A 56182-nucleotide genomic window follows, 5' to 3' on the forward strand; every position below is an offset into this window, starting at 1 on the left:
GCCCGTCTCGGCTTGCAGCTCATCGATTCGCCGAGAGGCGTCGGCCTTGGTGAGCGTGTCGTCGAAATCGACCTTCGCCTCTTCGCACAGGGTCTTCAGGTAAGACCGCTGCGCGCCTGTCATCGGCTCGTCTCCGGTCACCCAGTCGTCCGGGTCCTTCTCCATGTTGCTTTCAGCAGCATGCGCTTGCGTGGCCTTGTCAGTCATGTGTGTGAACTCCAGAAGCTAGAGGAAGGAACTGTATGAAACAACAGCCTTCCACATGTCGGACGATGCCCCTAGGCGCTGTCGAAATGCAGCGGGTGCGCGGCCGCTCGTGATCGCAGTTGCCGAAACGGCGTTCGCGGCGCGCACCGCCCTCGTGCGGCCCGCACCAGATCGAGGGTAAGTCCCCATCTGCTGGCTCCATGCCGCTGCGTGCCCTGGCACTTCCGGCTGCGCGCCGATGGGTGCAAAGTCCCATTCGCCTCATCATCAGGAGAAACGAATGAACATGCCCCGGCGCTTCACCCTCTCAGGCGCGGCCTTGACTGCCGCATTGGCCCTCGGCGGCGTTGCCGCGCAAGCACAGACCAAGGAGCTGACCTTCGCCCACCAGGACATGCTGGTGCCCCTGCGGCTGGTGATGGAGTCGGGCGAGGTCGAGAAGGCCACCGGCTACAAGATCAACTGGCGCATGTTCTCCGGCGGCGGCGACGTGATCCGCGCCATGGCATCGGGCGACGTGCAGATGGGCGAGACGGGTTCCAGCCCGCTGACCGCTGCTGCCAGCCAGGGCCAGGACATCAAGCTGTTCTGGATCTCCGCCGACATCGCAGACGCCGAGGCGCTGGTCGCGCGCAACGCCTCGGGCATCACGAGCCTCAAGGACCTGAAGGGCAAGAAGGTCGCCACGCCCTTCGTCTCCACCGCGCACTACCAGCTGATGGCCGGCATGAAGATGGAAGGCGTGGACCCGAAGACCGTCAACGTGATGAACATGCGCCCGCCCGAGATCGCGGCAGCCTGGGAGCGCGGCGACATCGACGCCACTTTCATCTGGGATCCGGTGCTGTCGAAGATCCGCGGGAGCGGCAAGACCATCGCCACCTCCGGCAGCATCGGCAAGCGCGGCGCGCCGACCTTCGAAGGCATCGTGGTCAACGCGAAGTGGGCCGCGGCCAATGAGCCTTTCATGGTCGCCTTCGTGAAGGCGCTCAACCGCGCGAACGAAGAGTACAAGGCCTCCGGCAAGAGCTGGACACCCGATTCGCCCCAGGTCAAGGCGATGTCCAAGTGGACCAAGGCCAATCCTGCCGACGTGGGCGCGGCGATGGCGCTCTACAGCTTCCCGACCATGGCCGAGCAGGTGTCGCCCACCTGGCTGGGCGGCGGCGCGGCCAAGGCGATGGCCAACACGGCCGTGTTCCTGAAGGAACAGGGCCGGGTGCAGGAGGTCAAGGCCGACTACAGCGGCTTCGTGACCACCGCCTACGTCGAGAAGGCGATGGCGGCTGCGAAGTAAGCCATCAAGGAAGCATCCGATGCCCACGCTCGACATCCGCGACCTCACGGTCAACTACGCCGTCACCGGCGGCACGCTGCAGGCGCTGGCCCCGGTCAACCTGCAGATGCACGACGGCGACTTCGTGGTCGCGCTCGGCGCCTCCGGCTGCGGCAAGACCACGCTGCTCAATTGCATCGCCGGCTTCCTGCCGCCGTCGACCGGGGAGATCCTGCTGGACGGCAAGCCCGTCGCAGGCCCAGGCGCCGACCGCGGCGTGGTGTTCCAGAAGCATGCCCTGATGCCGTGGCTCAACGTGCGCGACAACGTCGCGCTGGGCCTGCGCCTGGCCGGCGTCGGCAAGGCCGAGCGCGACCGCATCGCCGAGGACAAGCTGGCCCTGGTCGGCCTGCAGCAGTACGCCGGCCGGGCCGTCTACGAGCTCTCCGGGGGCATGCAGCAGCGCGTCGGCATCGCGCGCGCGCTCGCCAGCGATCCGGCCGTGCTGCTGATGGACGAGCCCATGGGCGCGCTCGATGCCTTCACGCGCGAACAGGTGCAGGAGATCCTGCTGAAAGCCTGGTCGAAGTCCAACAAGATGGTGTTCTTCATCACCCACTCGGTGGAGGAGGCGCTGTTCCTTGCCACCCGGCTGATCGTGATGAGCCCGAGCCCGGGGCGCATCTCGCACGTGTACGACCAGGTTCCGTTCTCGCGCCAATACCTCTCGCATGGCGACTCGCGCAAGGTGAAGTCGGAGCCCGAGTTCATCCGCATGCGCGAAGAGGTGCTGGCCATCATTCATCATCGGGAGGCCGTCCATGCCTGACGCCATCATCGCTTCGCCCGTGGCCATGACGCCGCCGGCCAACAGTCCCGCGCAGCCGGCCGTTGTCGCTGCACCTGCCAAGGGCGGTGCCAAGCTCAAGACCAGCGCCTTCAAGGTGCCCGGCGCGGGCTCCAGCGTCACCATCAGCGTGGTCACCGTGGCCGTGCTGGTGGCGCTGTGGTTCGTGGTGACCAACATGGGCTGGGTCAAGCCGCTGTTCCTGCCTTCGCCGCAGGCGGTGGCGCAGCAGTTCTACGAGTACGTGACCGGCCAGGCCAACGACAAGCCGCTGTGGCAGCACTTCCTGGCGAGCATGTTCCGCGTGTTCTCGGCCTTCCTGCTGGCCTGCGTCACGGCCATTCCGATCGGCATCGCCATGGGCATGAGCCGGGTGGCGCGCGGCATCTTCGACCCGCCGCTGGAGTTCTACCGGCCACTGCCGCCGCTGGCCTACCTGCCGCTGATCATCATCTGGTTCGGCATCGACGAGCTGCCCAAGGTGCTGCTGATCTTCCTGTCGTGCTTTGCGCCGCTGGCCCTGGCCGCGCGCTCGGGCATGCGCAGCGCGTCGCAGGAGCAGATCAACGCGGCCTACTCGATGGGCGCCAGCTACATGCAGGTGATCCGCCACGTGATCCTGCCCTCGGCGCTGCCCGACATCCTGGTGGGCATGCGCATCGCGATCGGCTTCGGCTGGACCACGCTGGTGGCGGCGGAGATGGTGGCAGCCAACATGGGCCTGGGGCAGATGGTGCTCAATGCCTCCAACTTCCTGCGCACCGACATCGTGATCATGGGGATCATCGTGATCGGCGTGGTGGCCTACCTGTTCGACCTGCTGATGCGCTGGACGGAGCGGCGGCTGGTGCCTTGGAAGGGGCGGATGTAGGCGCGGCGGGGCAGGGGTGCCCCGCATGCGTGTTCAGCCGGCGGCGGCGCGGCTCGGGATGCCCAGGCCCCGCATGACCGCGGGGCGCGCCACGAAAGCCTCGAGTGCGCGCTTCACATGCGGGAAGGCGTGGAACTCCACCAGTTCGCCCGCCTCGTAGAAGCCGACCAGGTTGCGCACCCAGGGGAATGTGGCGATGTCGGCAATGGTGTAGTCGTCCCCCATGATCCAGTCGCGCCCCGCGAGCCGCATCTCCAGCACGTGGAGCAGCCGCCGGGCCTCCGCCACGTAGCGGTCGCGCGGGCGCTTGTCGTCGTAGTGCCTGCCGGCGAACTTGTGGAAGAAGCCGACCTGGCCGAACATCGGGCCGATGCCGCCCATCTGGAACATCAGCCACTGGAGGGTTTCGTAGCGCGCGGCAGGATCGGCCGGCAGCAGCTGGCCCGTCTTGTCCGCCAGGTAGATCAGGATCGCGCCCGACTCGAAGAGCGGCAGCGGCTTGCCGCCGGGGCCGTCGGGGTCGAGGATGGCCGGGATCTTGTTGTTGGGGCTGAGCGAGAGGAACTCCGGCGACATCTGGTCGTGCGTCTCGAAGTTGACCAGGTGGGGCTCGTAGGGAAGGCCGGTCTCTTCGAGGAAGATCGACACCTTGACGCCGTTGGGTGTCGGCAGCGAATAGAGCTGCAGGCGGTCGGGGTGGGCCGCGGGCCACTTCTTGGTGATGGGGTAGGCGGACAGATCGGCCATGGGTTCTCCTTGTTGTCTGGAAGAGGGCGCAAGGGCGGATTTTGCCCTTGCTTCGGACGGCGATCCGGCACCGCGATTGAGGATCTCTTGATAAATCGCAAGGCCGAGTCCGTGAGGCGGTGCACAGTTCGCCATGCCGAGTGGCACCTTTCAACTTCAGGACGTCACAACGCATGTGGCGGGACCGGCCTCGAAGCCCGTTTCGCCAAGGTCATGACTACGCAAGCGGGTACCCGAAAATGGAAATCAAGGTCCTGGGTTCAGGATGCAGCAAGTGCCGCAGCACCATCGGGCTGATCGAAAGAGCTGCCAACACGGCTGGTGTCCCGGTCGAGATTGTCAAAGTCGAAAGCCCCGAAGAGATCAGGCGGCTTGGCGTCCTCTCAACCCCTGCCGTCATCATCGACGGGAAGATCGTCCACAGCGGCGGCATTCCCTCCCGCGATAGCGTGCAAGGCTGGTTGAAGCCTCGCTCCGTGCCCATGGGGTTTCTGAGTCAGGCCGCCCGGCATCTGTTCTTCACCGGCAAGGGCGGAGTTGGAAAGACGTCTTTGTCGACTGCGGCTGCACTGGCGCTGGCGGATTCGGGCAAATCGGTTCTGCTCGTCAGTACCGACGCGGCTTCGAATCTGGATGAGATGCTGGGCATCGAACTGCGCAACACACCGACGCCCGTGCCTGGCGCGCGCGGCCTGTTCGTCCTGAACATCGACCCCGACAACGCGGCCGAGTCCTATCGGCAGCGGGTCCTGGCGCAGATGGCCGCCGGCGCCGCCAGCGAAACCGAACTCTCGACGGTGCGCGAACAGCTGTCGGGGGCCTGCACCACCGAAATCGCGTCGTTCGACGAGTTTGCCTCACTCTTGTCCGACGGCGCTGCAGACTTCGATCACATCGTCTTCGACACGGCCCCGACGGGGCACACGCTGCGATTGCTCAGCCTGCCCAAGGCATGGAGCGGATTTCTGGACGGCAACGATCGTGGCGCCTCCTGCCTGGGCCCGCATTCGGGATTGAAGATGCAGGAGACGCGCTTCAAGGCCGCGCTCGAGGCCTTGAGTGATCCGGCAAGGACCACGGTCGTTCTGGTGACCCGGCCCGACAAGGGGGCGATCGCCGAAGCGGCACGCACTTCGGAGGAGTTGCATGCGCTGGGCCTGAACAACCAGCGTCTCGCCGTCAACGGCATATTTCGCGCCAGCGACTCCACGGATACGGTGGCATCCGCGATCGAGGCCCTGGGCCGGCAGGCCCTGGCGGAGATGCCCGCGTCCCTGCACGCCTTGCCGCAGGACAGCGTGCCGTTGCGAGCGTTCGACATGGTCGGTCTGCCCGCCTTGCGTGCGCTGCTCGGCGATGGAGCGGCCCCGAGCCCGACTGGCGAGAGTGCGGCAGCCGAAGCCACGGCCCCGCTGCGAGGCCTGGACGCGCTGGCGGACGAACTCGCCGCGGCGGACCGCGGCCTGATCATGGTGATGGGCAAGGGTGGCGTCGGCAAGACAACGGTGGCCGCCGCGTTGGCGCTCGGGCTGATCCAGCGCGGCAAGACCGTTCATCTGAGTACCACGGATCCGGCTGCTCACCTGTCGGCAACGCTGGAAGGCGAGGTGGAGGGATTGCGTGTGGACCGCATCGACCCGAAGGCCGAGACCCAGCGCTATGTCGACAAGATCATGGCGGCCAGGTCGCCCAGTCTCAACGCGCAGGAGCAAGCGCTGTTGCTCGAAGACCTGCGATCGCCGTGCACCGAGGAAGTGGCCGTGTTCCACGCCTTCTCGCGCATCGTCAGCGAAGCACGCAGCGCCTTCGTGGTGCTGGACACGGCGCCCACCGGACATTCCCTGCTGCTGATGGACGCCACGGGCGCCTACCACCGGCAGGTGGTTCGGGAGTTCGAAGGGCACGGGAGCGCTCGCGTCGTCACGCCTCTGATGAGGCTGCAGGACGCCGCGTACACCAAGATCATTTTGGTGACGCTGCCGGAAGTGACCCCCGTCTCGCAAGCCGCTGCCTTGCAGGATGACCTGCGCCGCGCCGGCATCGAGCCCTATGCATGGGTCCTCAATAAGAGCGTTCTGGCGGCGGGCACGCACGACCCCTTGCTGGCGGCGCGATTGGCGGGTGAACGCAAGCAGTTGGAGCGCATGTCGAGCGGGTTGGCCAAGCGCATCTTCACGCTCCCCTGGCTGACCCGCCCGCCGATCGGATTCGCCGAGTTGTCCAAGCTGGTCACCGAAAAATGGCGCACGCCTGCAGCGCGCGTCTGAAACGACCCAGGCACACCACCGAGGTCCCTATGTACGGATTCACAAAGACGCTCGTCGGTACGTCATTCGGCATGACCGACATCGGGTGAGCCTTGATCGCCTGCGCGACTTGGGGATCATCGGATTCGTCGACCGTGCGTATGTCATCCGGCAGCATCGTCACAGAGCGCCGGATCTTGGTGTTGTCGGCCAGAAGGTCAACACCAGGTCCTCTCGAATTACTGCTTGGGCATTTCGTGGTGCATGTGGCCATGGTGATCGGCCGTTGCGTCCGCACCGTGGTCGGAGAGTTGGGCGTCGAGCCAGGCGTGCAACGCCGACACAAGTTGAACATCATCAGTCCGATACGTCAGCTCCGCTCCGCCCCTCACGTCCTTGTAGTCGATGGTGAGCTGGCCCGGCTTGCTGGCCTTTAGCTGCGCGAGTCCGGGCATCTCCTCGCCGTGGATGTGGGCCGGACCTGAAAAATCGCCCTTGAGGAATTGGGCCTGGATCTCACGCAGGTGCCCGCGTACCAGCCTGACTTGCCGACTGTCTGCAGCACTCTTGGTCACGACCCGCTGCACTCCGCCGTCGGCGGTCTTGGTGAAGACGTGGGTAGTCGCCTTCAGACTGAAGGGCATGACGTCCGGCCCGCGGCGCGCGACCTCCGCCTGACGCTCGGGGTCCGCTGCGTGCGAGATCATGGGGAGCAGGACGAGGGCAGCGATTGCCGCGCCCAACAGGGACTTGGTCATGGCGGATATCTCGATTTGGGCATTTGCCTGGAAGTGCGCCGATATTGAAGGCGCGCCTCGGCAGCGCCTATGATTTAAGTCATATCGCGACTGCCGTGGCAGCTATTTGGCGAGACGCAGAGTCGCGCCTTGCCGCTCGAGCACGCCTTCGCGCTCGAGCCCGGCAAGCGTCCTGTAGAGCACCTCGTGCGTGAGTCCCAGGTCACGCGCCAGGTCCTTCAACGTTCCGGGCAGCACCACCTCGCAGCGGTCACCCTGTCCTTCGGATACCAGCAGATGGCGCACGCGCTCCGCAGCGCCTTTTGAGCGAACGTGGCCGGGAAGTCGCGAAAAATTGTGGATTCCATGGTGACCCGTGAGGCCTCGGAGCTCGCGGGTGGAAATTGTCGCAGGCCAGGCGCAGCACAGGCTCGGCCTCGCAAAGGCCCTCCTGGCTACTGTCCACCGCTGCAATGCGTACATCGTCGTCGGCGCAAGCGTGCCATTGCGAATCGTCGAGAGCCTGCCGCTGCCGGCCGCCGGCGGGGCGTTTGAAAAACAGGCCCTCAACGTCGCGGGACAACTGCTGCACGGCGAAGAGCACGCCCTAGCGCCCGGCGCCGCCCACGGACAGCGGCCGGGCTTGCGCCTCCCCGGCGGGCGCGGAGCGCCCGATCAGCCAGGCGCACACGGCCGACACCACCCCCGCAAACAGCACGTACATGCAGATTTGCCAGGGCTGCCCCCCACCCGACTTCAGCAGCGCCGTCGCGACGATGGGCGTGATGCCCGACGCAAAAATCCCCGAGAACTGGTAGACGAACGAGATCCCCGTGTACCGTACCTTCGCATCGAAGAGATCGCAGAAGAGCGCGGCCTCGGGCCCGTACACGGACGCATAGAGGATGCCGAACGGCACGATGATCGCGAGCCAGATCAGCAGCACGTTGCCACCGCTGTGCGTCATCAGCCAGAAGCCCGGGAACGCGGCGATCGCAGTGATCAGCGAGCCCCACATGTAGACCTTGGGCCTTCCGAGCCGGTCGGACATGCGCCCGAAGAAGGGAATGGTGAAGATCATCACGACCGCCGCGGCCATCACGCCGAGCAGCGCCTCGGTGCGGCTGATCTTCAGCGTACTGGTGAGGTAGTTGATCGAGAACACGCCGAAGACGTTGAAGAACACGCCGTCGATGTAGCGCGCACCCATCCCCTTGAGCACGTTGCCCGGATAGCGCCTGATCATGTCCATGAAGGGGATTCGCAGCTCCGCGTTGCGCGCCTTCACGGCGGCGAACTCGGGGGTCTCCTGCACATGCAGGCGGATGTACATGCCCACCGCCACCATCACGCCCGAGATCAGGAAGGCGACGCGCCAGCCCCAGGCCAGGAACTGTTCGTCGGTCAGCAGGAAGGACAGCAGTGCCACCACGCCCGAGGCCAGGCACAGCCCGATGGCCAGCCCGATCTGCGGCAGTGAGGCGTAGAAGCCGCGCTTTTCCTTCGGCGCGTACTCGTAGGCCATCAGGACCGCGCCGCCCCATTCGCCGCCCAGGCCGATGCCCTGCGCCACGCGCAGCAGCAACAGCAGGATGGGCGCGGCGACGCCGATCTGCGCATAGGTAGGCACCAGCCCGATCAGGAAGGTCGCCACGCCCATGATCATCAGCGTGAGGATCAGCATGCTCTTGCGGCCGATCTTGTCGCCGAAGTGCCCGAAGATCACGCCGCCCAGCGGCCGGGTCACGAAGCCCACGGCGAAGGTGGTGTAGGCCAGCAGCGTCGACACCACCGGATCGCTGCCCGGAAAGTAGAGCTTGTTGAACACGATGCCGGCCACCACCCCGTAGAGGAAGAAGTCGTACCACTCGATGCTGGCGCCCACCAGCGCCGATGCCACTACGCGTCGAATCGCCTTCTCGTCGGTTGCACTCATGTGTTGTCTCCAGTGAAGTGTCGTTGTAGAGCCCTTCTTCGAGGGCCAGGGGAACTCAGCGGGCGAGGGCGGTGGCGTCCTCGCGGATCAGGTCGACGGCCTTCTCGGCCATCATCACGGCCGGCGCGTTGGTGTTGCCCGAGACCAGCGTGGGCATCACCGAACAGTCGATCACGCGCAGGCCGCCCACGCCGTGCACGCGCAGGCGCGCATCGACCACGGCCATGCGGTCACGTCCCATGCGGCAGGTGCCGCTCGGGTGGAAGATGGTCGCGCCGTTGTCGCGGCAGAACTCGAGCAGGTCCTCATCGCTCGTGGCGTCCGGCCCCGGCTTGACCTCGCGCTTGACGTAGGGCCGCATCGCGGGCGAGGCAGCGATGGCGCGCGCCGCCTTCACCCCAGCCACCGCGGTGGCGCGGTCGCGCTCGGTGGCGAGGTAGTTGGGCTGCATTTCCGGTGGCTCGGCGGGATCGCGCGAGCGGATGCGGATGTGGCCGCGCGACTCCGGCCGCAGCTGGCAGACCGACAGCGTGAAGCCGGACCACGGGTGTACCTTGCCGCCCGCCATGTCGGCCGACAGCGTGGCGACGTGGAACTGGATGTCGGGCGTGTCGGCCACCGGTTGCCCGTTGGCGTCGGCCAGCGCGCGCATGAAGCAGCCTCCCTGGTTGATGCCCACCGCCAGCGGGCCGGTGCGATGCATCAGCCATTCCAGGCCCATCCTCGCCTGCCCCAGCCAGGAGTTGAGCTGGTCGTTGGTGGTGATGGGCTTGGTGCACTCGTAGCCGAGGCGGATCTGCAGGTGGTCCTGCAGGTTCTCGCCCACGCCCGGCAGCTCGTGCACCAGCGAAACGCCGCGCTGCTCGAGCAGCGCGCGAGGGCCGACGCCCGAGAGCTGCAGCAGCTGCGGCGACTGGATCGCGCCGGCGCACAGCAGCACCTCGGCGCGGCAGCGCGCGGTCTTGGCCGCGCCGCCCTGCGTGTAGCGCACGCCGACCGCGCGGCGGCCCTCGAACACCAGGCCGGTGGCCAGGGCCTCGGTCTCGATGCGCAGGTTGCTGCGGCCCTTTGCCGGTCCAAGATAGGCCTTGGCGGTGCTGCAGCGCCAGCCCTGGTGGGTGGTGAGCTGGTAGTAGCCGGCTCCTGCCTGGTCGGCGCCATTGAAGTCTTCGGTGCGCTTCACGGCGAGCGGCCCGATCTGCTGGGCGCCTTCGATGAACGCCTCGATCAACTCGTGCCTGGCGCCGATGTCCGAAACCTTGAGCGGGCCCTCTGCGCCATGGAAGGCATTCGCCCCGCGCTGGTTGCCTTCCGACTTGATGAAGTAGGGCAGCACGTCGTCGTAGCTCCAGCCCTCGTTGCCCAGCGCGGCCCAGTGGTCGTAGTCCTCGCGCTGGCCGCGGATGTAGATCAGGCCGTTGATCGCGCTGGAGCCGCCCAGCGTCTTGCCGCGCGGCCAGTAGATGCGCCGGCCGTTCATGTTGGGGTCGGGGTCGGTCTCGAAGCGCCAGTTGTAGGTGGGACTCCACATCGTCTTGCCGTAGCCGATGGGCAGGTGGATCCAGAGCGAGTTGTCGGCCGGCCCCGCTTCCAGCAGCAGCACCCGCGTCGCCGGGTCTTCGCTGAGCCGACCGGCCAGCACGCAGCCGGCCGAGCCGGCGCCCACGACGATGTAATCGAACTCTTCTTCAACAGGCATGCAGGCTTCCGGGCAGTGGAACAATCGCTTCGGCTAGCCGATGCTATGCGATGATTTTTCGGAACGCAATGTTCCACTTTAGAGGTTTACCCGTATGACGCGTCCCGCGCGCAGCGTTGCTGCTGCACCAGCTGTTGTCTCGAAGAAGCGCCGCGCGTCGCGCGTGGCCGCGCCCGCGCCCGCGCCCAAGGCCGAGGAGCCGGCGACGGCCTCGTCCGCCGAGCGCAGCCTGCGTCTGCTGGCCGTGCTGGCCAACGAGGGCCGCGCGTTGTCGCTGGCCGACCTGGCGGCCCAGCTGTCGCTGCCCAAGGGCACGGCGCATCGCATCTGCACGCAACTGCTGGCGACCGGCTTCCTGGCGCGGGATGTGGACGAGCGCATGTTCAGCGTCGGGCCCGCACTGCGGCAACTGGCCTTCGACACGCTGAACCACGGCGTGGTGCGCGGGCTGCGGCACGAGGTGCTGTCCGAGCTGGTGCGGCAGGTGGGCGAGACCTGCAACTTCACCACGCTGGATGGCGTGCAGGTGCTGTACCTCGATCGCGTCGAAGCGCAATGGCCGCTACGCCTGACGCTGGACGTCGGCTCGCATGTGCCGCTGCATTGCACCGCGAGCGGCAAGCTGTTCCTGGCGCAGATGGAGAAGAAGGAGCGCGACGCGGTGATCGGCCAGATCACGCTCACGCGGATGACGGCCAACACCATCACCGATGCCGACGCGCTGCGCGCCGAGTGCGACGCGATCGCCAGGCGGGGCTATTCGACCGACCGGGAGGAGTTCATCGCCGGCCTGGTCGCGGTCGCGTTGCCGGTGTTCGATGCAGCGGGAAAGCAGCGCGCCGCGATTGCCGTGCACGCCCCGACCGCGCGCATGACGATGGAAGACGCGATCAAGAGGATCGGCGCGCTGAGGGAGGCGGCGCAAAGGATGGCGGGCCTGCTCTGAGGCTGGGCCGCGGCCGGCGGGAGCCTCACAGCCGCTCGCAGAAATCCATCAGGTGGTTGCGGAACCACTGGTGGCTCGCGTCGTGCTCCACCGCCTCGTGCCAGATGAGGTAGACGGGAAAGCTCGGCATGCGCAGCGGCACCGTGTGCGACTTGAGGCGAAAGTGATCGGCGTACAGATGCGCCATGCGCCGCGGCAGCGTGCAGATCATGTCGGAGGTCTGCACCATCACCGGCATCGACAGGAAGTGCGGGACCGTCACCGCGATCTTGCGTGCAAGGCCGCGCTTGGACAGTGCCAGGTCGATCATGGGCATGGCGTTGGTGCGTGGCGCGAGCACGACGTGGCGCAGTCCCAGGAAGGTCTCCAGGCCGAGCTTCTCGCCGATCTCCGGGTGGTCGCGGCGCGACAGGCTCAGCAGCGTCTCGGTCAGCACGCACTTGTTGCGGTAGGCCGGCTCCTGCGGCACGAAGTAGTCCAGCGCCAGGTCCACGGCACCGTCACGCAGTTCGCCCTTGAGCTGGGAACTGGGCTCCGGCCGGATCCTGATGCGTATGCGGGGCGCCACCTTGGCCAGCCAGTCCACGAAGCGCGGCAGGATGATGGTTTCGCCATAGTCTTCGACCGCCACCACGAACTCGCGGTCGGACTGCGCGAAGTCGAAGTCGCCGTCCCCACGCAAGCCGCGCTCCAGCGCATCCAGGGCCTGGCGGATCGGCTCGGCCAGCGTCTTGGCGCGCGAGGTCGGCACCATGCCCTGGCCGCTGCGCTCGAACAGCGGATCGCCCAACCGGTCGCGCAGCCGGCCGAGCGCGTTGCTCACCGTCGGCTGCGAAAGGTGCAGCGTGCGTGCCGCCTTGGAGATGCTGCGCTCCTGGTAGACGGCGTCGAAGATCAGCAGCAGATTGAGGTCCAACGCACGAAGGTTCATGGCCCCGATGGTATTGGGAATATGAATATTCGCCATTCGTCAATGAAAGTAGCCGAATGACCTGACCCTCCGGACAATGCGTTGCATACCGAAGGAGACAAGCGCATGACAGAGGCCGCAGCCACGGTGCTGATCGACCGCCCGCTCGAGGGCGTGGCACGCCTGAGACTGAACCGTCCCGAAGCGCGCAACGCGTTGAACCAGGCACTGCGCCGCGCGCTGGCCGAGGCCTTCGCGGAACTGGACCAGGACGACAGCGTGCGTTGCGTGCTGCTGTGCGGCGGCAGCCATTGCTTCGCTGCCGGTGCCGACATCAAGGAGATCGCCGCGCTCGGCGCCAGCGAGGTCTGGCGACTGGCAGTGCCGCGCTACTGGAAGCCCATTGCCGAGTTCTCCAAGCCGCTGGTCGCGGCCGTGGCCGGCCCTGCTTTGGGCGGTGGCTGCGAGCTCGCGCTGCACGCCGACGTGATCGTGGCCGCGCGCAGCGCCCGCTTCGGCCAGCCCGAGGTGACGGTCGGCATCATGCCGGGTGGCGGTGCGACCCAGCGCCTGATGAAGGCCGTGGGCAAGTACCGTGCGATGAAGCTCATGCTCACCGGCGAGGCCGTGGGCGCCGACGAGGCGCTGGCCATGGGCATGGTCAGCGAAGTCGTCGACGACGAGGCGCTCGAGCCGCGTGCGCTCGAACTGGCCGCGCTGATCGCCGCGCGTCCGCCGATGGCGCTGCGATTGCTCAAGGAGGTGGCGCTGGCCGGCGCCGACGCGCCGCTTTCGGCCGGGCTGCTGCTGGAGCGCCGGGCCTTCGAGCTGCTGTTCGACAGCAAGGACCAGAAGGAAGGCATGCAGGCGTTCGCGGAGCGCCGCGCGCCGCAATTCGCCGGCCGCTGAGCCGCTCCTCACGTTTTTCACTGAGATAAAGGAAAAGACTTCATGCGTGCAGACGTTGCGATCGTCGGCTACGGGCGTACGCCCTACAGCCGGGCCAAGCCGGGCGAGCCGGTGCTTACGGTGGACGAATACATCGCCTGGGCGGCCGACCTCGCGCTGCAGAAGGCCGGCATGTCCAAGAACGACTTCGATGGCCAGGGACTCGGGGTCTCGCATGCCGAAGCGGCTCACACGGTCAACTGGTCGGCCGCGACCGCCGAGAACCTGGGCATCAGCCCGCAGGTGCTGCTGCGCGGCGACCAGGGCGGTGCGTCGGCGGCGTCGCTGCTGATCCGCGCGGCGGCGATGATCCGCGCCGGTATCGTCGACCGGGTGCTGGTGGTCGGCGCCGACACGCCGCTCCACATTCCCTCGCTGGCCCCGGGCTTGCCGCTGTCGCCGGAGCGCACGCGCGGCGTCTACTGGGACTTCCAGGGGCCCTTCGGCGTGATGGGGGCGAGCGCGCAATTCGCACTGGTGCAGACGCGCTACCAGCACCAGTACGCGCTCAAGTCCGAACAGCTCGGCAAGATCGCGGTGACCAACCGCTTCCATGCGTCGCTGCATCCCGGTGCCATCTATCGCCAGCCCTTCACGCTGGAGGACTACATGGGCTCGCGCGTGCTGTCCGATCCGATCCGCCTGCTCGACTGCGTGCCGATTGTCAACGGCGGCCTGGCCTACATCGTGACCTCGGCCGAGACCGCCCGCACGCTCACCGACCGGCCGGTGTACCTGCTGGGCGCGGGGGAGGCGAACAACTACTACCACGGCTCGCGCGCGCTGCCCGACATCACGACGACCGGCTACGCGGTGGCCGCACCGCTCGCCATGCAGCGCGCCGGCGTGCGGCATGAGGACATCGACTTCCTCCAGCCCTACGACGACTATCCCTTCATCGCGATGATGACCATCGAGGACCACGGCTTCTGCCGCAAGGGCGAAGGCGGCCGCTTCGTCGAGGAGCACGACCTGCGCTTCGACGGAGACTTCCCGATGTCGACCGACGGCGGGCAGCTCTCGGGCGGCCAGCCGGGCGGCGCCATCGGCGGGTTCATGCCGCTGGTCGAGGCGGTCACGCAGTTGCGCGGCGAGGCCGGCGACCGGCAGGTGCGCGATGCCCGCATCGGCATCGCCTGCGGCTTCGGCGGCATCCCCTACGGCCGGCCCGGCCGCAGCTGCATTTCCCTCATCCTTGGAACGGAGCCCTGAACATGGCAGACCTCTACCCGGACAAGCCGCAGCCCACCATCACCGACCTCACGCGCCCGTTCTGGTCCGGCGCCAGGGAGGGGCGGCTCATGCTGCAGAAGTGCCGGCGCTGCGCGACCTTCAACTTCCATCCCAAGCCCTGGTGCATCGAATGCGGCAGCCGCGAGCTGGACTGGACCGAGGCCCGGCCATTCGGCACCGTGTATTCGCACACCGTGTCGCGCTCGGTCGCAATGAACTACCCCGGCTGGGAAGCCGAGCTGCCGGTGGTGATGTGCCTGATCGACCTGGACGACGGCGCGCGCATGTACGGCCAGCTCACCGACTGCGCGCCGGGCCAGGTGCGCATCGGCATGCGCGTCGAGGCGCACTTCCAGGCCATCAGCGAGGAGGCGGGCATCCCGCGTTTCCGGCCCCTGCGCGAAGGCGCTGCCGGGGAGCGCTGAACATGGCACATGACGTCCCCGACGCGCAGACCTTGCGCAAGGCCGCCATGCGCGACGTGCCCTTCGACTGGCAGGATGCGCTGCGCTTCGACGACCTGCTGACGCCCGAGGAGATCATGATCCGCGACGCCGCGCGCGACTATGCGCAGGGGCAGCTGATGCCGCGCATCCGCGACGCGCATCGGCACGAGACCTTCGACGTCGCCGTGATGCGCGAGATGGCCGAGCTGGGCTTTCTCGGCGCGACCATCGAGGGCTTCGGCTGCGCCGGCATCAGCTACGTCGGCTATGGGCTGATCGCGCGCGAGTTCGAGCGGGTCGACACCTGCTTCCGATCGGCGCTCGGCGTGCAGACCACGCTCAGCATGACGCCGATCTACCTGTTCGGCAGCCAGGAGCAGCGCGAGCGCTACCTGCCGGCCATGGCACGGGCCGACAAGCTGGGCTGCTTCGGCCTCACGGAGCCGGACCACGGCTCCGACCCCGGCAGCATGAACAGCCGCGCGCGCAAGGTCGACGGCGGCTATCTGCTGTCGGGCACGAAGACCTGGATCACGCATGCGCCGATCGCAGACCTGATGGTCGTCTGGGCCAAGGACGACACCGGCCGCGTCGGCGGCTTCATTCTGGAGCGCGGCATGAAGGGCCTCGCCACGAGCAAGATCGAGGGCAAGTTCTCGGTGCGCGCATCGCCCACCGGCCAGATCATGATGGACGAGGTCTTCGTGCCCGAGTCGCAGCGCCTGCCCGGCGCCAGCGGCATCGGCGCCCCGTTCGCCTGCCTGAACAACGCGCGCTTCGGCATCTGCTGGGGTGCGCTGGGCGCGGCCGAGTTCTGCTGGCATGCGGCCCGGCAGTACGCGCTGGACCGCAAGCAGTTCGGCCGGCCGCTGGCGGCCAACCAACTCGTGCAGAAGAAGCTGGCCGACATGCAGACCGAGATCGTGCTCGGCCTGCACGCCTGCCTGCACCTGAGCCGGTTGCGCGACCAGGGCCGTGCCAGCCCCGAGATGGTGTCGCTGCTCAAGCGCAACTGCGCAGGCAAGGCGCTGGACATCGCGCGCGCCGCGCGCGACGTGCACGGCGGCAACGGCATTTCCGACGAATATCACGTGATCCGCCACGTGCTCAACCTCGAGACCGTCAACACGCTCGAGGGCACGCACGACATCCACGCGCTGGTGCTGGGCCGGGCCCAGACGGGCATCTCGGCCTTCTCCAATTGAACGCACTGAACACCCACTGACCGATCTTCAGCCATGACCCTTTCGAACCTGGACCGCGCCGAGATCGTGAAACGCCTGATCCATCCGCGCTCGATCGCCGTGATCGGCGCCTCGGCGGACTTCGGCAAGATCAACGGCCGCCCGCTCAAGCATCTGCTCGAGAAGGGCTACGCCGGCCGCATCCTGCCGGTGAACCCCAAGTACCGCGAGATCGGAGGGCTGCCCTGCCACCCGGATATCGACAGCCTGCCCGAAGCGGCAGACCTGGCGATCGTCGCGGTGCCCGCCGCGGAGGTGCTCGGCGCGGTCGAGGCGCTGGGTCGGCGCGGCATCCGTGCGGCGGTGATCTTCAGTTCCGGCTTTGGCGAAATGGGCGCCGAAGGCCGCGCCATGGAGGAAACGCTGGCGCAGCGCGCAGGCGAATGCGGCGTGGTGCTGTGCGGGCCCAACTGCCTGGGCTTCATCAACGCCTTCGACAAGGTCTACGCCACCTTCAGCCAGTACGCCGACGGCGAGACCGGGCCGGGGCCGATCGCCTTCGTCACCCAGTCGGGAGCCTTCGGCACTGCCATCGCCGCGCTGGTGCGGCAACGCGGCCTCGGGCTGGGCTACTTCGTCAACACCGGCAACGAGGCCGACCTCGGCTTCAGCGAGCTGATGGCAAGCGTGATCGAGGACCCGCGCATCCGGGTCGCCGCTGGCTACCTGGAGGGCCTGGAGGACGGTGACTCCCTGGTCCGCCTGGCGCGGCGCTGCCATGAACTGGGCAAGCCGCTGGTGCTGACCAAGGTCGGGAGGATGGCTTCGGGCGCGCGCGCCGCCGCTTCCCACACCGGCGCGCTGGCGGTGGAGGACGCGGTGTTCGACGCGGTGATCCGCCAGTACGGCGTGCTGCGCGCGCGCAACGAGGAGCAGATGCTGGACATGCTCGAAGCGCTGAGCCAGCCGCGTATCGCCGCCGGCAACGGCCTCGGCATCGCCACGCAGTCGGGCGGCGCCGGCGTGATGATGGCGGACCGCGCGGAAGAGGTGGGGCTTGCCGTCCCCGAGCTCGCTCCGGCCACGCGGTCGCGGCTGGCCGAGGTGATGCCGGCCTTCGGCGCGATGGGCAATCCGGTCGATGTGACGGGCCAGTTCGTGGCCCGCCCGGAGCTGCTGCGCGAGTCGGTGGTGGCGTTGCTGGACGACCCCGGCGTGCACGTCGGCATCGTCTGGCTGCAGCTGATGACCGCCCACGTCGACACGCTGGTGCGCATCTTCGGCGAGATCCTGGCCCGCACCGAGAAGCCTTTCTTCGTCTGCTGGGTCGCGGCGCCGCCGCAGGCGCTGCAGCAGCTGCGCGCGCTGGGCATCGTGGTCTACACCGCCGGCGAGCGCGCGGTGGAGGCGGCCGCTGCGCTGGCGCGCTGGAACGCCTTCCGGCAGCGCGCCGCTGGCCGCCAAACCCTCGCGCCGGCGGCGATGCCGGCGCTGCCCGCTGAACTGCGCGACGGCGTGCAGCCGACGGTGCTGGCGACCGAGTGGCTGCTAGCGGCCGGCGTGCCCATGGCCCCGGTCGCCCTCGCGCACGGCGAGGACCAGGCGGTCGCGCTGTGGCGCGCCGCAGGCGGCCCCGTGGCGCTGAAGATCGAATCGCCGGACATCACCCACAAGACCGAGGTGGGCGGCGTGCTGCTCAAGCTCGACGACGAGGCGGCCGTGCGCCAAGGATTCACCACCCTGATGCAGCGTGCTGCCGCGGCCGAGCCGGCGGCGCGCCTGCACGGCGTGGTGGTGCAGGGCATGGCACAGGGCCATGTCGAGCTCGTGGTCGGCGTCCAGCGCGATCCGGTGTTCGGCATGGTGGTGATGGTCGGCACCGGCGGCGTGCTGGTGGAAGTGCTCAAGGACGTCGCCTTCCGCCGCGCGCCGTTCGATGATGCCGAGGCGCTGCGGATGCTCGGCGAGCTGCGCATGGGCGCGTTGCTCGATGGCGTGCGCGGCCAGCAGGCCGTCGATCGCAACGCCATCGCACAGATGCTCGCGGGGCTGTCGCGCTGGGCGGCCGCGATGCAGCCGCGACTGGCCGAGCTCGATCTCAACCCCGTGCTGGTCGGCGCCGACGGGCCGGTGGCCGTGGACTGCGTGATGGTGCTGCGCGACCAGCGCACGGGCAACGAGGCCGGCAGCTGAAACCGCCGCCGGCCGTCATTGGATTTCAACGACAAAAGGAGACACAGGCATGCGCTTCACTTCACGAATCATCCAGTGCGCCGGCACCGCTGCCGCGGCGGCGGTACTGCTGCTGGGGAGCGGCCGGGCCCTTGCGCAGGACCCCTATCCCAACCGTCCGGTCACCGTCATCGCGCCCTACAGCGCGGGCGGCGATGCGGACCTCGCGGCGCGGAACTTCGCGGCCGCGGCGCAGCGCGCGCTGGGCCAGGCCGTGGTGGTCATGAACAAGACCGGCGCCAGCGGCGTGATCGGATCGGCCCAGGTGATCGCCTCACCGCCCGATGGCTACACCCTGCTGCTGGCGCGCACCGGCTCGCAGGCCATCCTGCCGGCCATCATGCCGTCGACGACCAAGTACAAATGGGACGACTACACCTTCATCGGCACGCTGGAGCTCAATCCCTACGGCTGCATCGTGAACGCCAAGTCGCCCTACAAGACCTTCGAGGACCTGGTCGGCGCCATGCGCACCAAGGGCAAGAGCATGAACTTCGGCACCGCGGGCGTGCTCACCACCAACGACATGGGCCCGCGTCAGCTGTTCAGGATGCTCAAGCTCACCGACCAGACGCCGACCCAGATCCCGTACAAGGGCACCGGCGAGGCCTCGATGTCGCTGGTTGCCGGCCAGACCGAATTCGCCTGCGGCAGCCTCGGGTCCTTCATCGCGCTGATCAAGAGCGGCGCGCTGCGCGCACTGATGGTCACCAGCGCGGAACGCATGGCCTCGATGCCCGAGGTACCGACGGCGCGCGAGCTGGGTTATGCCGAGATGGAGGGCATCGTGGGCTGGAGCGCCGTCTTCGGACCGCCCAAGCTCCCGGCCGAGGTGCGCGACCGGCTCGCTGCCGCGCTCAAGACCATCGCCGCCGACCCGGCCTGGATCGCCGCGACCGAGCAGACCGGATCGGTTCCCTTCGTTCGCCCGCCCGAGGAGACGCGCGACTTCGTGCGCAAGCAGTACCAGCTCTACCGGTCGCTGGGGGAGCAGCTCAACATCATCGACGCGAAGATGTAGGGCTGGCACGAACGACCATCTGTTCGCGGGCGGGGCCTGCCGTTTCGCGGCAATCGCCCCTCTCTCTTCGGTCCCATGGGAATCGTCGGGACCACAGCCATCCGCGCCTTGTACGGCGCCACCGCGCTCAGGGCACGAACATCGTCCAGGGCGTCTCGCTCCCGCGCAGCGGGCGCCGCGCCGTGATGTCGGGCAGCGGCTCGCCGGCTTCGAAGCGCGCGATCAGGTCCTCGGGATCGAACACGATCCCCATGAAGTTCTGCGCGTAGGCGCCGCCCGCGAAGAAGGCCTCCAGTTCCTCGGCGCGCTCGAACACGTCGTACTGCAGCTCCAGGCGATGGCCGTCAGGGTCCTTGTAGTACATCGAGATCGTGGGGCCATGGTTGATGGTCCAGTAAGGCTGGATGTCGTGTGCTTGCAGCCGCCGGTAGGTGGCCAGCAGATCGCCGAGCGATGCATAGGTGAAGGCGATGTGCTCCAGCCCGGTGTGTGCATCGCCTGCATGCCCGAGCTCCGGCCGCGCGATCAGGCCGATGCGGTGATGCTCGTCGTCATAGGTGAGGAAGCAGAGACCCTCGTTCTCGAAAGCCGGCCTCGCTTCCAGCACCCTCATGTACCAGGCGCGCGAGCGTTCGAGCTGGGACACGCGCAGGACCACGTGGGCGAGCTTCATCGGGCGCACGGGCTTGGCCTGCGCGTCGGGCAGCTTTCTTGGGGTGTTCATGGGTTGCCTCCATCGGGTTCGGGAACGACGCGGTTCTCGATCGCGCCAATCGATTCGATCTCCACGCGCACCACGTCGCCGCTGCGCAGGTACCGCGGCGGCGACATCAGTCCGCCGCAGCCGGCCGGACTGCCCGTAGACAGGATGTCGCCGGGTTCCAGCGTGAATGCGGTCGTGAGCTCGGCGATCATGTCGCCGATGCGGTGGAGCATCTCGCCAGTGCTGGCATCCTGTCGCAACTCGCCGTTGACCCAGGTGCGAAGGCGCAGCGCGTGCGGATCGGCGATCTCGTCGCACGTCACCAGCCAGGGGCCGAAGGGTCCGTGGGTATCGAAGGACTTGCCCAGGGTGTGGGTGGGTGCGCGCAGTTGCCAGTCGCGCACGCTCAGGTCATTGACCACCACGTAGCCGGCGATCACCGCGTCGGCCTCGTCGGCGCGCACATGGCGGCAGCGTTGGCCGATGACGACCCCCAACTCGCCTTCGTAGTCGAGCTGATCGGAAACCCGGGGCTTGTGCACCGGGTCGAACGGGCCGGCGACGCACGAGACCTGCTTGTTGAACCAGACCTGGCCCGCAGGACGCGCAAGGCCGAGCCGGGCCGCTTCCTCGAGATGCGTCGCGTAGTTGCCGCCGAGGCCCAGGAACTTGCGCGGCGCCGGCACCGGCGCGCACAGCTGCACCTCGGCCAGCCGCAGCCGCTGCCCCTGCGGCACCGCCTGCCGCGCCCAGTCGAGGCCTGGGGCGCGACGCTCCAGCAGCCCGCGCAAGTCCGCCGGCGCGTCGGGGACGGCCGACACGTCGACGACATCCTCCCCCTCGACCGCGCCGTATTTCAGCGCGCCCTGGTGGCGAAAGGTGGCCAGCTTCATTCCTTGTCTCCATCGAATCCTGATGCCTCGATGATGTGGATGGAACGATGCGCAGACAATCGGGCCGAGAAGAACGCAACGTTCCACTGGAAGAACGTGAGGCCAGCGATCCTCGCGGGCACAAGGAGACACCGAAGACATGGAAGATCTCAATGACCTGGTGTTCTTCGCCAAGGTGGTCGAGCACCAGGGCTTCTCGGCCGCGAGCCGGCAGCTGGGCGTGCCCAAGTCGCGCCTGAGCCGGCGCATCACGCTGCTGGAAGAGCGCCTGGGGGTTCGGCTGCTGCAGCGCAGTTCGCGCCGGCTGGTGCTGACCTCGGTGGGCGAGCGCTTCTACGAACGCTGCCAGTCGATCGTGGCGCTCGGCGAGTCGGCCCACGAGCTGATCCAGGAGGCGGTGGCGCAGCCGCAGGGGGTGCTGCGCGTGAGCTGCCCCCTCACGCTCGGCCAGTTTTGGCTCACGCCCCTGCTGCCCGCCTTCATGAAGGCGCATCCCCGGGTGCGGCTGCTGCTGACGGTCAGCAACCGTCGCGTCGACCCGCTCGAGGAGGCGATGGACGTGGTGCTGCGCGTGCGTCGCCCGCCCTTCGATGATTCGAGCCTGGTGGTGCGTCCGCTGGGCCGTACGCACGACGTGCTGCTGGCCAGCCCCGCACTGCTGCGCGAGCGGGGCATGCCGGCAGACGTGCCCGGACTCGAAGCCTGGCCGACGCTGTCGCTCCCGGCAGAGGGCGAGCGCCACGCCTGGCTGCTGAGCCGCGATGGCGAAGCGGCCGAACTGGTGCATGCGCCGCGGCTGGTCTGCGGCGACATGTTCGCGCTCAAGCACGCGGCGCTCGAGGGCCTGGGGGTGGCGCTGCTGCCCGGAATCCTGTGCCGCGAAGAGCTGGACGACGGGCGGCTGGTCCGGGTGCTGCCTGAATGGGGTTGCGCCGAGAGCGAGGTCCAGGCGGTCTTCCCGTCCAGGCGGGGCATGCTGCCGGCGGTGCGCGCGCTGGTGGAGTTCCTGGCCGCACATCCGGCCGGCTGAGCAGCGCCTACAGCGGCAACTGCTCGCCGCGGGCAGCGCTGCGCGCCTGGGCGCGGACCATGGCGCGCTCGACGCCGGCGCCCGGCTTGCGTGCCACGCCTTGGCCGTAGCCTTCGGCATAGGGGTTGGCGCTGTGTGCGGCGGCCACGGCCTCGCTGCGCATGCTGCCGCGCTCGATCGAGGCCGTCATGGCAGGCGCGACGTGCGACGAGACGCCTTCCGCGTAGGGGTTCTCGCTGCGTGCCGCGATCACCGCCTGGGCGCGCACATCGGCGCGGCTGTTGGCGGAGACCGGCGCATGCACGCCCTGGTAGGTCTCGGCCTGCGCGCCGGCAGCGGCGAAGAGCGAGAAAGCGGCTGCGGCAATGATCTTCGAGGTGTTCATGTCAGTTCCTTCAGATGGGATGGAGGTCGGTACGGTCGGGGGATCGTCGTTCCCGCCTTTGGAGCGGGTGTGGCTATTGCAGCGCGCGTGTGTATCGACGATGTGTCGGCCGAACCGGACTTTTGAACCGACGTGTAATCGCCGAGGCGGCGAACACACTGGAATACAAGCGCCGGTGCACCTACTCGAAGTAAGGCAGCAGCTTGAGCCGCTGAACCTTGCCGGAAGGACCCCGCGGCAGTTCATCGACGAAGCGATAGTGCCCCGGGGCCTTGTAGCGCCCGAGTGCGCGCGCGCAGTACGCGCGCAGATCTTCCTCGGTGCAGGTACTGCCCTCGCGCAGGATCACGCAGGCGCCGATCTCCTGCCCGTAGTGGCGGTCGGGCACGCCCACCGCGGCAGCGTCGCGCACCGCAGGATGGGCGAGCAGCGCCTCGTCGATCTCTCGCGGTGCGATGTTCTCGCCCCCCTTGATGATCAGCTCCTTGATGCGCCCGGTGACGAAGAAGAAGCCGTCGGCATCGCGGTGCCCGAGGTCGCCGGTGCGCAGCCATCCGTCGGGGGTGAAGCTGGCACGCGTGGCGTCGTCGTTCTTGTAGTAGCCGAGCATCACGTTGGGCCCGCGGATGGCGAGCTCGCCGGTGGTGCCGTCGGGCACTTCGGCGAGCTGCTGATCGATCACCCGCGCCTCGCATCCGGAGGCGCGGCCGACCGAGCCCAGCTTGCGCTTCGCGGGGTCCATCGGATTGGAGAACGAGGGCGCCGCCGTCTCGGTCAGGCCCATCGTCTCGACGATGCCGATGCCGAACATCTGCTCGAACGCGCGGTGGTGTTCGGGCGGCAGCGCGGCGGAGGCCGAACGGCAGAAGCGGAGGCCCGCGGTCTGCGTCGCCGGCGGCCGGTCGCCTTCGAGCAGGTACGAGATCATGGTCGGCACCACGTTGATCCAGCTGCACCCGGCTGTTGCGGCCTGTTCCCAGAAGCGGCCGGCCGAGAACTTCGACGGCATCGCGAGGCTGCCGCCATGTGCGAGCGGCGCCAGCATGGTCACGGCAAAGGCGTTGATGTGATAGAGCGGCAGCACCGCCAGCACGCGATCAGCCGGACCGAGGCCGTGTTCGGCACTGATCGCCTGCGCATTGGCGGCGAGATTGCGCTGGCTCAGCATCACGCCCTTGGGCATGCCGGTGGTGCCCGAGGTGTACATCAGCAGGGCCGGGTCCTCGGGCGCCGGAGCCGGGTCGTCCCCAGGCGCAGGGGCTTCCCCCTCCTCCGGCAGGGCCGCCGCGTCGGGCTCGACCACCATCAGCGACACCGGCCGCTCGAGGCCCTGCAGCATGGCGCGCACGCGTTCTTCCCACTCGGGCGCTACGCACACGAGGCGGCAGTCTGAATGCGCGAGCACGTAGCGCATCTGCTCGGGCTGCGACAGCAGGTTGACGGGGTTCACGCACAGGCCGCCATGCATTGCACCGAGCAGCAAGCGCAAGGTCTGCAAGCCGTTGGGCATGACGAGCGAGACGGTGTCGCCCGGCTTCGCGCCGTGCTGGCGCAGGACCGCTGCGACGCGGCGGCATCCTTGCGCAAGCTCGGCGTAGTGCAGTGGCGAGCCGCCCTCGGTCGAGAGTGCATAGACGGCCTCGGGCCGGCGCGCTGCCTGCTCCTCGATCAGGGCACGAACGGTGGTGGCGGTCACTCGGCACCGTGCCTGGCGAAGAACTCGCCGAAGATCTCCTCCTGGCTCGGCACCCGTTCGGGGATCGGCCGCGACACCCGCGTGATGTTGAGGAAGTGGCGGTAGTTCATGTTGTCGGAAAAGTTGTTCTTGCCCCAGGTGCCGCACCCCATGGACAGCGAAAAGGGCAGCCCGTTGTTGAAGCTGCCGCCGGTGGCGATGCAATGCGCCTGGTCGACGATCACGCGCGACACCTTCAGCGTCAGGCCCAGGCGCATTGCGCGCTGCGGCTCGGCGCTGTGCAGGCCTACCGAATGGCCCGCGCCCTCGTAGTCGTAGATGCGCTCGACGATCGCCGCGGCGTCGTCGAAGTCCTTCGCGGTGTAGACGGCGAGCACGGGGCTCAGCTTTTCGCCCGAGTAAGGATGATCGTGGCCGACGCCGCCCTCGGGCACCATGAGGATGCGGGGTTGGCGCTCGGCGATGGCGAGCCAGCCGGTGCGGCCTGTGGCGTCCTGCGCCGCCGCGCGCTCGGCGATTTCGCGCGCGGACTTGCCGATCACGGCGGCCGAGAGCTTGCCCTCGGGCCACATCAGCGATTGCAACGTCTGCTTCTGCGCCGCATCGAGCATCACGGCGCCGCGCGCCTCGAGCGCCGCGATCATGGGGGCGCGTACGGCATCGACGACGATCAGGCTGTTCTCGGACGAGCAGCTGGTCGCGTTGTCGAAGGTCTTCGACAGCACGATGCGATCGGCCGCCAGCGCGATGTCCGCCGTCTCGTCGACGATGCTGGCCACGTTGCCGGCACCCACGCCGAAAGCCGGCGTACCGCTCGCGTACGCCGCGCGCACGTTGGCCTGCGAGCCGGTGGCCACCACCAGGTCGCACAGGCGCATCAGTTCGCTCGTGGCTTGCTTGGTGACGGGGGAGGGCAGCAGCTGCACCAGGTCGCGCGGCGCGCCGATGCGGTCGAACTGCGCATGGATGAACGCGATGAGCCGCTCGGCCGTCGACCAGCCCTTGGGTGACGGCGCGACGATCACCGCGTTGCGCCCCTTGAGCGCATTGATGATCTTGTTGGCCGGCGTCGCGCCGGGATTGGTCGAGGGCGTGACGGCGCACACCACGCCGACCGGCCGCGCGATCTCGACGATGCCGCGTGCCGGGTCTTCCGAGATCACGCCCACCGAGCGCGCGCCGCGCAGGTCGCGCAACAGGCCGAAAGTCTTGCGATGGTTCTTGCTGACCTTGTCTTCGACGTTGCCGATGCCGGTGTCGGCAACCGCCAGCTCGGCGAGCTCGCGGTTGCGCTTCGGCTCGATGATGGCCCAGCCGGCGGCGGCCACTGCCATGTCCACCTGTTCCTGCGTCCAGGTGTCGTAGATGCGCTGGGCCGCGCGCGCGCGGGCCACGAGCTCGGCGATCGGGCCGGTAGCTTCAGGGGATGAGTGTTCCATGGTCGTAAGTGGGCTGGTTTGCTTTCAGATTCGGGGAACACCGCGGAACCGGCTTCGCCGGGCCGCTGGTGTTGCCCCCGGTAGGGGGTGGGCGGCTACACGAAGTGAGCCAACCTGAGGGGCTTATTCAATCCACCTTGATGTTGGCTTCCTTGGCGAGCTTGCTCCAGCGAACCATCTCGGTCGACACCACCTTGCCGAGCTGCTCCGGCGTGCCGCCCACGCCCTCGCTGCCCTGCGCCAGCAGCTTGTCCCGGATGTCGGGCTCGCGCACCACCGTGTTGACCACGCGGTTGAGCTTGTCGATTGCGGCCTTCGGCGTCTTCGAAGGCACGAACATGGCGTACCACGAGTCGACGTCGAAGTCGGCGATGCCCGCTTCCTGCATGGTCGGCACATCGGGGAAGGCGGCGCTGCGCTTGGTGGTGGAGACGGCGAGCGCCTTGAGCTTGCCAGCCTTCACGAACTGCGCCGCCGCGGGGATGGACACCCAGAGCAGCGGAACCTGGCCGCCCATCACGTCGGTCACGGCCGGGCCGCCGCCGCGGTAGGGCACGTGCGTCATCTCGGTGCCGGTGCGCAGCTTGAACAACTCACCCGCCAGGTGGCCCGGCGAGCCGTTGCCCACCGTCGCGAAAGAGAGCGACCCCGGCTTGGCCTTGGCCACCTTCACCAGCTCGGCCACGTTGTTGGCCGGAAAACTGGTGTTCGCCACCAGGATCTGCGGCAGCGAGGCCACCATCGCGACCGGCTCGAAGTCCTTCAGCGTGTCGAAAGGCAGCTTGGTGTAGATCGCGGGATTGATGGTGTGCGAGGAGAGCGTGAACAGCACCGTGTAGCCGTCGGGCGGCGACTTGGCCGCGATGTCGGTGCCGATCGAGCCTGCGGCTCCGCCGCGGTTGTCGATGAGCACCGGTTGGCCGAGCTGGGCCTGGAAGCGCTCCTGCACGATGCGCGCGATCACGTCGGTGCCGCCGCCGGGCGGGTAGGGGACGATGAACTTGATGGGCTTGTTCGGGTAGTCGGCGCCGGTTCCGCCGTTGCTGCCTTGGGCCTGCGTGGCGAAGGGCGCCGCGAGCGCGGCCGCCGTGAGGACCGCGGTGCGCAGCCAGGGGGCGAAGCGATTCATTCCAGTCTCCTTTTCTTGGGGGTAGTCGTCGTCATCGGCCCCGGGCCCACCCGGTAGCCCAGCGTGGTGCTGGCATCGCGCGCGCAGGCCATGACCTGCTCGGCAAGCCCGCGTGCCTGGGTGCGCGCGAAGCGGATCGAGGGCACGCTCATGCCCATTGCCGCGATCGCTTCGCCGCGCGCATTGAAGACCGGCGCGCCCAGCCCGCACACGCCGAGCCGCCATTCCTCGCGGTTCTCGGCGTAGCCGCGGAGGCGGGTGCGTTCGAGCTCGGCATGGAGCGCGTCGAAGTCTGTGATGCTGTTGGGCGTATGCGCCGCCAGACGGCCGAGGCGAGCGCGCAGCGCGGCGGTGTCGAGCTGCGCTGCGGCCAGCAGCGCCTTGCCCGAAGCCACGCAATACGCCGCGGCCCGCCCGCCGACGCGCGAGTAGGCTGCCACCGGCAGCGGGCTGTCGAACTTGTCGAGGTAGACGATCTCGGCGCCGTCCAGCGCCGCGAGGTGGATGGTCTCGCCCGTGGCCTGCGCCAGCGCCGCGAGGTGCGGGCGCAGCAGCCCGCCGATGTCCGACACCTCCGCCACCAGCGAGCCGAGCTCGAAGAGGCGCAGGCTCGGGCGGTAGGCGCTGGTCGCCGGGTCCTGCGCGGCCCACCCGCATTCCACCAGCGTCTGCAGCGTGCGGTGCGCATTGCTGCGCGCCATGCCGAAGGCCTGGGCCAGGTCGGTCACGCGGCAGTCGCGCTGCTGGCGCACCATCCATTCGAGGGCCGCGAGGCCCTTGGCGAGCGTGGAGTCCAATCGAGTTCCTGGGTCGGATGTTTGTTCTAAATAACGAAACATCGTTCGCACATTTGGAACAACTCTAGGCGCCGGCACGAAACCTGTCAACCGGGCTCGCCCTTGCCAGCGGGTGACGCAAGGGTTAACCACTGTGCAAAGTTTCTCGAAATTTGCGGCTTTGTAAGCCAAAAGGCCCCGGCTTACGACCAAAGGCTCCATCGGGACGCGCTGAAGGCGGCACACTCGCGCGTTCGTCCGGCGACATCCGGGCCGAAGAACGAATTGGAGGGCTCGCGCAATGGAACTGACGCACTGGCAATACATCGGCGCACTGGCTGGCGTGATCGGGATCGGCTGGCTGGTCGTGGTGCCGATGTACCGTGGCTGGAAGCCCTTGAACGAGCGCATGAGCGAGCGGGTGCGGGAGTCCACCACGCTTCTGGCCGCGCTGGAGGACCCCGAGGATCTCCACGCCGGATCGCCTCCGTCGCGAACATTCGGCATCAGCATTCGCTGAATTTGCCGCGGCGCGACTGCGCCTGACAAGCCTGCGCCCGTTGCCCACGGGATCGGCACTCACCTTCCCCCGCTTTCCTTCGAACCCGCCCGGCGGCCGCCCTTCATGCGCGGTTGAGCGCAGCCCTGGCCCGCTCGGGACTGAGTGCCAGGGCAGGCGTTTTGTCATGCCTGGCAGCCCTGCCAGCGCGGGCGATCTGTCCTGCGCAAGTCAGGACGACACGCTCATGTAAACCTTTGTTTGCATATCTAAAGTTGTTCCCAAGGCAAGAGTCAGCTGGTGAGACCGGCGGATGAGCTGCCGAGGAATGGCTTGGAGAGATGCATGCGGATCGGCGAATCACTGGCGTCCATGGGGCTCGAGCTGCTGGCCAGCGAGGCTGGCGCTTCCTTCATGGAGTGCGCGTTGATCGGCTCGCTGGTGCTCGTCTTCTGCATGTTGCTGGTCCTGGCCTGGAACAAGAACACATGAGACCCGGTCGTCGGGCCTCCTGATACGCCGTCGATCGGACGAAAGAGAAGTCGCCAAATGCAGGAATTCAACGCGCTGCTCGAGCTCCTCGCGATGCTGGTCTTCGACCCGCGCACCGCCATCCTCATCGCGCTGCTGGTCATCGCGGGGATCACCGACTACCGCACCTACCGCATTCCCAACTGGCTGACCTTCGGCGGCGCCGCCTTCGCGCTGATCTACAAGACGGTCATCGCCGTGTCCCCGGGCTCTGCGCTCCTGATGGCCTCCGGGGGGTTGCTTCTCGGATTCGTGTTGCTGCTGCCACTGTATGTGATGCATGCAATGGGCGCGGGCGACGTGAAGCTGATGGCGATGGTCGGGGCCTTCCTGGGCGCAGACGAGACCTTGCAGGCGGTGCTCTTCGCCTTTGTCGCCGGCGGTGCCGGGGCGCTGGGCTTCGCGCTCGCCAAGGGACGCGTGGGCCTGATGCTGCGCAACACCCGGGACGTGCTTTGCAGCCTGTTGAGCCTGAGCGTGGCGGGCGTGCGCCCCGACGCCAGGGCGCATGCGTCCCGTTCCGTCGGAAGGCTCCCCTATGGCGTGTGCATCTGTGTCGGAACGATCGGCTACGTGCTGAGCCGGCAGCTGGGCTTCGCATAGGCGAACGCTCCGAAACATCTTTTTAGCGAGGCATCCATGAGAAATATCAAGGCAATCGGTCTGATGGTCCTGGCTTTGCTGCTTGGCATCGCCGCCGCGGTCTACGCGGCCGGATGGATTGCCAGCCAGGGCAGCATTGCATCCAACAAGGTCGTGGTCGCCAACGTCGACATCGAACTCGGCAGCCGCATCAACGCGCAGATGCTCGGCGTCATCGACTGGCCGAGCGGCTCTCTCCCGCCCGGTACTTTCTCGGACATGAAGGAGCTGCAGGACCGCGTGGCAAGGGTTGGAGTACTGCGCGGCGAAGCAGTGCTCGAAGGCAAGCTCGCGCCCAAGGGCACGCTCGGCGGTCTGTCGGCCGTGATTGCAGCCGGCAAGCGCGCCATGACGGTGCGCGTCAATGACGTCGTCGGCGTCGCCGGCTTCGCATTGCCTGGCAACTACGTCGATGTCATGGTGAACGCCCAGCAGGACAAGGCCAAGGGCGAAGAAGGAAAGCAGATCAGCAAGACTGTGCTGGAGCATGTTCTTGTCCTGGCTGTCGCGCAAGAAGCCGGCCGCGATGACACCAAGCCCAAGGTCGTCAGCGCCGTGACGCTCGAGCTCTCGCTCGAGGACTCCGAAAAGCTCGATCTCGCCCGCAGCGTTGGCACCTTGTCCCTGGTGCTGCGCAACCAGATCGACAAGGCAAAGGTTGCCACCGCCGGCATCACCAAGAGCCAGCTCTTCGGCGAAAGGGAAATCCTGCCCGTATCGGTAACGGCCGTCGGCCCGGCACCTGTCGCCGCCAAGCCCAGGGCATTCGCCAGCAAGCCCTCGATGGTCCCCGCCATGGAATGCGTAGAGGTGGTTCAGAGCTCCGGTCGAGCCCTCAACTGCTTCTGATCGAAGAACACAGAGGAGAAATGAAGTGCACAACAACCACAGGTCACTGGTGCTGCTCGGGGCGCTGGCGCTGACTGGCCCATCGTTCGCAGCGGGCGAACCGCCCGCCGCTCCCGCAGTTGCCAGTGCGGCTGCTGCCAATCCTGCAAGTGCCGGGGGCACCAAGCGTTGCTCGTCCGTGGTCCACGACGACCGCCCAACCTACGTGACCCTTGGTAAATCGACCGTCATACCTCTCGATGTGCGGGTCGCCCGCGTCATCGTGAGCGGCCAGCCGCCGACCAGGGCGCCTGCACCGAGCGCCGCCACGGCGGCAGCGCCGGGCCAGGCACTGGCACCCGCCGCTGCGCGCCCGGCCGCGGCGTCCCAGCCGAATGCCAACGACGGCGTGGCCGACATGGAAGTCATGCTGCTCAGCCCCACCGACCTGTTCTTCAGGGGCAAGGTCGCGGGATCGATGAACGTGATCCTGCAGAACGCGCAGGGCACCTGCTTCATCAAGGACATCATCGTCACCATCGATTCAGGCGCGCTGCAGGCGAAGCTGGCCGAACTGATGCCCGAGGAAAACCGGATCCAGGTACGTGGCGCCGAACGTGCGATCGTGCTGACCGGCGAGATCAGCGATGCGCTGAAGCTTGACGACGTGATGAGCCTGGCCACCTCCTACGGCGACGGCAAGAAGGTGGTGAACCTGCTGCGCATCACCTCGCCGCAGCAGGTGATGCTCGAAGTCAAGATCGCGGAAGTCAGCAAGACCTTGCTGGACAAGCTGGGCTCGAGCATCGCTGCGCGCAGACTCACGAACGGCGCCACCAACAGCTACACGCTGATCTCCAACTTCCTGAGCGGCGGTGGCGCATTCGCAGAAGCGATCCGCGTCGGAAAGACAGCAATCTCGATCGACGGCCAGAAAGATGACGGGCTGGTGCGTGTCCTGGCAGAGCCCAACATCATGGCGATCAGCGGGCAACAGGCCAGCTTCCTGTCCGGCGGCAAGATCTTCATCCCTGTTTCCCAGACCCAGAGCGGCGGTTTTCCCACCATCACGCTGGAAGAAAAGGAGTTCGGCATCGGGGTGAAGTTCACGCCAACGGTGCTGAATGGCGGGCGCGTCAATCTGAAGATGGTGTCCGAGGTATCCGATCTGTCGCAGACCGGCTCGCCTTTCACGACGGTCTCTGGCGTGACCTCGGTACTGCCGTCGCTCACGGTGCGGCGGGCCGACACCACCGTGCAGCTCAACGATGGTCAAAGCTTCGTCATTGCCGGCCTGATCAAGAACAACGTCACTGAAACGATCAAGCGCTTTCCGGGCCTCGGCGAGGTACCGGTGGTAGGCGCGCTGGCTCGCAGCACCGAGTTCCAGAACGACCAGACGGAGCTGCTGTTCGTGATCACGCCGCGGCTCGTGAAGCCGCTTGCCAAATCGCCGCGGCTGCCGACGGACAACCACGTGGTGCCGAGCCGGACCGAGGTCTATTTCAACGGCGCACTCGAGAGTGCCACACCGCCGGCCGACGCGCCGCCGCCCCTGTCACAGCAATAAGGAGTGCAGATCATGAAGACGCAGGCCCTCGCCATTCTCTTTGTCGTGCTGACCGCCGGGTGCCAGACCACGACTCCGAACTACGACGCACGCTTCGGTGACGCGGTGCGTGATGCGAAGCGAAAGATGACCATCGATCCGGAGGCCGGGAAGAAGAACACCGACACGGCGATCGGCATGGACGGGCGGGCGAGCCGTCAGACGGTCATCCGCTACCAGGACAGCTTCAAGGAGCCACCGCCCGCAGTGAACGTCATCAACATTGGCGGTGCCATCGGGAGCGGCCGGTAGGTACCGAATTCGTCGAGTCCGACTTATCTCTCAACGAACCTCTTTGCCGAAAGGAGTCTGAATATCGAGGAAAAGAATTCGAAAACACCAACTAGCTACCCTTTCTTAACTGTAATTTTCATAGGTGAACACATGAACTCCATCAGCAATTTTTTCCGCAATCTGGCGGTTGAAGAAGACGGCGCGCAAATCATCGAGTACGCGCTGATCGTCGCAGTCGTTTCGCTCGGCCTCATCCTGCTGGTTCAAACCGGCCTCCTTGCAAACGGCGGCAGCTTCGCCCAATGGATGACGCGGGTCGGCACCTGCCTCACGACCGGAACTTGCCCCGCTCCCTGAAGCAACAGGAGGCGATGTCGACCAGACCATAGCAATCGACATCGCCTTCGCTTTGCATCAAGAGACACGGCCATGACGTCCACGCGCAGTTCGATGAGATCCCGCCAAGGCGGCGCGGTGATCATCACCACGGCACTCCTGCTTCTCTTCCTGCTCGGCTTCATGGGGCTGGCTCTGGACTTCGGCCGTCTTTTCATCCTGAAGACCGAGTTGCAGACATCGATGGACAGTTGCGCACTGGCTGCGGTACAGGAACTCGATGGCGCGACGGACGCACTGACGCGCGCCACAAGTGCAGGCCTGGTCGCAGGCAATCTCAACAGGATCAACTTTCAAGGCGAGGCCGCTGCGGTGGCAGACGCGGAAGTGACGTTCAGCGATTCACTGAGCGGAACGTACAGCAAGACCTTTGCACCCATCGCCAATGCCAAGTACGCCAAATGCATCCATACTCGGGCCGGTGTCGCGCCCTGGTTGCTGGGGGCGTTGACTGCATTCAATGGAGACACATCCTACGGCGCTACCCGGGGTGCCTACGCCGTCGGAGTCGCTACGCGAAGCTCGGCCCAGAGCGCCTGCGCCATTCCGGTTCGGCTCAGGCCGAGGGACGCCAGCGACAAGACCAACTTCGGACTCACGCCGGGCGAGTGGATCTCCACGCTCTACGACGAGAAGAGCAGCAGCACGACCGTCGAGCCAGGGCACTTCGGCTGGGTCAATCTGAATCCGGAGGTCAGTTCCAGTGCGCAGACGATCAAGGATCAACTTCTGGGTAACGGCTCTTGCATCAGGACGGACGCGGGTCTCAGCACCACAGGCGCGAAATTCTCCGCAGCGCTCGAATGGAACTCCCGCTTCGGCCTGTACAAGAGTGGCGCCGGCAGCCCCAAGATCACGGATGCGGCGCCGGACCTGACGGGCTATTCCTACACGGCCAAGAACTGGCCGAGCCAGTTCGGTGCGGCATCGAATTTTCTCGCCAAGCGCGCCACCCATCGCTCGTACGGCGACACCGTCGACACGGTGAATGCCGGTGACACCATCACGGGCCTGAACATCAAGGGCGGCTACAAGGACGGCGACATGGGAACCTACTCGGCCGGGCCGAGGGCGCTGGCGGCCTTCGGCGGGAGCCGCCGCCTGGTTATGGCGCCCGTCATGGAGGCGTCGTCAGGGCCGATCGATGGCTGGGCCTGCGTGCTGATGCTGCACCCCATCGACAGTGTCCAGACCACTGTCTACCTCGAGTACGTCGGCAATGCCGGCAATCCCGGCAGTCCGTGCACCAGCGGCGGACTGGCAGGTGGTGCGAGCGGTCCGCTGGTGCCAGTCCTCGTGGAGTAGGAGTGCACAAGAAATGAAAAACGCACAAAAAGGCGTGGCGCTGATCGAGTTCGCGCTCGTGCTGCCGCTGCTGCTGGTCCTGACCTTCATCGTGACCGAGTTCGGCCGCGCGCTGTACCAGTACAACATCATGGTCAAGGGTGCGCGCGACGCCGTTCGCTACCTTTCGGTTCAAAACCCGGGCAGCGGCATCGCGCAGTCCAAGAACCTCGTGGTCTACGGCAGCCTCGCGAACACCGGAAGCCCGCTCGCCTTCGGGCTCGCCGTCGGCCAGGTAAAGGATCCCGTGTGGCAGCTGGCCGGTGCCAGTCCGGTGATCAACACCGTGACCGTTCGCATCGCGGGCTGCGGCACTTCGGCGCCGCCTTGCTACAAGTTCGTGCCACTGGTCGGCAGCGTGTTCGGCTTGACCTTCGGCGAGATCAACTTTGCCGACATCACGGCCACGATGCGGGCACCGCTATGACGACACGCAAGAAGCAGGAAGGCGCCACGATCGTGGAGTTTGCGCTGGTCCTCTTGATCTATCTCACCTTCGTGCTCGGCATCATTGATTTCTCGCGCATGCTCTGGACCTGGAACGCAGCCAATGAAGCCACCCGCTGGGGCGCGCGAGTCGCGGTGGTCTGCGACCGCGGCGCTGGCGTGGTGCTTTCGAGGATGCGGACCTTCCTTCCTCAGTTGACAGCCGCCAACGTCGTGGTCGACTGGTACGACGCCGCCGGCAACATCAGCGCCGCTTGCACCGCCGCCAGCTGCAGCGCGGTGAACGTCCGCATCGTGAATCTCGACTATCAATGGGTGTCGCCGGTCGCAGGAGCTGCGGCGGCGGTGGCACCTATCCCGATGCCGGGCTTCTCTACCTATCTGCCGCGCGAAATCATGGGCCAGGATCCCGGGAGCCCAGCGGTCTGCTCTTGAACCGAACCACGAAGACCACCATGAAGATCGCCATCATCTCGCCCAACAGGACCCATCTGGAAGAGATGGACCGTTGGCTCCGGCCCCGCGCGCACACGGTGTTGCTGTTCGACGGCGGCAAGAGCCGCATGCGCACCGTCGTCGAGCAGGATCAGCCCGACCTGCTGCTGGTCGATGGCATGTGCTGCGATCCTGGCGAACTGACGATGGTCGAGCACGTCACGACGCACCACCCGCGTACCGCTGTGGTGCTGCTTTGCGCGAGTCATACGCCAGAGTTCCTGCTCAATTCGATGCGAGCGGGTGTGCGCGAGGTGCTGCCGTCCCCAGTGACTGCGGGTGCCCTCGAAGCCGCGGTCGATCGGGTCGCAGCCAAGCTCGCGGGCGCGCAAGGTCAGTCGGCCGGCAAGGTGCTCGCTTTCATGCCATGCAAGGGCGGCAGCGGTGCGACCTTTCTCGCAACCAATCTGGCGTTCCAGCTGAGTGAGCACAGCTCGGTGCTGCTCATCGACTTGAACCTGCAGTTCGGCGATGCACTGGGCTTCGTGAGTGACGAGAAGCCGAATTCGACGCTCGCGGACGTCGCGCGCGACATCGGCCGCCTCGACGCCTCGTTCCTGGCGGCGAGCGCCGTCGCAATCACGCCCGAGTTCCGGCTGCTCGCGGCGCCCGAAGATCCGTCGAACGCCATGGAAGTGAAGCCTGAGCACATCGATGCGATCCTGAACCTGGCCGTTACGCAACACGACTTCGTGCTCCTCGACATGCCGCGCACGCTCGACACGTTGTCGATTCGGGCGCTCGACCGCGCACACCGCATCTACCCGGTGCTTCAGTCCTCCCTGCCGGACCTGCGCAACGCGGCCAAGCTGCTCGGGGTCTTCAAGTCGCTCGGCTATGCGCAGGACAAGATCGAGCTGGTCATCAACCGCTTCGACAAGAACAGCGAGATTGGCTTGAAGGAGGTGCGCCGCTCCCTCGGCGCGATCGCGCAACGCACCGTTGCCGACTCGCCCAAGGAAGTCACGGCCGCGATCAACCGCGGTGCTCCGCTCGCGCGTTTATCCCGCACGAGCCCGGTCGTGAAGACTTTGGCCGAGATGGCTTCGGCGCTGGCGCCTCGGGACGAGGAGAGTCCCAGCTTCTTCCACCGGCTTTTCGGCCGGGCCTGACCTGACCTCGAAAGCACACCATGTCCTTGCGCGAAAAGCTCAACGTGATCACAGCCGAGACGGCTGCGAGTTCCGCATTGCACCTCGCCCCCGATCCGGGCCTCGCCGGCACCTCGGAGGCCTACAAGGTGCTCAAGGGCAGGCTGCATTTGAAGCTGCTCGAGAAGTTCGACCTGGCCTCGCTCGATACGCTTGCGCCCGATGCACTGCGCCACGAAATCGCCACGATGGTCGCTCGCCTGCTGCAGGAAGAGCAGGCCGCGGTGAATGAAGCAGAGCGGCGCACGCTGATCCGCGATATCCAGCATGAGATGCTCGGGTTCGGACCGATCGAACTGCTGATGGTTGACCCGACGGTGTCCGATATCCTCGTGAACAGGTTCGACCAGATCTACGTCGAACGCCTCGGCCGCCTGGAGTTGACCCCCATCAGCTTCACGGACGAGAAGCACCTGCTGCGGATCATCGACAAGATCGTGTCTTTCGTAGGGCGCCGCATCGATGAGTCGAGCCCCATGGTGGATGCCCGACTGCCCGACGGCTCGCGCGTGAACGCGGTGATCCCGCCGGTGGCGCTCGATGGGCCGATGATGTCGATCCGCCGTTTTGCCCACAAGCCGCTCAAGATGAGCAACCTGGTGCAGGACCTCAAGAGCCTCACGCCCGCGATGGCCTCGATGCTGGAAGGCTTGAGCAAGGCCAAAATCAACATGATCATCTCGGGCGGCACCGGCGCCGGCAAGACGACGCTGCTCAACATCCTGTCCGGCTACATCCCGGACTCTGAACGCGTCGTGACCATCGAGGATGCGGCCGAGCTGCAGATGCAGCAGCCGCATGTGGTGCGCATGGAGACCCGGCCGGCCAACATCGAAGGTCGTGGCGAGATCACGCAGCGCGCGCTCGTGCGCAACGCGCTGCGGATGCGGCCTGATCGCATCGTCATCGGCGAGGTGCGCGGCGCCGAGGCGGTCGACATGCTGCAGGCCATGAACACCGGCCACGAAGGCTCGCTGACCACCATCCATGCGAACACCCCGCGCGATGCGCTCTCTCGGCTCGAGAACATGATCGGCATGGCAAACCTCAACCTGCCGCACAAGGCCGCTCGCCAGCAGATCGCCTCGGCCATCACCGTGGTCATCCAGGCGCTGCGGATGACGGACGGCAAGCGCAAGATCACGAGCATCCAGGAGATCACCGGGATGGAAGGCGAAATCATCAGCATGCAGGAGATCTTCGCGTACCGCCAGACCGGGGTCGGCACTGACGGCCAGGTGGAAGGCTACTTCCATGCAACCGGCGTGCGGCCGAAGTTCACCGAGCGGCTGCGCGCCTTCGGTGTGGCACTGCCCGATGCGTTGTTCGATCCGACCAAGCAGTACCAGTGAGGCCAACCCATGCCACCGTCCATCGCAGGCAACTCGTTCATCATGATCGCGGTGTTGGTCTTCGTCGCAGTGCTGCTGCTGCTCGAAGGCCTCTACCTCATGTGGAAGTCGTACAAGGGACCGGGGGCGCGGCAGCTCGAAAGGCGCCTGCAGGCCCTGTCCGGATCGCGCGACGCCACGCAGCAGACGAAGATCCTCAAGGAGCGCATGCTCAGCGAGGTGCCAATGCTGCAGCGCTGGCTGCAGCGGGTGCCCCGTGCGCGCGAGCTGGACCGGCTGCTCCTGCAGTCGGGCCTTGCATGGACGGTCTCGAAGCTGCTGCTCGGCAGTGCCGCGCTGGCCGTGGTCGCGTTTGCTGTAGTCGTGCGGGTGGCACATCAGCCCGAGGTGTTCGGGCTGGTTGCTGGCGTGGCATTCGCCCTCGTTCCTCTTGCGTACGTGGTCCGGTGCCGCTCACGCCGCTTGCAGCGCCTCGAATTGCAGTTGCCCGACGCACTGGATCTGCTGACACGGGCGCTGCGCTCCGGGCATGCCTTTTCGTCGGGCCTGCAGATGATCGGGGAGGAAATGGCCGACCCGATCGCGGCGGAGTTTCGCATCGTGCACGACGAGGTTAATTTCGGTGTCTCGCTGACGCAGGCATTGACCAATCTGAGCGAACGCATTCCCATCACCGATCTTCGCTACTTCGTGGTTGCCGTGCTGATCCAGCGCGATTCCGGCGGCAACCTGACCGAAGTGCTCGGCAACCTGAGCCGCCTTATTCGAGAGCGTCTGAAACTGCATGCCAAGGTGCGCGTGCTTTCGGCCGATGGACGACTCTCCGGCTGGATCATCGGGCTGCTGCCGTTCGCACTTGCCGGGGGGTTGAACCTGCTCAATCCCAAGTTCATGTCCAGTCTCTGGACCGACCCGATCGGCATCACGATCGTCAAGTACATGCTTGTGATGATGGCGATCGGCGCGCTCATCCTCCGGCACATTGTTCGCATTCGAGTCTAGGAGCGTCTCATGATGATCATGTCCGCGCTGGTCTTCCTCGCCGTCACGCTCGGCCTTGCAGGCTTGTACTTATGGTGGATGCCCTCGGAGGCCGAGCGGCGGCTGCAGGCGCTGGCGCCGGCACCCGACACTTCGTGGACCGAGACCGTCGTGAAGCTCGTCGGGCCGTTCGCGCAGCTTTCCTCGCCGACCGGCGGAGAAGAAGCGAGCCCGTTGCGACTCAAGTTCCTCAATGCCGGTATACGGCACAAGGACGCGAGCCTCGTCTATTTTGGCTTGAAGAGTCTGTTGCCGGTGTTTTTTGCCGCGGCGGCGTTCGGCATCGCTCGCTCGACGCGGCAGGCCGAGGGCATGAGCTTGGTTTTCTGGCCCCTGATGACAGCCCTGGTTGCCTGCTATCTGCCCAACGCCTACCTGCGCTTGCGCTCGAGGAGTCGCAAGCGTGAGATCTTCGAGAACTTTCCCGATGCGGCAGACCTGATGCTGGTCTGTGTCGAGGCCGGATTGGGACTCGATGCAGCGCTCACGAAAGTGAACGAAGAAATTCGCATCAAGAGTGAAGCGCTGGCCGAGGAACTGCACTGGACAAACCTGGAGATGCGAGCGGGAAGCGAAAGGGACAAGTCGCTGCGCAATCTCGCACGGCGCACGGGTGTCGAAGAGATCGCGACGTTTGCAACGATGCTGACGCAGGCAGACCGGTTCGGCACCAGCATTGGCGACTCGCTGCGGGTGTTTTCCGACGACTTGCGGCACAAGCGCCAGGTACGCGCCGAAGAACTGGCGGCGAAGATCCCGACCAAGATGCTCTTCCCGCTCGTGCTGTTCATTTTCCCGTCGATCCTTGCGGTGATCATCGGGCCGGCGGTGATTCAGGTGATCCGGACCATGATGCCGCTGATGACGGGTACGAACTGAAGCTGTCTGGCGCCCGGTGCTGCGAAGTAGGGCAGTTGCCGGGCAGGCGCCTGCGTCGAGGCCTCAGGACAGCGGCTTGCCCAGCCCGTGCTTCACCGCATACACATACAGCTCCAGCCGATTCGCCACATCGAGCTTCTGGTAGATCGACGTCAGGTGGTTGCGCAGCGTGTGCTCGGTGACGAAGAGCTGTTTCGCCAGCGCCTTGTTGGAGGCGCCGCCGCCCTGGACGATGGCGCCGATGATCTTGTGCTCCTTGGCAGTGAGGGTGGCTTGCCTCTCGGCCTCGGGGTCGGCGTGGGGGCTCTGCCGCGTGGCCATGAATTCCGAGAAGACGCGGCTTATCGTCTCGGCGTCCATGCAGAGCTCGCCGCGGTGAACCCGCTCGATCGCCCGCAGCACCTGCTCGGCCGATGCGTCTTTGCGCAGCACGCCTCGCGCGCCTTGAAGGACGGCCGTGTCCAGCGTCTTCTGCTCGCGTTCACCGGTCAGGATCAGGGCGCGCGAGGCAGAGTTGGACAGCAGGCCCGGCAGGATGTCCAGGGCGTTCTTGCCGTCCAGGTCGAGGTCGAGAAGGATCACGTCGGGCGAAAGCTGGCCGACCTGCTCCAGCGCCTCCTCGCAGTTCCTGGCCGTGCCGACGACCTGCATGCGCGGCTTCTCGCCGTCGATCAGCTTGGACAGGCCCCACAGCATCGTCTGGTGGTCGTCCACCACCATGACGCCGATCGGTTTGGTCGCTGGTTGCATTCTTCTTCCTCCTCTAGGTGGGTATTTCGACGTGAACGGACGTGCCTCCGCCTGTGCCGCGGCGGACGCTGGCAAAGCCGCCCAGCGCGCTGGCGCGTTCCGAGATCGAGCGCGGCAGGAATTCGATCGACTGCGTGCCATCCGCCTCGTTCTCGATCTCCACCCGGAGCAGCCCGTCCGCGCAGGCCAGCTTGACTGCGCCGCAATGGGCAAGGGTGTGCTTGCAGATGTTGTTCAGGCCCTCGCGCACGATCTGCAGGATCTCCGCGGCCATGCGGTCGTTCACCTTGAGGTCGCCCTCGACGCATACCGCGATGTCGATGCCGTAGAAGTCGCGCACCTGCGTCACCTGTTGCCGCACCAGCGTCGGCACCGACAGGTCGGAGCGGTCGGGTCCATTGCGCACGGCGCCAGCGTAGCGGCGCAGGTCGCTGATGACGCGGGCAGCCATGTCCTGCAGCTTGTCGAGGTCCTCGACGAGGGGGTTGTCCGCAGTGGCCTTGTTGCGAAGTGCGCTGAGGCCCATCTTGAGCCCGATGTAGGGTTGGACAGCGGTGTCGTGCAGGTCCAGCGCGATCTTGCGCCGCTCCTGGGAGGCCGCGTCCGAGGCCATGCGATCGAGCAGCTCGATGTTTTCGACCACTGGGAAGGCCTGGGCGACGACGTGGCCCAGGAACAGCGCGTCGGCCCGGTGGAACACGCCGCACCGCGACAGGACGTACAGGCGGCCCTCGCTCTTGCGCAGCGCGACAGGTACGCTGATGAAGGCATTGGCCTCCAGCATTTCAGCCAGCCCGTCGAAAGCAGGGTGGGTTTCCTGGCTCCATCGCCCCTTCTCTGCGTCGTAGGTGACCGCGCCGGCGGAGCCGGGCAGACGCAGCCACGGTGCGCGCCGGTAGATCGCCGCGCGGTGGGGCGCGACTGCCATCAGCAGCGCAGCCAGTTCGGGAGCGATCCGCTCGGCCTGGGGCGAACGATGCGAATCGCCTTGCCGGATGGTGCGCAATGAGCAGGCGCCGGACTCCTTGTCTCGCACGACCAGCAGGCAACTGCTGCTCTCCAGGAAGAAGCGCTGGATCTTTTCGAGGATGCCGGTGACGGTGTGGTCGACGCCGAAGCGCGGGTTCGACAGCCGGCTGACGGCGCGCAGCAGCGCCAGCCGCCGCTTGAGCTCCACCTTGGAGCGGCCCCAGTAGATGATCATGTAGCCAAGCGCGAGGATGAAGGTGGACCGCAGCAACAGGCGGGGCAGGTCCTGCGCCGTGGCGGAGTCGATGCCGCAGACGGCGAAAAGGGCCACCGAGGCCAGCGTCACCCGCGCGCCCTCCTCGAAGCCCCAACGGAAGGAGGAGGTGAGGATGGCGAAGAAGAAGAACAGGAAGAAGGCGCTGTGGACACCGTCCGTGAACTGCACGATCACGACGTACCAGCAGATGTCCAGCCAGTGGATCAGCCGGCTCTGCGAGAGCGGCGCCTCCAGCTCCGCGTAGACGCACACCACCAGGCTGTGCACGATGTAGCCGCAGAAGAGCAGCCAGGTGGAACCCCCCACGCCGCGCAGGCTGGCCGGGTCGACGAACACTGCAAGCAGGGCCGAGACAGAGAGCACCAGCCGCATACGCGCGACCATCCGGGCGTCGCCGACATCCGCCGCAAGGCTCGTGTCGATCTCCGGCTTTTGCTCCAGCCCCTGAACCTGCATCCGCTGTTCTCCTCGCGCCCTGTGCATGTGAATTGTTCACAGGTTACTACTTTGGTAAGCAGATGTATGCCGGGTTTATCAGCGGATGGATCCTTCTTCCGTGCGAAAAATCACGCGCCGAGGCAGGCGTGCTCAGCGTCGATGGAACCCGGCCAGCAGGCCGATCAGCTCCAGGAACATTGCCGCGCCGCCTGCGGCCGTGAGGTCCAGCACATGGCTGCGGCTGTAGTAAGGACTCAGGTCCAGCCCGACGCCGATTCCTGCGATGCCGATGCGCCCGGCCTGCTCGTGCCGCGCCACCACGTCCTGCAAGTGGTGGTCCAGGTAGTGGGCGTCGTTGGCGAGGTGGGTGGCGCTGTCCATTGGCGAACCGTCGGACAGGACGAGCAGAAGCTTGCGGTGTTCGGTACGCGCGTCGAGGCGCTCGCAGGCCCAGTCCACCGCCTCGCCGTCGCAGCCTTCGCGGAACAGATCGGGCTTGAGGAGGGCGGCGATCGCCGGGCGCGCGCGGCGCCATGGCGTCGCGGCGTCCTTGAAGACCAGGTGGCAGCGCTCGTTGAGCCGGCCCGGATGCACCGGCCGGCCGGCGCGCTGCCAGTCGCGCTTGGCCCGCCCGCCGTTCCAGGCGCCGGTGGTGAAGCCGAGGATCTCGCTGGCCACGCCGGCCTGCTCCAGCGCGCGCGCCATCACGTCGACCAGCATCGCCACCGATTCGGCGTGCGCCTTCATCGAGCCCGAGCAGTCGATCAGGAAGCCGACGACGCAGTCGGCCACCGGTTCCAGGCGTTCGGTGCGGAACAGCCGCCGCTCGGTGGGCGAGGCGACCAACTGCGCCAGGCGACGGCCGTCGATGCGGCCTTCTTCCTGGGCGCCGTCCCAGCCCTCGCGCTCGGGCTCGGCCAGCAAGGCGCGCAGTTCGCGCGCGAGCCGGGCGATGTTGATGCCTTGCGCGGCAATGCGGCGGTCCAGCGTCTCGCGCAGCTCGACGAGCAGTTCCCGGCGCACGAGCGAAGCGGCCTCGTGCTCGCGGTCGTAGTCGGTGGTGAAGACACGGTAGGCGACGCCTTCGCCCTCCAGCAGCGCGCTTCGGCCGGCGTCCGCCGTGGTGAAGGCTTCGACGATCTCGCGGTCCATGTCGGCGACCAGGCTGAAGACATTGCGTTTGTCGTCGGGCTCGGCCTCGGGGTCATCCTGCCCGTGCTCGCCGTCTTCTTCGCCTTGGCCGGCAGCATGCAGCATGGCCGCGACCGTGTGTGCGATGGCGCGGGCATGCACCGCATACGCCGCCTGGTCGGCGCGATCGCGGCGCAGGCCGGCGAGTGCATGGCCGATCAACGGCGAGAGCGCGAAGCGGGTGGCCTCGAGCATGTCCTCGGTCTCCTCCACCACCTGCTGGCCGCTGACGCGCGCGCGGCAGATCTGCGCGACCGCATAGAGGAGCAGGCCGCGCGCGGTATCGGTCAGGCCGGAATGGTGAAAGGACAGGGACCACTGTTCATGGCGATGCCGCAGGTTGCGCCGCATGCCCGGCATCGCCTCCGGCGCAAGCGACTCCACGCGGAACTGCTCCAGCATCTCGAACAGCATGCGCTCGACCGGCTCTTGGGGGCGCAGGTGTTCGTGCAGGGCAGCGTCCGACGCGCTCAGCCGCAGCGCGAGGCCGTCCGCCGTGCCGCGGAAGGAAGTGAAGTCGTCGCTCTCCGGTGAGGGATGCAGGTGCGGTGCGTACCAGGGCAGGGGCTGGCGGCCGCGGTGCAGGCGCTGGCCGCGGAAGTGCAGGTCGGGCTCGCCGCTGAAGGCGCGGACGAAGGCGGCGCACAGCTCGTCGACTTGCTGTGCGTGTCGTACCTGCTTTTGTGTATCGGTCATGGTCTTGCTCCCTCTCGCTTTGGGAGGGGGCTGGGGTGAGGGCACACCCTGGCTGTCGATTCGTACGTTGCAGTTGTTGTGAGGCTGGAGCCGGGGCGTCGTCCCGGCAGCCGAGTCACTTTCTTTTGTCTCGCCAAAAGAAAGTAACCAAAGAAAAGGCGACCCCACTGGCCGCGACCCTCCGCTTCGCTACGGGCAACCTGCGGTGCTCGCTTTTCGCGGGGTCCGCGCAAACTCGCCTTCGGCTCAAACACGCGCGGCCCTTTTTCCGCGAAAAGCTGCGCTCCTCGGCGCGGCCAGAGGGGATTGAACTTCAACGCGCCGCAGGCGCGTCCTTCTGTGGTTTGCAGATTTGCTTGAGCTTCGGATCCTTGCTCACGCTGACACTCACGCACACGCACACGCACACGCACACGCAGACGCAGACGCACACGCGCACGCACATGCTCGTGCTCGTGCTCGTGCTCGTGACGATGTCCATGCTCGTCCACGTACGCAAGCACCTGTCCCAGGTCTCGCGCAGCGAGGCCGTTGGCGGCCGAGCGAAGCAATGGCCCGTCCCACTCCCCTCTGCGCGTGCCGAGGAGCGCAGCTTCAGGCGGATAAAGGGCCGCGCGTGTTTGAGCGAAGCGAGTTTGCGCGGACCCCGCCTGAAGCGAGCACCGCAGGTTGCCCGTAGCGAAGCGCAGGGTCACGCGCAGTGGGGTCGCCTTTTCTTTGGTTACTTTCTTTTGGCGAGACAAAAGAAAGTGACTCGGCTGCCGGGACGACGCCCCGGCTCCAGCCTCAAACCAACCACACAGCCAAAACAAGCGCCCAATGCCCCCACCCCATCCCTCCCCCGGAAGGACAGGGAGCAAAACCCCCGCCGCACCTCGCGACACGCTGGGCCCCCGCTGTCCCATCACGAGCCCGACAGCTGGTGCGACTCCTTCAGCTCCAAGTCGAAGCAGCGCTGAAAGTACTCCGCCACCAGCCCCCGTTCAGCCTCGTCGCACTTGTTGACGAAGGACAGCCGGAAAGCCAGCGCCGGATCGCGAAAGATCTCCACGTTCTCGGCCCACGTGATCACGGTGCGCGGCGACATCAGCGTCGAAAGGTCGCCCGCCGCGAAGCCCTTGCGCGTGAGATCGGCCACCGCCACCATGGCGCGCACCATCGCGTGGCCGGCCTCGTTCTTCATCGAGGGCACGCGCGCCTGCACGATCGCGATCTCCTCCTCGGCGCCGAGGTAGTCCAGCGAAGCCACGATGTTCCAGCGGTCGATCTGCGCATGATTGAGCCGCTGCGCGCCGTGGTAAAGGCCGTTGAGGTTGCCCAGGCCCACCGTGTTGGCGGTCGCGAACAGGCGGAACGATGGATGCGGGTGCAGCACCCGGTTCTGGTCCATCAGCGTGAACTTGCCGCCTTGCTCCAGGATGCGCTGGATCACGAACATCACGTCCGGCCGGCCGGCGTCGTACTCGTCGAAGATCAACGCCACCGGGCGCTGCAGGGCCCAGGGCACGATGCCTTCCTGGAACTCGGTGACCTGCTGGCCGTCGCGCAACACGACCGCGTCCTTGCCCACCAGGTCGAGCCGGCTGATGTGGCCGTCGAGGTTGAGCCGCACGCAAGGCCAGTTCAGGCGCGCTGCCACCTGCTCGATGTGGGTGGACTTGCCGGTGCCGTGCAGTCCCTGGACCATCACGCGCCGATCGCGCATGAAGCCGGCCAGGATGGCCAAGGTCACGTCGGGATTGAAGCGGTAGACCGCATCGACCTCGGGCACGTGGTCGTCCCGCTCGGCAAAGGCCGGGGCCATCAGGTCGCTGTCGATGCCGAAGACTTCGCGCACGCTCAGCAGGCGCTCGGGCTTCAGGGTGGCGATGTCAGTCATGTCGATGGTCCTTCAAGCCTGCGCACGCGCGTCGGCTTCGGTTTCCGCGCCGATGCGCGAAAGGGCGAGCGCGGCGCGCTGCAGCGCGGGCAGCAGTTTCCTGGCCTTCTCCATGTCCATGCGCATGACCGGTGCCTGCACAGCAATGCACAGGTTGGATGGGCCGCTCTCGCCCGGCACCAGCGCCGCGATGCACAGCAGCCCGGGCAGGAACTCCTCGTTGTCGAAGGCGCAGCCGTCCTTGCGCACCCGCTGGATCTCGCGCTCCAGCGTGTCCAGGTCGGTCAACGTTCGGGGGGTGTAGGCCTCCAGCGGCGCGTGGGCCAGCAGGCGACGGCGCTGGGCGGGGCTCATCTGCGCGAGGAAGACCTTGCCGCTGGCCGAGCAGTGCACCGGGACGCGCGAGCCCGGGTGCAGGTAGAAGCGCAGCGGCGCCGCGGTTTCCACGCGGTCCAGGTAGACCACCTCGCTGCCGGAAAGGGCGGTGAGGTTGCAACTCTCGCCGATCTCCTCCACCAGTTGGCGCAGCACCGTGTGGCGCGCGCCATGGTGGCTGTCGTTCAACAGCAGGTTTTCGGCAAGCCGCCGCAGCCGCGTGCCGATGCCGTAGAGGCGGCTGTCGCCTTCGCGCTGCAGCAGGCCCGCGCTTTCCAGTTGCTGGAGCATGCGGTGCAGCGTGGGCTTGGGCAGGCCGGTGGCCTCGACCAGGTCCTGCAGGGCGTAGCGCTGGTCCTTGGCAGCGATCACCTCCAGCAGCGCGAACAGGCGCATGGTGGGGGTGTCGCCGTTCAGCTCGGCGGGTTCGGGTTTCAGGCCATTGACGACTTTCATGGGTCGGATCATAGTCGTTTCAACAAAAAACGGGACAGCCCGTACCGATTTTTCGAATTTCGTTTGACGCAAGACGGGCAGCGCCCTATATTCCGCCAACACGAATTCCGGAACCATCGGTTCCAACTTTCGAGAACCCTGCGCTTCATCCCCGACCCTAGGAGACCCTTCCCATGACCAAGCAACCCCCCGCCACGCCCGCCCGCGCCGCCGTCACCGGCGTGCAGAAGATGACGCCCTCCGAGGCCTTCGTCGAAACCCTGGTCGCCAATGGCGTGACTGACATGTTCGGCATCATGGGTTCGGCCTTCATGGACGCGATGGACATCTTCGCGCCCGCCGGCATCCGCCTGATCCCCGTGGTGCACGAGCAGGGCGCCGGCCATATGGCCGATGGCTATGCGCGGGTCTCCGGCCGGCATGGCGTGGTGATCGGCCAGAACGGCCCCGGCATCAGCAACTGCGTGACCGCCATCGCGGCGGCCTACTGGGCGCACAGCCCGGTGGTGATCGTCACGCCCGAGACCGGCACGATGGGCATGGGCCTGGGCGGCTTCCAGGAGGCCAACCAACTGCCCATGTTCCAGGAGTTCACCAAGTACCAAGGCCATGTGAACAACCCCAAGCGCATGGCCGAGTACACGGCGCGCTGCTTCGACCGTGCGATCTCGGAGATGGGCCCGACCCAGCTCAACATCCCGCGTGACTACTTCTATGGCGAGATCGAGTGCGAGATCCCGAAGCCGATGCGCGTGGAGCGCGGGTCCGGCGGCGAAAACAGCCTGGCGGCCGCCGTCGAGCTGCTGGCCACCGCCAAGTTCCCCGTCATTCTCTCGGGCGGCGGCGTGGTGATGGGCGACGCGGTCGAGGAATGCAAGGCCCTGGCCGAGCGCCTCGGCGCACCGGTGGCCAACGGCTACCTGCGCAACGATTCATTCCCTGCCAGCCATCCGCTGTGGGCCGGCCCGCTGGGCTACCAGGGCAGCAAGGCCGCGATGAAGCTGATCGCGCAGGCTGACGTGGTGCTCGCGCTCGGCTCGCGCATGGGTCCGTTCGGCACGCTGCCGCAGCACGGCATGGATTACTGGCCCAAGCAGGCCAAGATCATCCAGGTCGAGGCCGAGCACACCAACCTGGGCCTGGTGAAGAAGATCACCGTGGGCATCCACGGCGATGCCAAGGCCGTGGCCAAGGCGCTGCTCGCGCGCCTGGCGGACCGCACGCTCGCGTGCGATGCCACGAAGGCCGAGCGCGCCGCGAAGATCAAGGAAGAGAAGGCCGCGTGGGAGAAGGAGCTCGACGGCTGGACCCACGAGCGCGACGCCTACAGCCTCGACATGATCCAGGAGGCCGAGAAGGAAGGCGGCAATTGGCTGCACCCGCGCCAGGTGCTGCGCGAGCTCGAGAAGGCCATGCCGCCGCGCGCCATGGTCTCCACCGACATCGGCAACATCAACGCCGTGGCCAACAGCTACCTGCGCTTCGAGGAGCCGAGGAGCTTCTTCGCACCGATGAGCTTCGGCAACTGCGGCTACTCGCTGCCCACCATGATCGGCGCCAAGCTGGCGGCACCGGATCGGCCAGCCATCGCCTACGCAGGCGACGGCGCCTGGGGCATGAGCATGGTCGAGATCATGACCTGCGTGCGCCACGACATCCCGGTGACCGCGGTGGTCTTCCACAACCGCCAGTGGGGCGCGGAGAAGAAGAACCAGGTCGACTTCTACAACCGCCGCTTCGTCGCCGGTGAGCTGGAGAGCGAGAGCTTCGCGGGCATCGCCAAGGCCATGGGCGCCGAAGGCATCGTGGTCGACAAGCTGGAAGATGTGGGCCCTGCGCTCAAGAAGGCGGTCGACATGCAGATGAACCAGGGCAAGACCACGGTGATCGAGGTCATGTGCACGCGCGAACTGGGCGACCCGTTCCGCCGCGACGCGCTCGCCAAGCCCGTGCGCCTGCTCGAGAAGTACAAGGACTTCACTTGACTCTCCCCCAAGGGCTTTTGCCGGCGGTGAGCGAGACCGCGGTGCATCCCCGGCTCGACGCCCTGGTGGCCCGGGCGTGCGAGCGGGCGAAGACCCAACGGGTGCGCATCGGGCTGGTCCATCCCTGCGACGCGGCAGCGCTCGACGCGGCTGCACGCATTCACGACGAGGCGCTCGCGCAGCCGGTGCTGATCGGCCCGCGCGAAGCCATCCTGCGCGCGGCCGCCACCGCCGGGGTCGATGCGGACGATTTCGAGATCATCGACAGCAGCGACACCGCCGCCGAGAGCGCGCGCCGCGCCGTGGCCCTGGCGCGCGAGGGCGCAGTGGCCGCGCTCATGAAAGGCTCGCTGCACACCGACGAGCTGATGTCCGCCGTGGTCGACAAGACCATCGGCCTGCGTGGCGACACGCGCATCAGCCATCTCTTCCTGTTCGACCTGCCGCGCTACCCCAAGCTGCTGGGCGTGGCCGATTGCGTGGTAAACATCGCGCCGTCGCTGAAGGCGAAGGCCGACATCCTGGGCAACGCCGTCGGCCTGTTGCGCAAGCTGGGCATTGCCGAGCCCAAGGTCGGCATCGTGGCCGCGGTGGAGACGGTGAACCCGGCCATCCCGGCCACCGTCGATGCGCAGGCGCTGGTCGCGATGGCGCGCGCCGGCGCCTGGCCGGGTGCACGGGTCGAAGGCCCCTTCGGCTTCGACAACGTGATCTCGGCCGAGGCCGCACGCATCAAGAACATCGAGTCGCAAGTGGCCGGCGACGCCGACCTCCTGCTGGTTCCCGATCTCAATGCCGGCAACATGCTCTACAAGAGCTTCATCTATATCGGCGGCGGTGAATGCGCCGGACTCGTGCTGGGCGCACGCGTGCCGATCGTGCTGACCTCGCGCGCGGACTCGCTGGCTTCGCGCATTGCGTCGGTGGCGCTGGCGGTGCTCGGAGCGGCGCAGGACCCGGCCTGATCAATTCCCCGACGCGCCCTTGCAGAAGTCGATGAACCCCTGCATCGTGCGCCCCGGCCGCCGCTCGCGATGCAGCACGATCGACAGCGCCCGCGAGTTCTTCGGCAACGTTGTCTTCAGCTCCACCAGCGAGCCATCGGCCAGCGCATCCGCCACGGCATAGCGCGACATGCAGCCGACGCCCACGCCCGAGGCCACGACGCGCTTGATGGCGTGGCTGCTGCCCATCTCGAGCTCGATGTTGAGCGGGCCGACGCGCCGCGCCAGCCAGTCGTTGGTGGCCTCGCGCGTCCCGGATCCTTCCTCGCGCAGCACCCATCCAGCTTCCGCCAACTCGCGCACGCCGGCCATGCGGCCCGCCAGCGGGTGCGTCGGCGCGGCCACGATCACCATCTCGTCGCTGAGCCATCGGTGCACCGCGAGGTCGGGATGCGTCTGCCGACCCTCGATGAAACCGACGTCGGCATCGAAGCCGACCACCGCGGCGATCACGTCGGTGCTGTTCCCGATGATCAGCCGCGCGCGCGCCTGCGGGTTCTGCTGCTTCCAGCGCAACACGATCCCGGGCAGCAGGTATTCACCCGTGGTGAAGCTGGCCGCGACGCGCAGCGGCGTCTGCTGGTCAGTGAAGAACAAGGCCTGCAGCTCCGCAGCCTGGTCCACCAGCGAGACCGAGCGCGCCAGCAGCGCACGGCCATTTTCGTTGAGCACCAGGCGCCGGCCGATGCGGTCGAACAGCTGGGCACCGAGCGCGGCCTCCAGGTCGGCCAGGGCGGCGCTGGCGGCCGATTGCGAGCGCGCCACGCGGCCGGCGGCGGCGCGCGTCGAGCCTTCGCGCGCGGTGGCGGCGAAGACTTCAAGCTGGCGCAGCGTGACGCGCAGGCGATGATCGGTTTTTTCGGTCATGATGAACTGAATTACCTGCTTTTTTGTTCAGAAGCAGAACCCTATCATGGGTAGAGAAACCCCCACGACAACCGGAGGCAGCGCCTTGCTCAACTTTCTTTCGCGCGAGCCCATTCACGACCCGCTCGCGTCGCCGACCCCCACGGCCGACACCGAGGTCAAGACCACCACCTGCTACATGTGCGCCTGCCGCTGCGGCATCCGCGTGCACCTGCGGGACGGCGAGGTGCGCTACATCGACGGCAATCCGGACCATCCGCTGAACCAGGGCGTGATCTGCGCGAAGGGGTCGTCGGGAATCATGAAGCAGGTGTCGCCGGCGCGGCTCACGCAGCCGCTGCTGCGCAAGCCCGGCAGCGATCGGGGCGCGGGCGAGTTCGAACCGATCAGCTGGGAGCGGGCGTTCGACCTGCTCACCGAGCGGCTGCAGAAGATCCGCTCGACGGATCCGAAGAAGTTCGCACTCTTCACCGGCCGCGACCAGATGCAGGCGCTCACCGGCCTGTTCGCGCGGCAGTTCGGCACGCCCAACTATGCGGCGCATGGCGGTTTCTGCTCGGTCAACATGGCCGCCGGCATGATCTACACCGTGGGGGGCAGCTTCTGGGAGTTCGGTGGCCCCGACCTCGACCGCGCCAAGCTGTTCGTGATGATCGGCACTGCGGAGGACCATCACAGCAACCCGATGAAGATCGCCATCAGCAAGTTCAAGCGCAATGGCGGGCGCTTCATCTCCATCAACCCGGTGCGCACCGGCTACTCGGCGATCGCCGACGAATGGATTCCCATCAAGCCCGGCACCGACGGCGCGCTGTTCATGGCGCTGCTGCACGAGCTGATCGGGAACGAACTCGTCGACCACGCCTTCCTCAAGCGCTTCACCAACGCCCCGCAGCTGGTCGTGCTGGACGACTGCGAGCGCCAGGGCCTGTTCGCCTTCGACCCGGAGCGCGGGCCGCCAGGCGACGGCCGCCATCCGCACAACAAGCTGGTGTGGGACAAGGCCTCGGGCAGCGTGAAGCCGGCGTACCCGGAAGGCATCGCCGACGGCTGCGACCCGGCGCTGGAGGGCCACTACACGCTGGACGACGGCACGCGCGTGGCGCCCTCGTTCCAGCTGCTGCGCGAGCGCGTGGCCAGCTGCACGCCCAAATGGGCATCGGCCATCACCGGCATCGACCCCGAGCGCATCCGCAAGCTGGCGCGCGAGATGGGCGAGACGGCGCTGCAGCAGGCGTTCGAGCTGCCCATCCCCTGGACCGATGCCTGGGGCAAGAAGCACCCGACCACCCAGGGCCGACCCGTGGCCTTCCACGCCATGCGCGGGTTGGCGGCGCATTCCAATGGCTTCCAGACCGTGCGTGCGCTGGCCGTGCTGATGAGCGTGCTGGGCACCATCGATGCGCCCGGCGGCTTCAGGCACAAGGCGCCGTACCCGCGGCACATCGTGCCCAACTACCGCGCCTTCAACGCGCCGGAAATGATCCAGCCGAACACGCCGCTCAATGCGGCGCCATTGGGTTTCCCGGCCAATCCGGACGAACTGGCGATCAACCCCGACGGCTCGCCCATCCGCATCGACCATGCCTTCTCGTGGGAGCACCCGCTGTCGGCCCACGGGCTGATGCACAACGTGATCACCAACGCGGTGAAGGGCGACCCTTACCGCATCGACACGCTGCTGATCTTCATGGCCAACATGGCCTGGAATTCCAGCATGAACACGATGGCCGTGCGCGAAATGCTCAACCGCAAGGACGAGCAGGGCGAGTACATGATCCCGTTCCTGGTCGTCTGCGATGCCTTCCAGAGCGAGACCGTGGCTTTCGCCGACCTGGTGCTGCCCGACACGACCTATCTCGAGCGGCACGATGTGATGAGCATGCTCGACCGGCCCATCTCCGAATTCGACGGGCCTGTGGATTCGGTGCGCATCCCGGTGGTGCCGCCCACCGGCCAGTGCAAGCCCTTCCAGGAGGTGCTGATCGAGCTGGCATCGCGCATGAAGTTTCCGGCCTTCACCACGCCGGAAGGCGAGCGCAAGTTCACCGGCTACCCGGACTTCGTCGTCAACTTCCAGCCGCAGCCGGGCATCGGCTTCCTGATGGGCTGGCGCGGCAAGGACGGCGACCAGCACTTGCGCGGCGAGCCCAATCCGAAGCAGTGGGAGGCCTATGCGCAGAACAACTGCGTGTTCCAGTACCACATGCCGGAGACGATGCACTACATGCGCAACTGGAACCGCGAGTACCTGGACTTCGCCAAGGACAAGGGCTGGCGACAGAAGAACGACGTGGTGCAGTTGGCGCTGTACTCCGACACGCTGCAGAGCTTCCGCCTCGCGGCCCAGGGCAAGAGCGCGGGCCGCCAGCCACCGGATGCGCTGCGCGAGCGCATCGACACCTACTTCGATCCGCTGCCCTTCTGGTATCCGCCGCTCGAGGAGGCCGCCACCGAGCTGGAGGCCTATCCGCTCAATGCCATTACGCAGCGGCCCATGGCCCAGTATCACTCCTGGGATTCGCAGAACGCCTGGCTGCGGCAGATCCACAGCCACAACTACCTGCACGTGAACCCGGCCACTGCCAGGGCCGCGGGCATCGCCGACGGTGGCTGGTGCTGGGTCGAGAGCCAGTGGGGCAAGGTGCGCTGCATGCTGCGCTACAGCGAGGCCGTCGAGCCCGGCACTGTCTGGACCTGGAACGCCATCGGGAAGGCCGACGGTGCCTGGCAGCTTGCGCCGGGCGCTGACGAGGCCCGCAAGGGCTTCCTGCTGAACCACCTGATCTCCGAGGAGTTGCCCTTCGACGGGAAGACCATCAGCAACTCCGATCCGGTCACCGGCCAGGCCGGCTGGTACGACGTCCGCGTGCGCATTCGGCCCGCCGAGCCCGAGGAGCCGCACGAGAGCTTCCCGCAGACTGCCACTATGCCGGCGGCGCCGGGCGTGCTGGGCAAGGCGGCGAGCGTGCTTACCTATTTCGCGGGGAGGAACAGGAAATGATGCAGTGGCTCAAAGACTTGATGGCGTCCGCTGGGCAGCCGGTGCGCGAGCCCGCGCTGGCAGCGGCCGGCGGCGCTTGCGGCGAGGGTTGCGGGTGCGGCTCGACGGCAGCCTCTGCGACTGTGCGGGACGTGGAACCAAGGCCGCCCGTCGCGCAACGCAGCGCGGCGCCTCGCAGCGGTCAAGACCGCGTGCGTGCCGAGCCCGGCGAGACGCTGGCCAAGCAGCTCGCCTTGGTCATCGACCTGAACGTCTGCGTCGGCTGCCACGCCTGCGTGACCTCCTGCAAGCAGTGGAACACCTCCGGCAGCGCCGGCCCGCTGGCCGATGAAAAGCCTTATGGCGCCGACCCCACGGGCACCTTCTTCAACCGCGTGCAAACCTATGAGGCCAACACCTTCCCGGGCACCGAGACCATCCACTTTCCCAAGAGCTGCCTGCACTGCGAGGACCCGCCCTGCGTGCCGGTGTGCCCTACCGGCGCCAGCTACAAGCGCAAGGAAGACGGCATCGTGCTGGTCGATTACGACAAGTGCATCGGCTGCAAGTACTGCGCCTGGGCCTGCCCTTACGGCGCGCGCGAGCTCGACGAGGAGCGCCAGGTCATGACCAAGTGCACGCTCTGCGTGGACCGCATCTACGACGAGAAGCTGCCCAAGGAAGACCGCAAGCCGGCCTGCGTGAAGGCGTGCCCCACCGGCGCGCGCCTGTTCGGCGACGTGAAGGACCCGGAATCCGAAGTCTCGAAGGCGATCCGCGAGCGTGGCGGCTATTCGCTGATGCCCGAGTGGGAGACCAACCCGGCCAACCAGTACCTGCCACGGCGCGTGACCGACGAAGCGGGCGGCGCGACCAAGATCCAGCCCAGGTTGGGAGGCATGTCGTGAACCCCGCGTTCTCGGTCGTCGTCTTCACCGCCGTCGCCGGCGCCGCGCAGGGGCTGGTCGTGACGCTCGCCCTTGCCGTGCTCGCCGGCATGCCGCTTGCACCCGGCTTTCTCGGCGTGTCGCTGATCGTGGCCGAGGCGATGCTGCTGGTCGGCCTCGGCGCCTCCTTCGGTCATTTGGGCCGGCCCGAGCGTGCCTGGCGCGCGGTGCTGATGTGGCGCACGTCGTGGCTCTCGCGCGAGGTCATCGTGCTGCCCACCTTCATCGCGGTGGTGGCACTGTGGTGGCTGGCGCTGCGCGGCGGCATCCATACGCCGTGGCTGCCGCTGGCCGCGACCGCCGTCGCGGCCTTGCTCTGGTACTGCACCGCGATGATCTACGCCTGCCTGCGATTCATCCAGGAATGGGCGCAACCGCTGACGCTGGTCAACTTCACGCTGATCGGGCTGTCCTCGGGCCTCATCCTCGCCAGCGCACTGGCCGCACTGATGGGCGAGCCGGGCCTGCTGCGCGTGAGCGGGCCCTGCGCATTCGTCATCACCCTTGCGGCGTGGGGCACGCGGGCAATGTCGCTGCGCCGCAATGCCGCGCTGGTGCCGCGCTCCACGCTGCAGACCGCCACCGGCATCCGCGCGCCCAAGCTGGTGCAGAAGTCGATGGGCATGTCGGCGGGCTCCTTCAACACGCGCGAGTTCTTTCATGGCGCAAGTCGCGCTGCGTTGAAGCAGGTCAAGCTGGGCTTCCTCGTGCTGGGCTTCGCGCTGCCGGCGCTGTTGCTGCTGTGGGGCATAGCGGCGCACTCGTCGCTTGCGTTTGTGCTGGCGTTGCTGGTGCAGGTGCCGGGACTGCTGGCCGAGCGCTGGTTTTTCTTTGCGCAGGCGCGGCATCCGCAGAACTTGTATTACCAGGTCGTGTCCTGAGCGGGGGCGCAAAAAAAAAGCCGGCACTTTGGTGCCGGCTTTTTTTTGTCTCTGTCGATGTCTGTGGGTGCCGCACTGGCACATTGCCGGCGCTGGCACAACTACCAACTCTGGTAGTTGTCGGTCAAATTGCTTGCCTCTAGCATCGGCCGCCGCTCTATTTCGGAGCGACTAACCAGCAAGAAGGGAAGAGAATGAGGGAGCTGATTCCAAGGCTGATCGCCGCGACCCTGTTTTTCATTGTCGGAATCGCCGGCGCCGCCATCCTGGCACCCGGTGCAGTGATGTACGCAGGACAGAGCATCTATTCGGATAATCAGCAATACATGCTGGCCATGCAGGGCGACGGAAATCTCGTTTACTACCGGGTCGCCGATGGTTCAGTTCGCTGGAACACCGGGACATCGAATCTTCCCGGCGGGTTTCTGGTCATGCAGGGCGACGGAAATGCCGTCACCTACTATGACCCGCCGCCACTTCCGGTACAGAAGGGTGAGCCGGTCTATTACAAGGAGCCGCCTGCACGTTACGCGACTTGGTATTCCGCTACCTCAGGCAATGCGGGTGCGTACCTGAAGCCGCAGGACGATGGCAACCTTCTCGTGGTCGCGGCAAACGGGCAAACGCTTTGGGGTATTGGGTCCGACCCCGATCTGAACAAGCCGGAGCCCAAGCAACCCGGCGACGTAGTCGGCCGCGAACTCGTGGGCTGGCTTGCTGCGCCTGGTCATGTGGGCTACTTCGATGGCACGAACATTTATCAAGTCATGAAGGAGCCGCTCGTCGTCCAGTACGTGACGGTTGATAACTTCAAATCAACCGTGCGAGAGCAGGGACCAAACGCGTACTGGGGCGCAGGGTACCCAAACATTCCAGATTTTTACGTCAAAGGGTGCTTTGAGGCGAATTGCAAGGACAATCTTGGGCGAGTATTAGACAGTCGGCGGGCGATGAATGCTCGGGCACTTCAAATTTACCGACTGGGTGCCGACTATACGATCTTGCCCACTGCCACGCCTGCCCTGCCGAGGACGGCGACGACCGAGGCCAGAAAAGGCACCTATCGCTGTGACACTTTTGTAATAGATATCTACAGCATTTTCACCGCTGGCGGTCAAGTAGATGCGATGGGTAACCCAATTCAAAGAGTGTCCCTCGACTCGCCCTATGCACGCTGGGATTTTTTTAAAAATAACATATTGACAGGCTCGATCATTCCTACGGTCGTTTTCCAGGCGTTGAAGAATTTCAGAGGATAAATGAATGAAAAGGCTTCATTGGACCTTGCTCGGAATGGCGGGTCTCGCGGGTGGTTTTGCGCTCTACTACAGCCTCGCGACGGAAGCATTTCAGATTGGCCCACGAGCGGAGCGATCTGGCATTTCTTCGGCGTCCTCGATGGGTACTCCCAGCAGACCCTTGGCAAATGGGGCGGCCGATTATCGAGCGAACCTGGCGATTGCCGTCTCCAAGATCGACGAACAGAATCCACTGCGCTC

Annotated in this window: 54 protein-coding genes and 1 pseudogene (2 of these 55 running past the window's edge); 34 read left to right on the forward strand and 21 right to left on the reverse strand. The window is 66.7% G+C overall.

Annotation, left to right across the window (positions count from 1 at the left end):
- Nucleotides 1–207 carry the 5' portion of a DUF3072 domain-containing protein gene (locus E5CHR_RS08805; protein WP_162579330.1) on the reverse strand. Its footprint begins 27 nt before the window's first position, so only the first 207 of its 234 coding nucleotides appear in the window; the start codon lies at nt 205–207; its stop codon lies beyond the left edge, outside the window.
- 280 nt (nt 208–487) lie between these two features.
- Here E5CHR_RS08805 and tauA point away from each other — a divergent pair, with 280 nt between their 5' ends.
- The 3 genes from tauA to E5CHR_RS08820 are packed head-to-tail and all read left to right on the forward strand — an operon-like array spanning nt 488 to nt 3201.
- The gene (gene tauA, locus E5CHR_RS08810) at nt 488–1504 is read left to right on the forward strand and encodes a taurine ABC transporter substrate-binding protein (RefSeq protein WP_162579331.1); all 1017 of its coding nucleotides are present in this window, start codon (nt 488–490) and stop codon (nt 1502–1504) included.
- Nucleotides 1505–1523: 19 nt separating this feature from the next.
- Entirely contained in the window at nt 1524–2312 is a 789-nt protein-coding gene (locus tag E5CHR_RS08815) for a taurine ABC transporter ATP-binding protein (RefSeq protein WP_068675595.1), read from the forward strand.
- Nucleotides 2305–3201, forward strand: coding sequence for an ABC transporter permease subunit (locus E5CHR_RS08820; RefSeq protein ID WP_162579332.1), 897 nt, complete (start codon nt 2305–2307; stop codon nt 3199–3201). Before E5CHR_RS08815 ends, E5CHR_RS08820 begins: the two co-directional genes overlap by 8 nt.
- A gap of 33 nt (nt 3202–3234) precedes the next feature.
- Here E5CHR_RS08820 and E5CHR_RS08825 read toward each other — a convergent pair whose 3' ends face one another.
- Nucleotides 3235–3948, reverse strand: a complete 714-nt coding sequence (locus E5CHR_RS08825) for a glutathione binding-like protein (protein ID WP_162579333.1) — start codon at nt 3946–3948, stop codon at nt 3235–3237.
- Nucleotides 3949–4187: 239 nt separating this feature from the next.
- Between E5CHR_RS08825 and E5CHR_RS32070 the strand changes: the two are divergent.
- Both E5CHR_RS32070 and arsA read left to right on the forward strand, forming a co-directional pair.
- A pseudogene (locus tag E5CHR_RS32070) lies at nt 4188–4403 on the forward strand (thioredoxin family protein); the annotation flags it as partial.
- A 27-nt stretch (nt 4404–4430) separates the two neighbouring features.
- The gene (gene arsA, locus E5CHR_RS08830; protein ID WP_332061346.1) at nt 4431–6215 is read left to right on the forward strand and encodes an arsenical pump-driving ATPase; all 1785 of its coding nucleotides are present in this window, start codon (nt 4431–4433) and stop codon (nt 6213–6215) included.
- Nucleotides 6216–6433: 218 nt separating this feature from the next.
- Here arsA and E5CHR_RS08835 read toward each other — a convergent pair whose 3' ends face one another.
- The 4 genes from E5CHR_RS08835 to E5CHR_RS08850 all read right to left on the reverse strand — a co-directional run bounded on the left by E5CHR_RS08835 (nt 6434) and on the right by E5CHR_RS08850 (nt 10566).
- Entirely contained in the window at nt 6434–6952 is a 519-nt protein-coding gene (locus tag E5CHR_RS08835) for an aspartate carbamoyltransferase (protein WP_162579335.1), read from the reverse strand.
- Nucleotides 6953–7054: 102 nt separating this feature from the next.
- Nucleotides 7055–7237: a helix-turn-helix domain-containing protein gene (locus tag E5CHR_RS08840; RefSeq protein ID WP_162579336.1), complete on the reverse strand. Its 183-nt coding sequence runs from the start codon at nt 7235–7237 to the stop codon at nt 7055–7057.
- Nucleotides 7238–7538: 301 nt separating this feature from the next.
- Entirely contained in the window at nt 7539–8867 is a 1329-nt protein-coding gene (locus E5CHR_RS08845; RefSeq protein ID WP_162579337.1) for an MFS transporter, read from the reverse strand.
- 55 nt (nt 8868–8922) lie between these two features.
- Complete coding sequence (locus E5CHR_RS08850) at nt 8923–10566, reverse strand: GMC family oxidoreductase (protein ID WP_162579338.1); 1644 nt, start codon at nt 10564–10566, stop codon at nt 8923–8925.
- Nucleotides 10567–10660: 94 nt separating this feature from the next.
- Here E5CHR_RS08850 and E5CHR_RS08855 point away from each other — a divergent pair, with 94 nt between their 5' ends.
- Nucleotides 10661–11512: an IclR family transcriptional regulator gene (locus E5CHR_RS08855; protein ID WP_162579339.1), complete on the forward strand. Its 852-nt coding sequence runs from the start codon at nt 10661–10663 to the stop codon at nt 11510–11512.
- A gap of 25 nt (nt 11513–11537) precedes the next feature.
- Here E5CHR_RS08855 and E5CHR_RS08860 read toward each other — a convergent pair whose 3' ends face one another.
- On the reverse strand, nt 11538–12443 hold the full coding sequence (locus E5CHR_RS08860) for a LysR family transcriptional regulator (protein WP_162579340.1): 906 nt from the start codon (nt 12441–12443) through the stop codon (nt 11538–11540).
- Nucleotides 12444–12548: 105 nt separating this feature from the next.
- Here E5CHR_RS08860 and E5CHR_RS08865 point away from each other — a divergent pair, with 105 nt between their 5' ends.
- From E5CHR_RS08865 to E5CHR_RS08890, 6 genes are read left to right on the forward strand one after another with little or no spacing between them, the layout of a single operon-like run.
- Nucleotides 12549–13331 (forward strand): enoyl-CoA hydratase-related protein, encoded by a 783-nt coding sequence (locus tag E5CHR_RS08865; RefSeq protein WP_162579341.1) that lies wholly within the window; start codon nt 12549–12551, stop codon nt 13329–13331.
- Nucleotides 13332–13373: 42 nt separating this feature from the next.
- Nucleotides 13374–14582, forward strand: coding sequence for a thiolase family protein (locus tag E5CHR_RS08870; protein ID WP_162579342.1), 1209 nt, complete (start codon nt 13374–13376; stop codon nt 14580–14582).
- Between the two features lie 2 nt (nt 14583–14584).
- On the forward strand, nt 14585–15028 hold the full coding sequence (locus tag E5CHR_RS08875) for a Zn-ribbon domain-containing OB-fold protein (protein ID WP_162579343.1): 444 nt from the start codon (nt 14585–14587) through the stop codon (nt 15026–15028).
- A gap of 47 nt (nt 15029–15075) precedes the next feature.
- Complete coding sequence (locus E5CHR_RS08880) at nt 15076–16254, forward strand: acyl-CoA dehydrogenase (protein ID WP_162583636.1); 1179 nt, start codon at nt 15076–15078, stop codon at nt 16252–16254.
- A gap of 33 nt (nt 16255–16287) precedes the next feature.
- Nucleotides 16288–18426, forward strand: coding sequence for an acetate--CoA ligase family protein (locus tag E5CHR_RS08885; protein WP_162579344.1), 2139 nt, complete (start codon nt 16288–16290; stop codon nt 18424–18426).
- Between the two features lie 49 nt (nt 18427–18475).
- Nucleotides 18476–19486: a Bug family tripartite tricarboxylate transporter substrate binding protein gene (locus E5CHR_RS08890; RefSeq protein WP_162579345.1), complete on the forward strand. Its 1011-nt coding sequence runs from the start codon at nt 18476–18478 to the stop codon at nt 19484–19486.
- 127 nt (nt 19487–19613) lie between these two features.
- Here E5CHR_RS08890 and E5CHR_RS08895 read toward each other — a convergent pair whose 3' ends face one another.
- Nucleotides 19614–20210, reverse strand: coding sequence for a VOC family protein (locus E5CHR_RS08895; RefSeq protein ID WP_162579346.1), 597 nt, complete (start codon nt 20208–20210; stop codon nt 19614–19616).
- Nucleotides 20207–21082: a fumarylacetoacetate hydrolase family protein gene (locus tag E5CHR_RS08900; protein ID WP_162579347.1), complete on the reverse strand. Its 876-nt coding sequence runs from the start codon at nt 21080–21082 to the stop codon at nt 20207–20209. The genes E5CHR_RS08895 and E5CHR_RS08900 overlap by 4 nt, the downstream gene beginning before the upstream one ends.
- 139 nt (nt 21083–21221) lie before the next feature.
- On the opposite strand from E5CHR_RS08900, the gene E5CHR_RS08905 reads away from it, so the two are divergent.
- Entirely contained in the window at nt 21222–22112 is an 891-nt protein-coding gene (locus tag E5CHR_RS08905) for a LysR substrate-binding domain-containing protein (protein ID WP_162579348.1), read from the forward strand.
- Nucleotides 22113–22119: 7 nt separating this feature from the next.
- Here the strand turns inward: E5CHR_RS08905 and E5CHR_RS08910 are convergent, their stop codons facing one another.
- The 5 genes from E5CHR_RS08910 to E5CHR_RS08930 form a co-directional block, all read right to left on the reverse strand.
- Nucleotides 22120–22497 carry a helicase SNF2 gene (locus E5CHR_RS08910; protein WP_162579349.1) on the reverse strand — a complete coding sequence of 126 codons (378 nt, stop codon included), beginning with the start codon at nt 22495–22497 and terminating at the stop codon, nt 22120–22122.
- A gap of 181 nt (nt 22498–22678) precedes the next feature.
- Nucleotides 22679–24193 carry an AMP-binding protein gene (locus E5CHR_RS08915; protein ID WP_162579350.1) on the reverse strand — a complete coding sequence of 505 codons (1515 nt, stop codon included), beginning with the start codon at nt 24191–24193 and terminating at the stop codon, nt 22679–22681.
- The gene (sauS, locus tag E5CHR_RS08920) at nt 24190–25632 is read right to left on the reverse strand and encodes an acylating sulfoacetaldehyde dehydrogenase (RefSeq protein WP_162579351.1); all 1443 of its coding nucleotides are present in this window, start codon (nt 25630–25632) and stop codon (nt 24190–24192) included. Before sauS ends, E5CHR_RS08915 begins: the two co-directional genes overlap by 4 nt.
- 127 nt (nt 25633–25759) lie before the next feature.
- Complete coding sequence (locus E5CHR_RS08925) at nt 25760–26761, reverse strand: tripartite tricarboxylate transporter substrate binding protein (RefSeq protein ID WP_162579352.1); 1002 nt, start codon at nt 26759–26761, stop codon at nt 25760–25762.
- Nucleotides 26758–27558, reverse strand: a complete 801-nt coding sequence (locus E5CHR_RS08930) for an IclR family transcriptional regulator (protein WP_162579353.1) — start codon at nt 27556–27558, stop codon at nt 26758–26760. The genes E5CHR_RS08925 and E5CHR_RS08930 overlap by 4 nt, the downstream gene beginning before the upstream one ends.
- Before the next feature lie 280 nt (nt 27559–27838).
- Here E5CHR_RS08930 and E5CHR_RS08935 point away from each other — a divergent pair, with 280 nt between their 5' ends.
- The 14 genes from E5CHR_RS08935 (at nt 27839) to E5CHR_RS09000 (ending at nt 38985) form a co-directional block, all read left to right on the forward strand.
- Nucleotides 27839–28057 carry a hypothetical protein gene (locus E5CHR_RS08935; protein ID WP_162579354.1) on the forward strand — a complete coding sequence of 73 codons (219 nt, stop codon included), beginning with the start codon at nt 27839–27841 and terminating at the stop codon, nt 28055–28057.
- Between the two features lie 324 nt (nt 28058–28381).
- On the forward strand, nt 28382–28528 hold the full coding sequence (locus E5CHR_RS08940) for a hypothetical protein (RefSeq protein ID WP_174255707.1): 147 nt from the start codon (nt 28382–28384) through the stop codon (nt 28526–28528).
- Between the two features lie 57 nt (nt 28529–28585).
- A complete protein-coding gene (locus E5CHR_RS08945; protein WP_162579355.1) occupies nt 28586–29170 on the forward strand; it encodes an A24 family peptidase in 585 nt (194 codons plus the stop codon).
- Between the two features lie 36 nt (nt 29171–29206).
- On the forward strand, nt 29207–30058 hold the full coding sequence (gene cpaB / locus E5CHR_RS08950) for a Flp pilus assembly protein CpaB (RefSeq protein ID WP_162579356.1): 852 nt from the start codon (nt 29207–29209) through the stop codon (nt 30056–30058).
- 25 nt (nt 30059–30083) lie between these two features.
- Nucleotides 30084–31607: a type II and III secretion system protein family protein gene (locus tag E5CHR_RS08955; RefSeq protein WP_232062008.1), complete on the forward strand. Its 1524-nt coding sequence runs from the start codon at nt 30084–30086 to the stop codon at nt 31605–31607.
- A gap of 12 nt (nt 31608–31619) precedes the next feature.
- On the forward strand, nt 31620–31898 hold the full coding sequence (locus tag E5CHR_RS08960) for a DNA/RNA nuclease SfsA (RefSeq protein ID WP_162579357.1): 279 nt from the start codon (nt 31620–31622) through the stop codon (nt 31896–31898).
- A 132-nt stretch (nt 31899–32030) separates the two neighbouring features.
- Complete coding sequence (locus tag E5CHR_RS08965; RefSeq protein WP_162579358.1) at nt 32031–32237, forward strand: Flp family type IVb pilin; 207 nt, start codon at nt 32031–32033, stop codon at nt 32235–32237.
- 93 nt (nt 32238–32330) lie between these two features.
- A complete protein-coding gene (locus E5CHR_RS08970; protein WP_162579359.1) occupies nt 32331–33581 on the forward strand; it encodes a pilus assembly protein TadG-related protein in 1251 nt (416 codons plus the stop codon).
- A 13-nt stretch (nt 33582–33594) separates the two neighbouring features.
- Nucleotides 33595–34047: a TadE/TadG family type IV pilus assembly protein gene (locus tag E5CHR_RS08975; RefSeq protein ID WP_162579360.1), complete on the forward strand. Its 453-nt coding sequence runs from the start codon at nt 33595–33597 to the stop codon at nt 34045–34047.
- Nucleotides 34044–34502, forward strand: coding sequence for a TadE family protein (locus E5CHR_RS08980; RefSeq protein ID WP_162579361.1), 459 nt, complete (start codon nt 34044–34046; stop codon nt 34500–34502). The genes E5CHR_RS08975 and E5CHR_RS08980 overlap by 4 nt, the downstream gene beginning before the upstream one ends.
- A gap of 20 nt (nt 34503–34522) precedes the next feature.
- Nucleotides 34523–35674 (forward strand): AAA family ATPase, encoded by a 1152-nt coding sequence (locus E5CHR_RS08985; RefSeq protein ID WP_162579362.1) that lies wholly within the window; start codon nt 34523–34525, stop codon nt 35672–35674.
- 20 nt (nt 35675–35694) lie between these two features.
- Nucleotides 35695–37065: a CpaF family protein gene (locus tag E5CHR_RS08990; protein ID WP_162579363.1), complete on the forward strand. Its 1371-nt coding sequence runs from the start codon at nt 35695–35697 to the stop codon at nt 37063–37065.
- 9 nt (nt 37066–37074) lie between these two features.
- Nucleotides 37075–38067, forward strand: coding sequence for a type II secretion system F family protein (locus E5CHR_RS08995; RefSeq protein WP_162579364.1), 993 nt, complete (start codon nt 37075–37077; stop codon nt 38065–38067).
- A gap of 9 nt (nt 38068–38076) precedes the next feature.
- Entirely contained in the window at nt 38077–38985 is a 909-nt protein-coding gene (locus E5CHR_RS09000; RefSeq protein ID WP_162579365.1) for a type II secretion system F family protein, read from the forward strand.
- A gap of 63 nt (nt 38986–39048) precedes the next feature.
- On the opposite strand, the gene E5CHR_RS09005 is transcribed toward E5CHR_RS09000, so the two are convergent.
- The 6 genes from E5CHR_RS09005 to E5CHR_RS09030 form a co-directional block, all read right to left on the reverse strand.
- Entirely contained in the window at nt 39049–39735 is a 687-nt protein-coding gene (locus E5CHR_RS09005; RefSeq protein WP_162579366.1) for a response regulator, read from the reverse strand.
- 13 nt (nt 39736–39748) lie between these two features.
- The gene (locus tag E5CHR_RS09010) at nt 39749–41437 is read right to left on the reverse strand and encodes a sensor histidine kinase (protein WP_162579367.1); all 1689 of its coding nucleotides are present in this window, start codon (nt 41435–41437) and stop codon (nt 39749–39751) included.
- A 132-nt stretch (nt 41438–41569) separates the two neighbouring features.
- A complete protein-coding gene (locus E5CHR_RS09015; RefSeq protein WP_162579368.1) occupies nt 41570–43306 on the reverse strand; it encodes a cobaltochelatase CobT-related protein in 1737 nt (578 codons plus the stop codon).
- A 313-nt stretch (nt 43307–43619) separates the two neighbouring features.
- A complete protein-coding gene (locus E5CHR_RS09020; protein ID WP_162579369.1) occupies nt 43620–43787 on the reverse strand; it encodes a hypothetical protein in 168 nt (55 codons plus the stop codon).
- A gap of 423 nt (nt 43788–44210) precedes the next feature.
- Nucleotides 44211–45185 carry an AAA family ATPase gene (locus E5CHR_RS09025; protein ID WP_162579370.1) on the reverse strand — a complete coding sequence of 325 codons (975 nt, stop codon included), beginning with the start codon at nt 45183–45185 and terminating at the stop codon, nt 44211–44213.
- A gap of 12 nt (nt 45186–45197) precedes the next feature.
- Nucleotides 45198–46028, reverse strand: a complete 831-nt coding sequence (locus E5CHR_RS09030; protein WP_162579371.1) for an IclR family transcriptional regulator — start codon at nt 46026–46028, stop codon at nt 45198–45200.
- A gap of 161 nt (nt 46029–46189) precedes the next feature.
- On the opposite strand from E5CHR_RS09030, the gene xsc reads away from it, so the two are divergent.
- Complete coding sequence (gene xsc / locus E5CHR_RS09035; protein WP_162579372.1) at nt 46190–48001, forward strand: sulfoacetaldehyde acetyltransferase; 1812 nt, start codon at nt 46190–46192, stop codon at nt 47999–48001.
- Nucleotides 47998–48966, forward strand: coding sequence for a bifunctional enoyl-CoA hydratase/phosphate acetyltransferase (locus E5CHR_RS09040; protein WP_232062009.1), 969 nt, complete (start codon nt 47998–48000; stop codon nt 48964–48966). The genes xsc and E5CHR_RS09040 overlap by 4 nt, the downstream gene beginning before the upstream one ends.
- Here the strand turns inward: E5CHR_RS09040 and E5CHR_RS09045 are convergent, their stop codons facing one another.
- Nucleotides 48967–49872: a LysR family transcriptional regulator gene (locus tag E5CHR_RS09045; RefSeq protein ID WP_162579373.1), complete on the reverse strand. Its 906-nt coding sequence runs from the start codon at nt 49870–49872 to the stop codon at nt 48967–48969.
- 85 nt (nt 49873–49957) lie between these two features.
- On the opposite strand from E5CHR_RS09045, the gene E5CHR_RS09050 reads away from it, so the two are divergent.
- The 5 genes from E5CHR_RS09050 to E5CHR_RS09070 all read left to right on the forward strand — a co-directional run.
- Nucleotides 49958–52876 (forward strand): molybdopterin oxidoreductase family protein, encoded by a 2919-nt coding sequence (locus tag E5CHR_RS09050; RefSeq protein ID WP_162583639.1) that lies wholly within the window; start codon nt 49958–49960, stop codon nt 52874–52876.
- Nucleotides 52873–53763 (forward strand): 4Fe-4S dicluster domain-containing protein, encoded by an 891-nt coding sequence (locus tag E5CHR_RS09055; protein WP_443083067.1) that lies wholly within the window; start codon nt 52873–52875, stop codon nt 53761–53763. The genes E5CHR_RS09050 and E5CHR_RS09055 overlap by 4 nt, the downstream gene beginning before the upstream one ends.
- Nucleotides 53760–54683: a dimethyl sulfoxide reductase anchor subunit family protein gene (locus tag E5CHR_RS09060; RefSeq protein ID WP_162579374.1), complete on the forward strand. Its 924-nt coding sequence runs from the start codon at nt 53760–53762 to the stop codon at nt 54681–54683. Before E5CHR_RS09055 ends, E5CHR_RS09060 begins: the two co-directional genes overlap by 4 nt.
- 194 nt (nt 54684–54877) lie before the next feature.
- The gene (locus tag E5CHR_RS09065; RefSeq protein ID WP_162579375.1) at nt 54878–55942 is read left to right on the forward strand and encodes a hypothetical protein; all 1065 of its coding nucleotides are present in this window, start codon (nt 54878–54880) and stop codon (nt 55940–55942) included.
- A gap of 4 nt (nt 55943–55946) precedes the next feature.
- Nucleotides 55947–56182, forward strand: the beginning of a protein-coding gene (locus E5CHR_RS09070; protein ID WP_162579376.1) for a hypothetical protein. Its footprint extends 958 nt past the window's final position; only the first 236 of its 1194 coding nucleotides appear in the window; it begins with the start codon at nt 55947–55949; its stop codon lies beyond the right edge, outside the window.

Source organism: Variovorax sp. PBS-H4 (genome assembly GCF_901827205.1).
In the GTDB taxonomy this organism is placed as follows: domain Bacteria; phylum Pseudomonadota; class Gammaproteobacteria; order Burkholderiales; family Burkholderiaceae_C; genus Variovorax.

Bases quoted from the DNA above. Each gene is read 5' to 3' on its own strand.
- E5CHR_RS08880 (WP_162583636.1), top strand. From the start codon at position 15,076: ATGCGCGACGTGCCCTTCGACTGGCAGGATGCGCTGCGCTTCGACGAC.
- E5CHR_RS08910 (WP_162579349.1), bottom strand. From the start codon at position 22,497: ATGAACACCTCGAAGATCATTGCCGCAGCCGCTTTCTCGCTCTTCGCC.
- E5CHR_RS08875 (WP_162579343.1), top strand. From the start codon at position 14,585: ATGGCAGACCTCTACCCGGACAAGCCGCAGCCCACCATCACCGACCTC.
- E5CHR_RS09005 (WP_162579366.1), bottom strand. From the start codon at position 39,735: ATGCAACCAGCGACCAAACCGATCGGCGTCATGGTGGTGGACGACCAC.
- E5CHR_RS08855 (WP_162579339.1), top strand. From the start codon at position 10,661: ATGACGCGTCCCGCGCGCAGCGTTGCTGCTGCACCAGCTGTTGTCTCG.
- cpaB (WP_162579356.1), top strand. From the start codon at position 29,207: ATGAGAAATATCAAGGCAATCGGTCTGATGGTCCTGGCTTTGCTGCTT.
- sauS (WP_162579351.1), bottom strand. From the start codon at position 25,632: ATGGAACACTCATCCCCTGAAGCTACCGGCCCGATCGCCGAGCTCGTG.
- E5CHR_RS08975 (WP_162579360.1), top strand. From the start codon at position 33,595: ATGAAAAACGCACAAAAAGGCGTGGCGCTGATCGAGTTCGCGCTCGTG.
- E5CHR_RS09065 (WP_162579375.1), top strand. From the start codon at position 54,878: ATGAGGGAGCTGATTCCAAGGCTGATCGCCGCGACCCTGTTTTTCATT.
- E5CHR_RS09025 (WP_162579370.1), bottom strand. From the start codon at position 45,185: ATGACTGACATCGCCACCCTGAAGCCCGAGCGCCTGCTGAGCGTGCGC.
- E5CHR_RS09045 (WP_162579373.1), bottom strand. From the start codon at position 49,872: ATGACCGAAAAAACCGATCATCGCCTGCGCGTCACGCTGCGCCAGCTT.
- E5CHR_RS08990 (WP_162579363.1), top strand. From the start codon at position 35,695: ATGTCCTTGCGCGAAAAGCTCAACGTGATCACAGCCGAGACGGCTGCG.
- E5CHR_RS09055 (WP_443083067.1), top strand. From the start codon at position 52,873: ATGATGCAGTGGCTCAAAGACTTGATGGCGTCCGCTGGGCAGCCGGTG.
- E5CHR_RS08850 (WP_162579338.1), bottom strand. From the start codon at position 10,566: ATGCCTGTTGAAGAAGAGTTCGATTACATCGTCGTGGGCGCCGGCTCG.
- E5CHR_RS08865 (WP_162579341.1), top strand. From the start codon at position 12,549: ATGACAGAGGCCGCAGCCACGGTGCTGATCGACCGCCCGCTCGAGGGC.
- tauA (WP_162579331.1), top strand. From the start codon at position 488: ATGAACATGCCCCGGCGCTTCACCCTCTCAGGCGCGGCCTTGACTGCC.
- E5CHR_RS08970 (WP_162579359.1), top strand. From the start codon at position 32,331: ATGAGATCCCGCCAAGGCGGCGCGGTGATCATCACCACGGCACTCCTG.
- E5CHR_RS08890 (WP_162579345.1), top strand. From the start codon at position 18,476: ATGCGCTTCACTTCACGAATCATCCAGTGCGCCGGCACCGCTGCCGCG.
- E5CHR_RS09000 (WP_162579365.1), top strand. From the start codon at position 38,077: ATGATGATCATGTCCGCGCTGGTCTTCCTCGCCGTCACGCTCGGCCTT.
- E5CHR_RS08985 (WP_162579362.1), top strand. From the start codon at position 34,523: ATGAAGATCGCCATCATCTCGCCCAACAGGACCCATCTGGAAGAGATG.
- E5CHR_RS08860 (WP_162579340.1), bottom strand. From the start codon at position 12,443: ATGAACCTTCGTGCGTTGGACCTCAATCTGCTGCTGATCTTCGACGCC.
- E5CHR_RS08965 (WP_162579358.1), top strand. From the start codon at position 32,031: ATGAACTCCATCAGCAATTTTTTCCGCAATCTGGCGGTTGAAGAAGAC.
- E5CHR_RS09020 (WP_162579369.1), bottom strand. From the start codon at position 43,787: ATGGACATCGTCACGAGCACGAGCACGAGCACGAGCATGTGCGTGCGC.
- E5CHR_RS08940 (WP_174255707.1), top strand. From the start codon at position 28,382: ATGCGGATCGGCGAATCACTGGCGTCCATGGGGCTCGAGCTGCTGGCC.
- E5CHR_RS08895 (WP_162579346.1), bottom strand. From the start codon at position 20,210: ATGAACACCCCAAGAAAGCTGCCCGACGCGCAGGCCAAGCCCGTGCGC.
- E5CHR_RS08870 (WP_162579342.1), top strand. From the start codon at position 13,374: ATGCGTGCAGACGTTGCGATCGTCGGCTACGGGCGTACGCCCTACAGC.
- E5CHR_RS08960 (WP_162579357.1), top strand. From the start codon at position 31,620: ATGAAGACGCAGGCCCTCGCCATTCTCTTTGTCGTGCTGACCGCCGGG.
- E5CHR_RS08900 (WP_162579347.1), bottom strand. From the start codon at position 21,082: ATGAAGCTGGCCACCTTTCGCCACCAGGGCGCGCTGAAATACGGCGCG.
- E5CHR_RS09010 (WP_162579367.1), bottom strand. From the start codon at position 41,437: ATGCAGGTTCAGGGGCTGGAGCAAAAGCCGGAGATCGACACGAGCCTT.
- E5CHR_RS08935 (WP_162579354.1), top strand. From the start codon at position 27,839: ATGGAACTGACGCACTGGCAATACATCGGCGCACTGGCTGGCGTGATC.
- E5CHR_RS08825 (WP_162579333.1), bottom strand. From the start codon at position 3,948: ATGGCCGATCTGTCCGCCTACCCCATCACCAAGAAGTGGCCCGCGGCC.
- E5CHR_RS08885 (WP_162579344.1), top strand. From the start codon at position 16,288: ATGACCCTTTCGAACCTGGACCGCGCCGAGATCGTGAAACGCCTGATC.
- E5CHR_RS09030 (WP_162579371.1), bottom strand. From the start codon at position 46,028: ATGATCCGACCCATGAAAGTCGTCAATGGCCTGAAACCCGAACCCGCC.
- E5CHR_RS08815 (WP_068675595.1), top strand. From the start codon at position 1,524: ATGCCCACGCTCGACATCCGCGACCTCACGGTCAACTACGCCGTCACC.
- E5CHR_RS08835 (WP_162579335.1), bottom strand. From the start codon at position 6,952: ATGACCAAGTCCCTGTTGGGCGCGGCAATCGCTGCCCTCGTCCTGCTC.
- E5CHR_RS08905 (WP_162579348.1), top strand. From the start codon at position 21,222: ATGGAAGATCTCAATGACCTGGTGTTCTTCGCCAAGGTGGTCGAGCAC.
- E5CHR_RS09015 (WP_162579368.1), bottom strand. From the start codon at position 43,306: ATGACCGATACACAAAAGCAGGTACGACACGCACAGCAAGTCGACGAG.
- xsc (WP_162579372.1), top strand. From the start codon at position 46,190: ATGACCAAGCAACCCCCCGCCACGCCCGCCCGCGCCGCCGTCACCGGC.
- E5CHR_RS08845 (WP_162579337.1), bottom strand. From the start codon at position 8,867: ATGAGTGCAACCGACGAGAAGGCGATTCGACGCGTAGTGGCATCGGCG.
- E5CHR_RS08945 (WP_162579355.1), top strand. From the start codon at position 28,586: ATGCAGGAATTCAACGCGCTGCTCGAGCTCCTCGCGATGCTGGTCTTC.
- E5CHR_RS08820 (WP_162579332.1), top strand. From the start codon at position 2,305: ATGCCTGACGCCATCATCGCTTCGCCCGTGGCCATGACGCCGCCGGCC.
- E5CHR_RS08995 (WP_162579364.1), top strand. From the start codon at position 37,075: ATGCCACCGTCCATCGCAGGCAACTCGTTCATCATGATCGCGGTGTTG.
- E5CHR_RS08980 (WP_162579361.1), top strand. From the start codon at position 34,044: ATGACGACACGCAAGAAGCAGGAAGGCGCCACGATCGTGGAGTTTGCG.
- E5CHR_RS08925 (WP_162579352.1), bottom strand. From the start codon at position 26,761: ATGAATCGCTTCGCCCCCTGGCTGCGCACCGCGGTCCTCACGGCGGCC.
- arsA (WP_332061346.1), top strand. From the start codon at position 4,431: ATGGGGTTTCTGAGTCAGGCCGCCCGGCATCTGTTCTTCACCGGCAAG.